This window comes from Bradyrhizobium sp. LeoB3, assembly GCF_055456055.1.
In genome coordinates this window covers 54,295-111,965 of sequence record NZ_JBVBEF010000013.1, presented here as the reverse complement: position 1 = coordinate 111,965, position 57,671 = coordinate 54,295, and the positions used below count along the sequence as shown (strand labels likewise).

The 57,671-nt window shown below is 58.8% G+C and carries 40 protein-coding genes and 6 pseudogenes (2 of these 46 only partly in view); 26 read left to right on the top strand and 20 right to left on the bottom strand.

The genetic code is table 11. The features are described 5' to 3' along the window. The 6 genes from ACZXDY_RS12590 to ACZXDY_RS12565 form a co-directional block, all read right to left on the bottom strand. On the bottom strand, nucleotides 1-1,968 hold the 5' portion of the coding sequence (locus ACZXDY_RS12590) for a virulence-associated E family protein (protein WP_464345693.1). 732 nt of this gene lie to the left of the window's left edge; 1,968 of the gene's 2,700 nt are visible here — the first part of the coding sequence; the start codon lies at nucleotides 1,966-1,968; its stop codon lies off the left edge, out of view. Between the two features lie 696 nt (nucleotides 1,969-2,664). After that, nucleotides 2,665-3,870 (bottom strand): tyrosine-type recombinase/integrase, encoded by a 1,206-nt coding sequence (locus ACZXDY_RS12585; RefSeq protein ID WP_464345692.1) that lies wholly within the window; start codon nucleotides 3,868-3,870, stop codon nucleotides 2,665-2,667. Between the two features lie 379 nt (nucleotides 3,871-4,249). Beyond that, nucleotides 4,250-6,331, bottom strand: a complete 2,082-nt coding sequence (locus ACZXDY_RS12580) for a molybdopterin-containing oxidoreductase family protein (RefSeq protein WP_464345691.1) — start codon at nucleotides 6,329-6,331, stop codon at nucleotides 4,250-4,252. After that, entirely contained in the window at nucleotides 6,328-7,203 is an 876-nt protein-coding gene (locus ACZXDY_RS12575) for an ABC transporter permease (RefSeq protein ID WP_464345690.1), read from the bottom strand. The genes ACZXDY_RS12580 and ACZXDY_RS12575 overlap by 4 nt, the downstream gene beginning before the upstream one ends. Continuing rightward, nucleotides 7,200-7,973, bottom strand: coding sequence for an ABC transporter ATP-binding protein (locus tag ACZXDY_RS12570; RefSeq protein ID WP_464345689.1), 774 nt, complete (start codon nucleotides 7,971-7,973; stop codon nucleotides 7,200-7,202). The genes ACZXDY_RS12575 and ACZXDY_RS12570 overlap by 4 nt, the downstream gene beginning before the upstream one ends. 7 nt (nucleotides 7,974-7,980) lie before the next feature. Continuing rightward, entirely contained in the window at nucleotides 7,981-8,601 is a 621-nt protein-coding gene (locus ACZXDY_RS12565; protein ID WP_464345688.1) for a substrate-binding domain-containing protein, read from the bottom strand. Nucleotides 8,602-8,768: 167 nt separating this feature from the next. Between ACZXDY_RS12565 and ACZXDY_RS12560 the strand changes: the two genes are divergently transcribed. The 3 genes and pseudogenes from ACZXDY_RS12560 to ACZXDY_RS12550 all read left to right on the top strand — a co-directional run. Next, entirely contained in the window at nucleotides 8,769-9,734 is a 966-nt protein-coding gene (locus tag ACZXDY_RS12560) for a LysR family transcriptional regulator (protein ID WP_464345687.1), read from the top strand. 231 nt (nucleotides 9,735-9,965) lie between these two features. Next, the gene (locus tag ACZXDY_RS12555) at nucleotides 9,966-10,280 is read left to right on the top strand and encodes a hypothetical protein (protein ID WP_464345686.1); all 315 of its coding nucleotides are present in this window, start codon (nucleotides 9,966-9,968) and stop codon (nucleotides 10,278-10,280) included. 308 nt (nucleotides 10,281-10,588) lie between these two features. Next, a pseudogene (locus tag ACZXDY_RS12550) lies at nucleotides 10,589-10,699 on the top strand (metallophosphoesterase family protein); the annotation flags it as partial. A 27-nt stretch (nucleotides 10,700-10,726) separates the two neighbouring features. On the opposite strand, the gene ACZXDY_RS12545 reads toward ACZXDY_RS12550, so the two are convergent. From ACZXDY_RS12545 to ACZXDY_RS12530, 4 genes are all read right to left on the bottom strand, one after another. Beyond that, nucleotides 10,727-12,010: a DUF892 family protein gene (locus ACZXDY_RS12545; protein ID WP_130229815.1), complete on the bottom strand. Its 1,284-nt coding sequence runs from the start codon at nucleotides 12,008-12,010 to the stop codon at nucleotides 10,727-10,729. Between the two features lie 131 nt (nucleotides 12,011-12,141). Next, a complete protein-coding gene (locus tag ACZXDY_RS12540) occupies nucleotides 12,142-12,612 on the bottom strand; it encodes a DUF2269 family protein (protein WP_464345685.1) in 471 nt (156 codons plus the stop codon). Further along, the gene (locus ACZXDY_RS12535) at nucleotides 12,612-13,895 is read right to left on the bottom strand and encodes an SDR family oxidoreductase (protein ID WP_464345706.1); all 1,284 of its coding nucleotides are present in this window, start codon (nucleotides 13,893-13,895) and stop codon (nucleotides 12,612-12,614) included. The genes ACZXDY_RS12540 and ACZXDY_RS12535 overlap by 1 nt, the downstream gene beginning before the upstream one ends. A 169-nt stretch (nucleotides 13,896-14,064) precedes the next feature. After that, nucleotides 14,065-14,238 (bottom strand): DUF2934 domain-containing protein, encoded by a 174-nt coding sequence (locus tag ACZXDY_RS12530; RefSeq protein WP_080663739.1) that lies wholly within the window; start codon nucleotides 14,236-14,238, stop codon nucleotides 14,065-14,067. 300 nt (nucleotides 14,239-14,538) lie between these two features. On the opposite strand from ACZXDY_RS12530, the gene ACZXDY_RS12525 reads away from it, so the two are divergent. From ACZXDY_RS12525 to ACZXDY_RS12500, 6 genes and pseudogenes are all read left to right on the top strand, one after another. Then, nucleotides 14,539-15,039: a ferritin-like domain-containing protein gene (locus tag ACZXDY_RS12525; RefSeq protein WP_456640800.1), complete on the top strand. Its 501-nt coding sequence runs from the start codon at nucleotides 14,539-14,541 to the stop codon at nucleotides 15,037-15,039. A gap of 100 nt (nucleotides 15,040-15,139) precedes the next feature. Next, the gene (locus ACZXDY_RS12520; protein ID WP_464345684.1) at nucleotides 15,140-16,183 is read left to right on the top strand and encodes an alpha/beta fold hydrolase; all 1,044 of its coding nucleotides are present in this window, start codon (nucleotides 15,140-15,142) and stop codon (nucleotides 16,181-16,183) included. A gap of 368 nt (nucleotides 16,184-16,551) precedes the next feature. Next, on the top strand, nucleotides 16,552-16,785 hold the full coding sequence (locus ACZXDY_RS12515; RefSeq protein ID WP_464345683.1) for a hypothetical protein: 234 nt from the start codon (nucleotides 16,552-16,554) through the stop codon (nucleotides 16,783-16,785). Nucleotides 16,786-17,014: 229 nt separating this feature from the next. Next, complete coding sequence (locus ACZXDY_RS12510) at nucleotides 17,015-18,136, top strand: thiamine pyrophosphate-binding protein (RefSeq protein WP_464345682.1); 1,122 nt, start codon at nucleotides 17,015-17,017, stop codon at nucleotides 18,134-18,136. Between the two features lie 63 nt (nucleotides 18,137-18,199). Continuing rightward, a complete protein-coding gene (locus tag ACZXDY_RS12505) occupies nucleotides 18,200-18,748 on the top strand; it encodes a thiamine pyrophosphate-dependent enzyme (RefSeq protein WP_464345681.1) in 549 nt (182 codons plus the stop codon). A 110-nt stretch (nucleotides 18,749-18,858) separates the two neighbouring features. Next, nucleotides 18,859-19,110: pseudogene (locus ACZXDY_RS12500) on the top strand (hypothetical protein); the annotation flags it as partial. Between the two features lie 257 nt (nucleotides 19,111-19,367). Here the strand turns inward: ACZXDY_RS12500 and ACZXDY_RS12495 are convergent. Next, nucleotides 19,368-20,312, bottom strand: coding sequence for a LysR family transcriptional regulator (locus ACZXDY_RS12495; protein WP_051396771.1), 945 nt, complete (start codon nucleotides 20,310-20,312; stop codon nucleotides 19,368-19,370). A gap of 385 nt (nucleotides 20,313-20,697) precedes the next feature. On the opposite strand from ACZXDY_RS12495, the gene ACZXDY_RS12490 reads away from it, so the two are divergent. The 3 genes from ACZXDY_RS12490 (at nucleotide 20,698) to ACZXDY_RS12480 (ending at nucleotide 23,847) form a co-directional block, all read left to right on the top strand. Beyond that, entirely contained in the window at nucleotides 20,698-21,918 is a 1,221-nt protein-coding gene (locus ACZXDY_RS12490) for an FAD-dependent oxidoreductase (protein WP_464345680.1), read from the top strand. Nucleotides 21,919-22,054: 136 nt separating this feature from the next. Further along, a complete protein-coding gene (locus ACZXDY_RS12485) occupies nucleotides 22,055-23,053 on the top strand; it encodes a Bug family tripartite tricarboxylate transporter substrate binding protein (protein WP_028164441.1) in 999 nt (332 codons plus the stop codon). A 587-nt stretch (nucleotides 23,054-23,640) separates the two neighbouring features. Beyond that, nucleotides 23,641-23,847: a hypothetical protein gene (locus ACZXDY_RS12480; RefSeq protein WP_464345679.1), complete on the top strand. Its 207-nt coding sequence runs from the start codon at nucleotides 23,641-23,643 to the stop codon at nucleotides 23,845-23,847. Nucleotides 23,848-24,298: 451 nt separating this feature from the next. Here the strand turns inward: ACZXDY_RS12480 and ACZXDY_RS12475 are convergent, their stop codons facing one another. The 4 genes and pseudogenes from ACZXDY_RS12475 to ACZXDY_RS12460 form a co-directional block, all read right to left on the bottom strand. After that, entirely contained in the window at nucleotides 24,299-24,754 is a 456-nt protein-coding gene (locus tag ACZXDY_RS12475) for a hypothetical protein (RefSeq protein WP_028164508.1), read from the bottom strand. 253 nt (nucleotides 24,755-25,007) lie between these two features. Continuing rightward, the gene (locus ACZXDY_RS12470; protein ID WP_464345678.1) at nucleotides 25,008-25,169 is read right to left on the bottom strand and encodes a hypothetical protein; all 162 of its coding nucleotides are present in this window, start codon (nucleotides 25,167-25,169) and stop codon (nucleotides 25,008-25,010) included. A 1,545-nt stretch (nucleotides 25,170-26,714) separates the two neighbouring features. Continuing rightward, nucleotides 26,715-26,963, bottom strand: a pseudogene (locus ACZXDY_RS12465) (hypothetical protein); the annotation flags it as partial. Between the two features lie 413 nt (nucleotides 26,964-27,376). After that, nucleotides 27,377-27,862, bottom strand: a complete 486-nt coding sequence (locus ACZXDY_RS12460; protein ID WP_035690427.1) for a Rid family hydrolase — start codon at nucleotides 27,860-27,862, stop codon at nucleotides 27,377-27,379. Between the two features lie 1,145 nt (nucleotides 27,863-29,007). On the opposite strand from ACZXDY_RS12460, the gene ACZXDY_RS12455 reads away from it, so the two are divergent. The 5 genes and pseudogenes from ACZXDY_RS12455 (at nucleotide 29,008) to ACZXDY_RS12435 (ending at nucleotide 35,493) form a co-directional block, all read left to right on the top strand. Then, nucleotides 29,008-29,361, top strand: coding sequence for a nuclear transport factor 2-like protein (locus ACZXDY_RS12455; protein ID WP_028164511.1), 354 nt, complete (start codon nucleotides 29,008-29,010; stop codon nucleotides 29,359-29,361). A gap of 454 nt (nucleotides 29,362-29,815) precedes the next feature. Next, a pseudogene (locus ACZXDY_RS12450) lies at nucleotides 29,816-30,898 on the top strand (IS630 family transposase). A 1,331-nt stretch (nucleotides 30,899-32,229) separates the two neighbouring features. After that, nucleotides 32,230-33,417 (top strand): helix-turn-helix domain-containing protein, encoded by a 1,188-nt coding sequence (locus ACZXDY_RS12445; protein ID WP_464345677.1) that lies wholly within the window; start codon nucleotides 32,230-32,232, stop codon nucleotides 33,415-33,417. Between the two features lie 668 nt (nucleotides 33,418-34,085). Continuing rightward, nucleotides 34,086-34,742, top strand: coding sequence for a response regulator transcription factor (locus ACZXDY_RS12440; RefSeq protein ID WP_028164515.1), 657 nt, complete (start codon nucleotides 34,086-34,088; stop codon nucleotides 34,740-34,742). A 358-nt stretch (nucleotides 34,743-35,100) separates the two neighbouring features. Continuing rightward, nucleotides 35,101-35,493, top strand: coding sequence for a response regulator transcription factor (locus ACZXDY_RS12435; protein ID WP_464345705.1), 393 nt, complete (start codon nucleotides 35,101-35,103; stop codon nucleotides 35,491-35,493). A 597-nt stretch (nucleotides 35,494-36,090) separates the two neighbouring features. Here ACZXDY_RS12435 and ACZXDY_RS12430 read toward each other — a convergent pair. Together ACZXDY_RS12430 and ACZXDY_RS12425 are read right to left on the bottom strand one after the other, a co-directional pair. After that, on the bottom strand, nucleotides 36,091-36,657 hold the full coding sequence (locus ACZXDY_RS12430) for a sulfite oxidase-like oxidoreductase (protein ID WP_464345676.1): 567 nt from the start codon (nucleotides 36,655-36,657) through the stop codon (nucleotides 36,091-36,093). 224 nt (nucleotides 36,658-36,881) lie between these two features. Then, nucleotides 36,882-37,415, bottom strand: a complete 534-nt coding sequence (locus ACZXDY_RS12425) for a PAS domain-containing protein (RefSeq protein ID WP_464345675.1) — start codon at nucleotides 37,413-37,415, stop codon at nucleotides 36,882-36,884. A 332-nt stretch (nucleotides 37,416-37,747) separates the two neighbouring features. On the opposite strand from ACZXDY_RS12425, the gene ACZXDY_RS12420 reads away from it, so the two are divergent. Next, nucleotides 37,748-38,752 carry a helix-turn-helix domain-containing protein gene (locus tag ACZXDY_RS12420; protein ID WP_464345674.1) on the top strand — a complete coding sequence of 335 codons (1,005 nt, stop codon included), beginning with the start codon at nucleotides 37,748-37,750 and terminating at the stop codon, nucleotides 38,750-38,752. 224 nt (nucleotides 38,753-38,976) lie between these two features. Then, complete coding sequence (locus ACZXDY_RS12415) at nucleotides 38,977-39,384, top strand: globin domain-containing protein (protein WP_464345673.1); 408 nt, start codon at nucleotides 38,977-38,979, stop codon at nucleotides 39,382-39,384. A 114-nt stretch (nucleotides 39,385-39,498) separates the two neighbouring features. Here ACZXDY_RS12415 and ACZXDY_RS12410 read toward each other — a convergent pair. Continuing rightward, nucleotides 39,499-39,643: pseudogene (locus tag ACZXDY_RS12410) on the bottom strand (IS5/IS1182 family transposase); the annotation flags it as partial. 178 nt (nucleotides 39,644-39,821) lie between these two features. On the opposite strand from ACZXDY_RS12410, the gene ACZXDY_RS12405 reads away from it, so the two are divergent. The 3 genes from ACZXDY_RS12405 to ACZXDY_RS12395 all read left to right on the top strand — a co-directional run bounded on the left by ACZXDY_RS12405 (nucleotide 39,822) and on the right by ACZXDY_RS12395 (nucleotide 52,023). Next, nucleotides 39,822-44,630, top strand: a complete 4,809-nt coding sequence (locus ACZXDY_RS12405) for a trifunctional serine/threonine-protein kinase/ATP-binding protein/sensor histidine kinase (RefSeq protein WP_464345704.1) — start codon at nucleotides 39,822-39,824, stop codon at nucleotides 44,628-44,630. Nucleotides 44,631-45,093: 463 nt separating this feature from the next. Further along, the gene (locus ACZXDY_RS12400) at nucleotides 45,094-46,323 is read left to right on the top strand and encodes an ABC transporter substrate-binding protein (protein WP_464345672.1); all 1,230 of its coding nucleotides are present in this window, start codon (nucleotides 45,094-45,096) and stop codon (nucleotides 46,321-46,323) included. 543 nt (nucleotides 46,324-46,866) lie between these two features. Then, nucleotides 46,867-52,023: an ATP-binding sensor histidine kinase gene (locus ACZXDY_RS12395; protein ID WP_464345703.1), complete on the top strand. Its 5,157-nt coding sequence runs from the start codon at nucleotides 46,867-46,869 to the stop codon at nucleotides 52,021-52,023. Here ACZXDY_RS12395 and ACZXDY_RS12390 read toward each other — a convergent pair. Next, on the bottom strand, nucleotides 51,965-52,354 hold the full coding sequence (locus ACZXDY_RS12390; RefSeq protein ID WP_349642664.1) for a response regulator transcription factor: 390 nt from the start codon (nucleotides 52,352-52,354) through the stop codon (nucleotides 51,965-51,967). The two genes, ACZXDY_RS12395 and ACZXDY_RS12390, sit on opposite strands and share 59 nt — an antisense overlap. Nucleotides 52,355-52,714: 360 nt before the next feature. On the opposite strand from ACZXDY_RS12390, the pseudogene ACZXDY_RS12385 reads away from it, so the two are divergent. From ACZXDY_RS12385 to ACZXDY_RS12370, 4 genes and pseudogenes are all read left to right on the top strand, one after another. Continuing rightward, nucleotides 52,715-53,386, top strand: a pseudogene (locus tag ACZXDY_RS12385) (IS630 family transposase); the annotation flags it as partial. Nucleotides 53,387-53,761: 375 nt separating this feature from the next. Beyond that, entirely contained in the window at nucleotides 53,762-54,079 is a 318-nt protein-coding gene (locus tag ACZXDY_RS12380) for a hypothetical protein (RefSeq protein ID WP_464345671.1), read from the top strand. 137 nt (nucleotides 54,080-54,216) lie between these two features. Continuing rightward, entirely contained in the window at nucleotides 54,217-54,852 is a 636-nt protein-coding gene (locus tag ACZXDY_RS12375; RefSeq protein WP_464345702.1) for a response regulator transcription factor, read from the top strand. 1,309 nt (nucleotides 54,853-56,161) lie between these two features. After that, nucleotides 56,162-57,202 carry a LysR family transcriptional regulator gene (locus tag ACZXDY_RS12370; RefSeq protein WP_464345670.1) on the top strand — a complete coding sequence of 347 codons (1,041 nt, stop codon included), beginning with the start codon at nucleotides 56,162-56,164 and terminating at the stop codon, nucleotides 57,200-57,202. Between the two features lie 103 nt (nucleotides 57,203-57,305). Here the strand turns inward: ACZXDY_RS12370 and ACZXDY_RS12365 are convergent, their stop codons facing one another. After that, a protein-coding gene (locus ACZXDY_RS12365; RefSeq protein ID WP_464345669.1) for a redoxin domain-containing protein crosses the window boundary here: on the bottom strand, nucleotides 57,306-57,671 show its 3' portion. The gene runs 321 nt beyond the window's last position; the window shows 366 of its 687 coding nt (coding positions 322-687); the start codon falls outside the window, past its right edge — the gene reads right to left on this strand; its stop codon occupies nucleotides 57,306-57,308.

The following is a 57,671-nucleotide window of genomic DNA, read 5'->3' as shown; positions in this document are numbered from 1 at the left end:
ACTTGCTCCAAGGATGGACTGATCATTGAAATTGTCGTCCCCGGCCAAGACGCGAATTGCGCTTGATTTGTTAAGCCCCTCAGGTCCTTCAAGCACGGTGATGAAATCGAATTTGCATCCTGGGACCCGGGCCCTGCGGCATGCCGCCACGAGCACGCTTCGTCCAATGGCTCGATTAAGCGGAGTATCCTCGCAGCCAAGATAGTCGATGACCCAAGCGTCGAGGCGCTGCACCCCGTCCCACTTGCCTTGGCAGTCGTCTAAAAGATCGAGCACAGGATCAAAGGCGTTGTCCCGCGCTATCTCATTGATGGCCGCGAACGTGTTGGGATCGCCGCAATCAATACAATAGGTGTTGTTGATCAGACTGCGAACCGCGCTCACCGTTTGGTCCGTGAGCAAGCCCTCGCGGATCGTCTTGGAGTTTCCATCATATGAAACCGTTGTGCGGTTATGAAACAAGTCAAGGCGAGCCTCGATACCAAGCGATCGGATTGCAATCACGGCATTGGCAAGCGTCGGCTTTGGCCGGCCCAACTTATCCAAATCCCGGAACTTCACCGCCGCCGTCCCAGCTTTGGTGGGGCTCTGCCGCGTCCCTATCGGATTTACCGTGGCGGTAACCGCCGGCCTTAGATTGAGCGGTGACTTCCCTTTCGCGAAGAGCGGGCACGTCGCGCAAGATTTGCAGCCAGCGCCTGCAATGGCTGCGCAGCTCGGATAACCCACTCCTCGCTCCGCCCTATCTCTCTCCTTCCGTTCGAACAGCGCCTGGGTTTCATCCCAGTTGTACGTCCGATGGGCCTTGGAAATTTTGTGCGCGTAATCGTTGCCGTCCTCCATGAACGCGGTGCAGAGCACCGAGAGGTTCCACAATGGGTTATCGTAGTCCTTGCCTCCGGTCGCGATTGCGTCCCGCAGGAAGCCGCACTGCTGAAAGACAGGCCTGGGGTCGAGTAGCGCATTGCTGCGCTCGATACCCGCAGCCAGGGTGTTGTCGGCGGTCAGTGCGGCGAACGCCGGGTCAGGAGAAGCTGCGAAGCCGGGCTCGATCTGCGCCTCGCGCGGTGCGGCGGCCGGATCACTTGCTGCGGCCGCCGGCACCTTGGGCAGGAAGGCAAGGTCGGCGACGAAGTTGTAGTCGGCGCCAAGGTGCAACAGCTGCACCGGGCGCGGCGGATTGTATTTGTGGTTGTTAGTGCCAGGGACGCGCAGGATGCGCACGTCGTCCGTGGTCAGGCCGGTGTCGCACAGGATGCCTTCGGCGAGCAGGAGCTGCTTCAAGCCTTCGGCGTAGGGGCGCCACTCGTCCGGCGACAAGGGGACGTTGCTGATCCAGTAGACGTGCAGGCCACCACCGGAATACACGATAGCGGTGGGCTCCGGTAATCCGACTTTTCTGCAGAACACCAGGATGGCTCTCAGCGCCTCCTCTAATGTCCCATAGTGTTTGGGGTCGTTTTCTTTGACGTCAACGTCAATCCAGATCGCCTTCAACCAGCGCGCGTTGCTGTGCTTGCGGACGGCCTTCGGCTTGCCGGCACGGTTCTCGCCGCACTCAGCCTGTTGAGACGTGCAGTACCAAACGTCGTAGAACTGGTCGGTGGTCTCAAGCCACTTCGCACGACCGATGAACTCGTCGATGCTCTTGAAGGGCCAGCCGATCACCCAGTCCTTGCCGCCGTTCTTGGACGGATCACGGTTCTTCATATGGCAGTGCAGGTTGATCCAGCCGGGACCTTGTTGTCCCGGCCAGACAACGACACGTTCCAGGAACTGGCGGTTCGGATCAGCGAACTGCGGCGCCGAGCAAATGGGTCGGGCCGGTGCGGGTGTGGGGGCTGCTCCACCGGTGGGCGAGGTTCGTCGTGGTGAAGTGTGTTTTCGGCCGACTGCGGTGGGGACCGTTACTGTGGCGCTACCACCGGGCGCCGTCGTCACGCCCTCGGGTGGGACTGTGTCGGTCATGGCCCCTATCCTCCACTTGGAGGTGTCAGCAGGTCGCCCAGCCCGTAACGAACCAAACGCCCGAATTTGACGAACGGCGGCCACTGCCCTTTGGAGCGGCGCACGGAAAGCGCGGACTCCGTCAACCTGGTGACGAGCGCTGTTTCAGCCGGCGTAAGAAGTGCATTGCAGGGAAGCCTATAGATCTCCTCCAAGGAGCGAGGCGCTAATCTCGGGCGCGATCTTCCTTTTGGGTGCTTATGGGAGGATTTGTCTGTCATTGTGGATCACCTCCACCACACGTGGAACATGATCCAGAAAGGGAGGTTATTGCGTTTATTTTTTATTAATCATGTTGCGTCCGGGCTGTGATTCGCTCTTGCGGGTGGGTGAGGCATGGATCCCTGTTCTTGCCCTTCTCTGAGAGGAGCGATTTTCGAGCTTGCTGACAAGGCGCCTCTCTCGTCTTCGCTGTCTTGGACAAGTCGACTGCCGCGAACCCCTCGTTCCTCAAGACGTCGGAAACCAGGGCCGCGATGGCTTTTGGGCCCGTCTGGGGCCCCCTCACCGGCTGATGTTCGCTCGCTGCAAAGCGCACGAGACCTGGACTATAATCGCCTCGACGGTGTCGAACCAATGAGGCAGACCATCCGAGGCCCAGCGGGTTCGTCAGTCGCCGCCGCTCCGCTCAATTTCCTACTCGACAGATAAGCCAATCTAAACATTGCGGGACCTTGCTGAGGTAAGGGACGCTACCGCATCGCTTAGCGCCTGGCGTGCATCCTCGCCGGCCAGACGAACGTAGGCCCGTGCCGAAGCGATGCTGCGATGTCCAAGGCCGCTTGCGATGATGTGCGGGCTTGCGCCCGTACGCGCGAGCGCTGTTCCGACGGATCGTCGGAGATCGTGGATGCGCAGGTCCTGGATGCCGGCCCGAAGCAACACGCGAGCCCAGGCTTTTGGCAGGCCCACCAAATGGCCGCCGCCGATAGGACTTGGAAAAACCCACTGTTCGCCGGCCGAGCGGCTCAATTGCTCCCGAAGGAGCGCCACCGCAGGTTCGGTGAGCGGCAGCGGAGTGGGCGTTTTGTTCTTGGCAACCTGGCCCGGGATCGTCCAAATGGCCGCTGCGAGATCGAGATCTTCCCATCGCATGCTGAGGACGGCGCCGCGACGAGCGCCCGTGAACAACAGCATCATGAACACGCTGGCCCAGGGCTCCCCCTCTGCCTCGATGCCGGCGAGAAGGTTGCCCAATTCGCCTGTTTTGACCACCCGAGCACGTGATTCCTCCTGAAACCGAAGCAACCCCCTAGCAGGATTGATCGGCAGGCGGTCCGAGCGGACGGCAAAGTTCAGGAAGGCCGAGAGAAAAGAAGCCACGCGATTGGCGGCGATGGGGCGGGTCGCGCCGATCCGATCAACGAGTGATTGGCAATCGCCGCGACAGAGTTCGAGCAATGCTTTGCGGCCCAGCGCCGGCGCGACTTCTGCCTCCCACCTCTGGGCATCTCTCGCCCAGGTCCGATTGCGCTGCTTCAAATGCGCCAAGTAGAGCGGCCATAAATCGGCGAGTGTCATTTTTCGCGCGCGCGCGGCCTTGCGCAGCGCGACAGGATCATCACCGCGGGCGAGTTCGCCCGCTATGCTTTGTGCGGCTTGGCGTGCCCCATCGAGTCTGAGCCCGGGTATACGGCCCAGCGTGAAGCGCTGCGCTCTGCCATTTATTTTTTTGACGACCACGAAAGAGCGGGCGCCCGCTGCCGTGATCCGTACGGCAAGGCTGGGGGTGACGGTATCGTAGACGTAGGCAACTCCCGAAGCCGGCGGTATCAATCCTGCGATCCGTTGCTCCGTGAATTTCAGCCGAGCAGCCTTGCGTCGAGCATTGAAAGATGCGGGGAGGGCGGAAATGGCATCCATCGGTAAGAACCTCATTGCAACTTCAGTGCAACCTCTACAGCGAATGCACGAAAGGTTCAGCAAACTTTGCGGGATAAATTTGGTGTGTTTTCAACTGCTGCTACGTCGAGCAGACTCTAGCAAACGAAGGGGCCGAGACTGAAAATCGCAGTGTCGGTGGTTCGATTCCGCCCCTGGGCACCAATCTTTCGGCAATCCGAGCAGATTTGCGAACTCGTTCAATCATTGCGGATTTTCGCCTAGTGCGAGCAGCCTCCATGGAGGGCAGGCCGATGATAGCTGGCGACCGTTACGATCCTCAAATTTTTGCCGGCCACAGACCCACGATCATCTATGGAGAGTCACGAAAAGACCCGATCAGTCACGGAGAATCCGTGATCTAGACCTGCTGTTGAAGTCGACGCATCCAGATCGCCGTGTCATGGAAGGCGCTTCCTCCATTGGGGGGAACGGCATCGTCACCGATCAGTTGGTTGACGCCCAGGCCGTCCGAGAAATCTTTATTCGGCCAGATGCCTTCAACGACGATGACACCGACGCGCGCGCTGCTGTCAATCTTTGCCGCAAGCTGCAGTTGACCACGCTTATTGCCAATCATCACGACATCGCCATCTGCCAATTCCGCACGGGAGGCATCATCCGGATGCACGATCGCGCGCGGCTCGCCTTCGCGGCTGCGTGAATTTCCGATCTCGGTGAATGTCGTGTTCAGGAACATGCGCGCCGGCGGTGCCACCAACCGAAATGGATGTTCCTCGTCTGCAAGTTCGTAATTTTCGAGATAGGAAGGCAGCGGCTGCATGTGCTGGACGTTGGGCCCGATGGCTCTCCAGTCGGGCTTGAAGTGAAACTTCTTGTCCGATGTGGGAAACCCATCCAGAAAATGGGCGCTACAGAATGGATCGGCGCACTCAACCCACCCGACGTCGTATGCTTCGGCAGCCGTTCCCTTGCCCGACGCGCGCAGCGTTTCGTCGATCAGATCATAGGCGCTCATCTGGAAACTCGGGTGATCCGAGCCGAGCCGTTGCGCGACGGCGCAAACCACTTCGTGATTGGTCCAGCTCTGCTCGAACCGGTCCAGAACTTTCGGACCAACGGTGATGTAGGTGTGTCCAAGCCCATAATAGAGATCGTCCGCCTCGAGGAACATCGCCGCGGGCAGAACGATATCGGCATAGCGCGCCGTCGGCGTCATGAACTGTTCGTGCACACAGACGAATAGGTCTTCGCGGCTCAGGCCTTGCGCCACCTTGCGGCTGTCCGCCGCGACATTTGCGGAATTCGCGTTCTGCATGATCATGGCCGCAACCGGCGGACCACCTTTCAGGGCGTCCCGTTCGCCAGTCAGAATAGCGCCGATGCGGGACTGATCGAGAACCCGCGTGCTCGGATCTTTGAGATCGAGTCCATGCGCCAGTGTCGTATCCAGCTTCCAGTTGTCGAGAGACAAGAAGAATGCGCCACCACCTTGATGCTGCCAAGAGCCGGTGATCGCCGGCAGGCAAGACACCGCGTGCATGTTTGCCGCCCCGTTTCGCGACCGCGTGAAGCCAAAGCCCAGACGCAGAAAACTGCGCTTGGTCTGGCCGTAAAGCCTGGCGACATCCACGATCTGCGACACCTCGAGGCCTGTGACCGCTGCGGCCCGTTCGGGTGTCCAGGCTTCAATGTGACGTTCGACATTGTCATCAAAATCAGTGAGACGCGACATATAAGCGCGGTCGGAATAGCCCTCCTTCAGGAGGACATGCATCATCCCTAGCGCCAGAGCGGCGTCCGTTCCGGGGCGCACGATCAATGCGATATCGGCGGCCGCGACGGTCGGCGTTTTGTAGACGTCGACGACCACGAGTTTGGCACCGCGCGTTTTGCGGGCGCGAGCGATATGGGTCATGGCATTGACCTGCGTCGAGACGGGATTGCCGCCCCACATCAGGATGAGATCGGACTCCGCCATCTCGCGCGGGTCGCAGCCGCGCAACTGTCCTACACCGGCTCTCCAGCCGGACTCTGCCGGCGTGACGCAGATGGTCGTCTGCTGCTGTGAATATCGGAAGGCGTGACGCAGCCGATCCAGACCCCGGCGCTGGATCACTCCCATATTGCCTCCGGAATGATACGGCCACACGGCTTCCGAGCCGTAGGTCTGGGTCGCCTTGGTAAAGCGCTCGGCAATCTCATCCAGTGCCTGATCCCAGGTGATGGGCGCAAACTCGCCGGATCCCTTAGCGCCGGTACGTCGAACCGGCTGCGTCAACCGGTCTGGATGATGCACGCGCTCGGCATAGCGCGCGACCTTGGTGCAACAGACGCCGGACGTATAGGTATTGCTGGCGCTGCCACGCACACGGCCGATCTTCGTCGGCGACAACCGCTCAACTTCCAGGGCGCAGGCGCTCGGGCAATCATGAGGGCAAGCCGTCTTGACGAATCCAGTGTTCAGCATATCTCGCCTCAATCGTTCCGGAATTCTGCGGACCAGTGCAGCAAGCGCGCTTCAACGGCGCGAAGCAAATAGACCAGACCAACACCGAGCAAACTCAGGATGGTGATCGACGCGAACATGTCCGTCGCATTCAGCGTCGCGAGCGACGTCGTCATGATGTAGCCCATGCCCGTGGCGGAGCCGACGAACTCGGCCAGAACGACGCCGATCAGTGCGAAGCTGATCGCGTTGGGCAGCGACGCGAACGTCCACGCCGCCGCCGTCGGAATCCGGACGCGCCACAAAATCTGCGACGGCCGTGCACCAAGCGTGCGGCAAAAATTCACCAGCTCCTTCTCGACGCTATTAGCGCCCTTGTAGGTGTTGAAAAACACGAGGAAGAACACCACAAACCACGAAGTCACGACCTTAGAGACCAGTCCCAGGCCGAACAGCATCGTGATCAGCGGCACGAACGCGATGCGCGGAGTCGAGTTGAGCGCGACGATAAATGGATTTAGCACTCGCGCCAGAAAGCGATTCTGGGCAAGCGCCACGCCGAACGCGAAGCCGGACCCCACGCCCACAAGCAAACCGAGGCCTGTCGCATAGAGCGTCGCGATCAGATGCGGCCAGATCGAATTCTTCCCGGGCTGCATCCAGGCCCAGATCCGCGTGGCGATTAGCGATGGCCGGCTGATGAAGAACGGATCGAAGATCGAATTTTGCTGCATCCAGGTTATACGTGTCAGCCCTTCCCAAACGCCGAGGAAAATGACGAGGATGGCGATCTGCCAGAGCGTAACGCGCAGGCGTTCGCCCTTGGACTCCTTGCGCGATGGCGTCGCGGCCGATGCGTTGACCACGTTGCTCGGAAGAAGATGTGCTCCGGGTTCACTGCTCATGCCGCAGTCCTGAACTGATTGCCGAGGACTTTCCAGACCTGCTGAATATGCGCCGTGAATTCGGCAGATTGCCTCAACTCAAAAACATCACGCGGATATGGAATGTTGATCACTTCCTCGAGCAGCGTATGACTCGGCGGTGACGACAGCACGATCACGCGGCTGGCCAGCGTCACGGCCTCATCCAGATCATGCGTAATCATCACGATGGTCTGGCCGAGTTCCCGCCAGATCTCCAGCAACTCGCTGTGCAAATGCGTCTTGGTGTGTGTGTCGAGCGCGCCAAACGGCTCGTCGAGCAACAACACTCTTGGATCGACCGCGAGGCTCATGCACAGCGCCACGCGCCGCCGCATACCGCCGGATAATTGATGCGGATAGGCGTCGGCGAAGTTCGACAGATGTACGAGCCGCAGAAGCTTATCGATCTTCTTGTCGACATCGCCCTTAGAAGCCTTGGCGAATTTGAGGCCGAGGCCGACATTCTGCCGAACCGTGTACCACGGGAGTAGCGTGTCCTTCTGGAATATGTAGCCGAGTGAAGGCGGCACGTTCCCGGCCACGGGCTGTCCATTGACCGTGATCTGCCCCGAGCTCGGCTGCGTGAAGCCCGCGATCATGTTCAGGATCGTGCTTTTGCCACAGCCGGACGGCCCGACGATGCAGACGAACTCGCCTTGTTCGATGGTCAGCGAGACATCGCCCACTGCCTTCACCTGCTCGCCGGACTTGGCCAGGAACGATTTGCTAACGTGATCGAGCCTGATCATGATGCGCTCACTTCGCGCGCGCTTTTCGGACAAAGTCCATGTTGATCGCTTTCTTGTACGGCACCATCGCCATCTGTTCGGGCGTGAACTGCCGATCCTTGATGATGCCCAGCAAGCGGTCGTAGCTCTCTTCGCCTATGATGTTGTCGCTGGAAAAGACATTCTTCTTGTAGAACGCGAGGCTGCTGGTGACGGTCTCTTTCGGCAGGCCGCTCATGTAGTCGTCGTAGAGCAGCTCGGTCAGGCTCTCCGCGGAATTGGCATTGATGAAGTCCTGCGCTTTTACCAGTCCCGTCACGACGGCCTGCACTGCCTCGGGATTCTTATCGATCTGTTCCTGCAGCACGTAACAGCCGATGCCGGGAACGTCGCCGCCGAACGTGCTGTTCCAGGTCGCGTCGTCGCCGATCGTGAACAGCGGCACTGCCCAGTCTTCATGCTTGACCTGGTCAAGCATCGCCGACGTCGCGACGGTTGCTGCAACCTGCTTCGATTTCAAAGCTCCCAGCATGGTCGAGAAATCGCCGAGGCCACGAATATCGACATCCTTGGCACCGCCCTTCCCCGCCACGCCGAACTCGTATTTGGTGGCCGACAGTTCAGCCTTGACCGTCGTGGATAGGATCACCGGAGCAACTATCAAGCCTTTGGCCACTTGCCGACGGCTAAGCAAAGATCGACCCGCACCGCTCATACAGTGTCTCCCGATTAGAGTGCAAAAAACATGAGCAGACTGACAGGCTGCTGCATATTGCGGCAAACAGTAAATTGCGCTCGTAGCCATCTGAAAATAAGATGATTAGCGCCGGGGCTTTTTTGGCCCGACAATTGCTCGGTGAGACGCCGATGAACCTGAAGCAACTTACGTATTTTCAAGGCGTTGCAAGCCATGGCTGCATCACGCTGGCGGCTGCCCGGGCCAATGTTGCGCAATCGGCCCTGTCGAGCCAGATCGCGGCCTTGGAAGCCGATCTCGGCGTACAACTCCTGATACGGCATTCCCGCGGCGTAACGCTCACGCGCCCTGGCGAAGTGCTGCTCGACCACGCCAAACAGATCAGTTCCTACCTCGAACGGGTTCGGCGCGACGTGCTCGAGGCCGCCGATGTCACCGGAGAAGTGACCATCGGGATCCCGGTGAGCATGGCGGCCGTACTGACCCTGCCGTTACTCCAGGCGCTCGAAGAAGGGCTGCCTCGCGCGCAAGTTCACGTCTATGAGGGACTGACCGGCGATTTGCGCGGATGGCTTCGGCTCGGCAAAATCGAAACGGGAATCCTTTACGGCAACGATCAGACGGACGGCCTGCTCGCGGAGCCGCTGGCCGAAGACGAACTCGTGTTGTTCGGACGATCGGACGCAGGCGGTGACGGCAGCACCACCATCCCCTTCGCCAATCTGCCGCGATACGCCCTCTACACTACCGACAGCGAACATCCGGTCAGGCCGCTACTGAACCGTCTCGCAAAAGATCGAGGCGTCGCACTGCAGTTTGGCGCCCAGATCAATTCCATCAGCCAGTTGAAAGCTCTCGCCCGTGAAGGGCGCGGCCACACCATCTTGCCGCGCGTTGCGCTGGTGGCCGAGGCGCTGGATAATCAAACTTGCGCACGCGTGATCGAGCCATCGATCAAGCTGCGCAGCTATGTTGCATCGATCAACAATCCACCCGGCAGGGTCCAAAGCGTTCAGCGAATTCTGCGCGAAGTCGTTCGACGCCTGATCCAGGATGGCGAATGGCCGGGTGCCGCGGCGCTTTAGAAATCGAACGGGTTTTCTTTGGTAAAAGCGATTTGTCGACAAGTCCGCTCGCGCCAAAACCGGACACCTTGAATGAAAACCCGTATAAACCTCGCTGCTTTTTCGGAGATAACAACGAAATTTCAATAGTATAGCAGTTCATATTTTTGCTCGGAACGGCGCACCAACGCTCCCACCGACATTTTATTGGGGTGGGGCTGCGTCAGGGCGGCTAGGCCCGCGAACTTCGAAATGGATCGGATCGCCAGGCCTGATCCGCGGCGCGACGACGATGATGTCAATGAGTTCGCGCAGCTTGAGGCACGCAGCTTTGGCATCGGCAGCCGAAAGCGCTTTCGCGAGCTGCTCCACCGCATTGAGATAGACGGCGACAGTCGCCGGATGCAGGGTGATGACGTTCGCCTCGGTCGCCCGAGCGACGCGCGCCTCCTGGCGATCAATCTCGACGTCGAGTTCGGCGACCCTGGCGCCGACCATGCGTCCGGTCAATTCTCCCTTCGCAACGGCGTCGACCAGTCTGGCTGCCTCACGGCGCGCATCCTATAGCTTGCGCTCGGCCGCGGAGCTCTCGCGCGACCGCTCCTTAGAGAGCCGCGCCCATTCCAAGGCAAAGCCCCGGCGGGCGGCCTCGGCAAATGCGGGCGTCGCATTCTTCGCGCCATTGGTTCCGTTGAGGGTCATCGGCGGTCGATCAGGCCGCCAAGGCTTCGGACCGGGTTCGAAATACCACCGCGGTTGCCTACGCGATAATGCCAGTGCTAACGAGAAGAGGGCGCTGATCAGGTCGTTGCGGCCGGACCTATGGCAGCCGCCTTCGGATGAACAGTCCCCGTCGGCAGCACCGGCTTTCATTTCCAGGCAGCGCGGGGCCGCGGCGCTTTAAATTGCCTGTCACGCTGGCTACCCTTGAGCTGACCGCAAATCGCATTTCGCCGCTCATTCACCACCTTGATTGCATCGGGTGATCGCAGGCGATGGTTGGCGGTGGAATCTTATGTTTCCTCCTCCGCCTGTTCGATCGCTGCAGGCATTTTAGCCACTGACATCAACGTGCGGGCGACCTGATTGAGCAATTGATCGGCGTTCTCTTCCTCCGCCAAGGACTTCGAGAGTAGCGCGACTATGGCGCTGTGCCGCAGTTGCTGAGCGAGGTTCTTTGCGGTGGTATAGGCCGACATCTCGTAATGTTCCACGCGCTGAGCCGCACCGATGAGTGCCAAGTCCGCGAGCGCGTCCTCCTTCTTCTCACCCTCGTCCATGACTTCCTGGCCTTCCTCGACCAGGCCCATCATGCCTTTGCAGGCCTTCGCTCGTGCGGTCTCCCCGAGCAGCGAGAAGCACTCGTTGAGCCGCTCAATCTGTTCTTCCGTCTCCATCAAGTGCTGCTCGAAAAGTTCTCGCAGGCGATCGAATCGGGCCGCCTTCGCCATTTTGGGAAGAGCCTTGGTGAGCTGCTTCTCCGCGTGCAGAATGTCTCGCAGTTCATGGACAAGCAGCTCGCTCACGCCCTCAGGGGCCGTCGGTGGGGAACTCTCGGTCTTGATCACGGTGGCCGTTTCGCCGTTGCCTTCGGGGAGCAGGGCCGGAGAGGCCATGAATTCCCAATCGCCGCCTTCATTCCAAGGCCCGCGAGTATCGATCTCGCCTTCATCTCCAGCACCGGTCGAATCGTTGAAGAACTGATTCACGAGGCCCGGGGTCGGCGGGATCTTGCCAATCGAGAACGCGGGCTTCTTCATGCTCTCGAGCGCGGCAGCAAAGGCCTTCATGTGCGTGATTTCGCGAGTCATCAGGAACTGCAGTGCGTCCTTGCTGCCCGCATCGTCGCAAAAGTTGATCAATCGTTCATAGACGATCTTCGCGCGCGCCTCGGCCGCAATGTTGCTGCGGAGATCAACGTCCAATTCGCCGGTGATCTTCAGATAATCCGCCGTCCAGGGATTTCCCTGCGAATTGAACAGATTGACGCCTCCACCGCCTGCGATCGCGATCAATGGATCGGCCTCAGCCTTCTCACGATCGAACTTCGTCGGTTTAAGATGCATACGGGCGAGACAGCCGACGATCTCGAGATGACTTAATTCCTCCGTGCCGATGTCCATCAGCAGGTCCTTGCGATCCGGGTCTTCGCAGTTGAGCCCCTGGATCGAGTATTGCATCGCCGCCGCCAGCTCTCCATTCGCTCCTCCAAATTGCTCGAGAAGCATATTGCCGAACCGAGGGTCGGGCTCGTCAACGCGCACGGTATACATGAGCTTCTTGACGTGATGATACATGATGGGCCTCGCGGGATGCTGAAATACCTGCCCACAACTCTCCAGATTGAAGGACGTTCCTGAGTTCTCAATGCCAGCAATCCGAATGCTGCGCGAAAGGACGCTCACATAGTCAAGGCCCAATGAGAGGGCTACCAGATCGAAGGGCGCTGTATCATCAGCCAGAAAATGCCCATCACGGCGCCGAATGCCGGAAAGCCAAAGCTAAACCAGACCCAGAACAGCCTATGATATCGCGAGGGCAGCGGCTTTCGTTCAGCTGCCGAGGCAGTCGCCAGGTTGCGCAGCTGCATCTGAATCCAGACAACTGGAAGCCAGAAGGCGCCCGTCACGAGATACAGGACTATCGATAGCACAATCCAGCTCTCGGTCAGCGAATATCCAGCCTCGTGCGCGAGCGCGATTCCGGTCAAGGGTTGTGCCACCACGGCCGTTGCCGTGAACAGGAAATCAGCGAGGACGACAATGCGGGCGATCGCCGCGACAATCACAGGGTCTCCGGTCAAGTGCGCGCGGAGCATGAAAAAAGCGATGCCGGCTCCAGTACCCAACAAAACCGCGGCTCCGATGAGGTGAACATATTTCAAAAGGAAATAGATCATTATCTTTCATCCACGATCGCAAGCGCGACGAGATGCAGCACGAAGATCGGAATGATCTTCAAGAGGGGACCAAGAGGCTCGATCCATAGCTCGGGCTGGAGAGTGGTGCCGGACACCGCGTAGAACGCCGAAAGCGCCATCGCGCCGTAGAGTCCCTGCCGCGTGAGGGGGCGCCAAGCGATGCAGAGGCCGACAGCAATATCTGCAAGCGCGCCGGCAACAACCGATGGTGCGGACAGTAGACCTGCCCCGGTGCCGCGCATCAGCTCCACCCCGCTCGGGTAACCTACCGTCAGTGAGATCACGCCGGTACAGATCCAGAAGAAAGACAAGACAATGAAAATGATCGCCTTGAGCAGATAAAGTCGGGCAAACCATTTTTCCTGGATGGTTGCGGGTTCGGCCGCCAGCGCCTCCGCCAGTGATCGAGGCGGGATGCCGGTGATCGAGATCCACCCCTGCGGGTCTCCCACGGCCCCTCTCGCAATTTCGCGCGCGGCATTGGTTCGTACCGGCGGCCGCCAACCCAGCGCTCCCGCAACATCGCCGAGCCAGTAGGTGAGCTTCGACAACGGATGCGGAATTACGAACGAGCGGGCCGACGGCCAATCGTACCAGTTACGGTATCGCGCAATGATCTCTCCCATCTGCAGTCTTTCGGGGCCGGCGAGTTCGAGCGCCAAGCGGGCCGGAGCATTTTCTTTGAGAAAGAACAAGACGGTATCAACGACGTCGTCCAGCTGCACCACCTGAAGGGGCCCTGTATCGGGCATCAGCGGGACCCAAAGCAGACTGGCAAGTGAGCGGATCAAGGCGCTTGCGCCGAATGCTGGACGACCAAGGACCACCGATGGCCTGAGAATAACCCAATCGAGCTCCGTTGCCATCAAACGGCGATCGCCCTCGTACTTCGTTGAAGAAAAGGGCGATGGCTGCGCGCGATCGACGCCGATCGCAGAAAAATGGATAACGCGACGGACGCCACTTTTCTCACAGGCATCGAACAGGGCGCCAACTCCGGCTGCATGAACGCCCTCGGTATCCTCGCGCCTGCCATCCTGCAGGACGCCTGCGCAATTCACGACTGCATCTATGTCCCTGAGAACTGACAGCCAGTCTTCCTGTTTTCGGGTGGATGCAATATCCAGCGTCACCCATTCAGCTATCGGCAATTGATGAGTTGCATGGCGAGCGAGCCCAATCACCTGATGCCCCTCGTGTGCGAGACGAGTCGCGACCGCAGATCCAATCAGACCCGTCGCACCTGAGACCACAATCCTCATTGGTTCTTTCAGCAGGTTTGCCGCCTTCTGCTCCAGGCACTTCACCAAGGCCAAGCCACACGTCAGCTCTCCGCCACGTTCTGCTCTCCAGGCCGCGCGCAAGCTGCCCTATCCAGGCTGGCCCGCGAAGCGCCGGAAGGTTCAGGAGCAGAGATTCCTGATGTCGACTTCATCCCGGAAGATTGTTTGGTGGCTCCTTTAGCTTGTCCAATTGTTCGGCTTCCGTCCGCAATTCCAGTTCCGCACGGCGCCAAAACTCCTCATCCCTGCCTTCGGGTCTCCCCGCAGCTTCCCATAGTCGATGCGCACGAACTCGGATTTCGTGGTCATTCGGATCCGCCATGGCTTGTCGCGCTCCGCTCAGGGGGCCATTCCGCCCCACTTCTCGATCGGGCATTCCACCGCGGATCGCCATCGAGGTAGCACCTTGTCATACGATGAAAATACGGACGACCGCCGAGTGTTCCCGAAGCTTCAGTCAGGCCGCTGATCTCGCTCGGCCCGATGACGCGATCAAGAGGATAAGACGCCTTTCCCGTTAAAGATCGGCCCCCGGGCTCAGAGCTTCGGTGCAGATCCTTCTAGGAACAACCGCTGTCTAGGTAGGTTTGTGACTAACATTCTCCGAAGAAAGGAAACATCTATGGCTACGACAGCACGAGATATCTTCATTGTAGGCCTGCGCAATGCACACGCGATGGAGATCCAGGCAAGGGAGCTGCTGGAGCGGCAGTCGGAGCGGCTCGACGAATATCCGGAAGTCAAATCCAGGGTAACCAGCCACCTCGATGAGACCAATGAGCAGCTCCGTCGGTTGGAGCAGTGCCTGGAGACCTGCGGCGAAAGCACGTCGACCCTGAAGGATACGGCCCAGTCTTTCATGGCCAATATGATGGCGATGGGCCATTCGATGGCAGGTGATGAAATCCTGAAGAACACCTTTGCCAATGACGCATTCGAGCACTACGAGATCGCGGCATATAAATCACTTTTGGCACTTTGCGGGGCCGCGGGAGCTGATTCGGCTCGTCCGCTGCTGGAAGCCTCCCTCAAGGAAGAGGAGCGGATGGCGGACTGGGTCGAGGGGAATGTCGAGAAGGTCACGATGCAGTATGTCGACATTCAGGAGCGCCAGGCGGCTTGAGCCGCGGCCATGACTCTCAGCCGACCGGGCTGACGAAGATTGGCGACCCGAGGTTCGCCATCGCTGCGCAATACTCTTCGTCCAGGCAAGGAGCGGCCAAATGGACGCACGACACAACACAGTCCGGCAGGAGTCATCCGTGGAAGCCGGAAGCGGGCCTAAATATCACACTTACGCTAGTGCGGCGGTGATCGGTGCCCTGATCCTTGCAGCAACGGCGCTCGTGAACCGGCAACTAGCGGCGAATGCGGAGCAAGAAAATCCACCGGGGGGCGGGTTTCTCGAGATAGATGGCGTGCGGCTACACTATCTGGAGCGCGGCGCGGGCAATGTACTTGTGCTGCTCCACGGCAACGGCAGCATGATCGCCGATTTCGAAACAAGTGGCCTTTTGCAATTGGCGTCACAAACCTACCGCGTCATCGCGTTCGACCGCCCGGGATTCGGGCATACTAAGCGGCCACGCGGTGTTGTGTGGACCCCCGAAGCACAAGCCGAACTCATTCAGAAGGCACTCGGAAGGTTGGGCATCTCTAATCCAGTGGTACTTGGACATTCATGGGGAGCTTCAGTGGCGGTAGCCCTTGCGCTGAAATTTCCCGATGCAGTCCGGGCGCTAGTGCTGGCTTCAGGATACTATTATCCGACCCCGCGGCTTGATGTCATGGTTAAGTCTCCGCCAGCCCTGCCCGTCATCGGAAGCGTCCTGAGCCATACCCTCTCGCCCGTTCTCAGTCGGTTGATGTGGCCGCTCCTAACGAGGAAGATATTCGCACCCGCACCGGTGCCGCCGAAGTTCAGGTACTTTCCCAAAGAGATGGCAATGCGGCCTTCTCAGATCCGAGCGAGTGCGGGAGAGGCGGCTTTGATGATTCCCGACGCCATCGTGTTCCGCAGGCAATATTCTGAACTCAAGATGCCCGTCGTGATCATTGCAGGCGAGGGCGATCGAGTTGCCAATATCGACGAACAATCGGCCCGGCTTCATCATGAGATAGCCCACAGTACCTTTCACCGCGTGAAGGGTGCGGGCCACATGGTGCATCAGAGCGCCCCTGATCAGGTCATGATCGCCATTGGCGAAGCAACGACGCTTAGCTCGAAGCGCAGCGACAAGGCGACCTCTCTTCAACAGGCGGGGTAGCGAGCCATTTGCGAGGAAATCGAGCCAAGCTGATCAACGGCTCGCGTTCCAAACGCCCCTGACATTGTAACTCACGAGGCCGTGGTCGATCGCACGTGTGATGTTTCAGCCATCTTAACATACTTGAATGTAGCTCTGAAGTTCCCGCGATTAACTTTCGATCATGGAAGCCAAGCGCAAACGCAATCGAGCCAAGCAGACCATTTCGCTCCAGGAGCGGCTGATCAGCTCGGCGCTCGCAGTCGCGCGAAATGTCTGTCGCCCGGCGCGGAGCGGGAAAAGCTGCTCCGGCAAGCGCGGCAAGCCGAGCGCGCTGCCGAGCTGAATGCGGTCCTTAGTTTGGGTCCATCGAAATAAGAGACGTGCAGGTGGATTTTCGCGAGCGCATGGGCGAGTTTGCTGAGCGTGTTCAAGCGAACATGGACATTGTCCTAGATGAGGTCTGCGCTGAGTGGCCGAATGGCGGCGACCACGAGAGCCGAAAATATATCGCAGAGCAACTCATCCAGGCCGCGCGCGGGGGCCAAACGACTCTCGGAGCGCTGACATACGTGGGCCGTCGAGCCCTCGTTCATTTCAACAACAAGCCGAAATCAGCCTGACCCGCTCGCACGTGGGGATGGTGCGATAGCTCCGCCCCGGCGATGGCCGCGCGAGGGCGCCAACTCTTCTCTTTTGATTCCGAGGGAAATTGAATGTCCTCTCACTGCGAGGTCGTCGGCCAAGAATGCGCCATGCCAGCCAATCCCAAGCCTATTGCCGAGATAGCGCACTGAGGAACTCTAACTGGTCGGAAGCATTGACGGACAGATAGCCTGCTGGAGTAGCAGCATGAGCAAATCATCACAAACTGTCGTTGATGTCGTCGCGGACAGCCTTGTCCGCCATGGCATCGACTTCATTCTGGGCCAGAGCGTTCCATCCGCACTCGTGCTCGCCTGTGAGGATCGCGGCATTCGCCAGATCATCTATCGCGAAGAGAATGCGGGCGGCGCAATCGCCGATGGCTTTGCTCGCGCATCGAACCGCGTGCCGGTAATGATCTGCCAGAACGGCCCCGCTGCTGCGCTCGCGGTGGCGCCGTTCGCCGAGGCGATGAAAGCGGGCATTCCGATCGTGGCGCTCATGCAGGAGGTCTCCCGCGAACACATCGGTCGGAACGCGTTTCAGGAATACGACCACAAAGCGTTGTTCCAACCCGTCACCAAGTGGTTTCGTCTCCTGGAAAGTGTCGATGGAATCGAGGATCATCTTGATCAGGCATTCATTGCCGCCGCGAGCGGCAAGCCTGGTCCGGCGGTCCTGATGATTCCTGCGGACCTGCACAGGGCGTCAGCGAACAAGTCCGCGCACCGCACGGCGAGACTTGCTTCCTGGCCGATCGATCGGCCGCGCCCGGCGGACGCTGCGATCCGCGATGCCGCGGATCTGATCGCCAACGCATCGGCCCCTGTCGTGATTGCCGGTGGTGGCATTCATGCTTCCGATGCGAACGCCGCGCTGCTTCGTTTTGCCGATGCTGCAGGCATTCCGGTGACCACCACCAATATGGGCAAGGGCGCAATCACCGAGACTCATCCGCTTGCGGCCGGACCGATTGCTTCCCTGACCGGTCCGGGATCGCTCGGCCGACGCACCCGGTCGCTTGTGACCAATGCTGATCTGGTCCTGCTGATAGGCACCCGCACCAATGAAGATGGCACAGACGGTTGGCGCCTGATCCCCAGGGATGCCCAAGTCCTGCATATCGATATTTCGCCAGAGGAGATCGGCCGCAACTATCAATCCGTGCGACTGTTAGGCGACGCGCGGGAGACACTGAATGCATTGACCGATGCACTTGCAGGCAGGGCGCTGAATCCTTCCCGCAGCCAGGCCGAGCTCGAGCGGTTCATCGCCGGAGCATGGGAGGCTTTCGAACGCGATCGTGCGCCCTGGCTGACCGACGCCTGACCGATCCGCCCGGAGCGGACTCTTGCTGCCATTCAGCGTCGCCTTGGTCCAGACACCATCGTCGTGTCCGACGCAAGCTACGCTTCGAACTGGATCGTGGGCCAGCTTCGCACATCGCATCCGAGAACGCGCATCATCTCTCCGCGTGGTCTGGCAGGATTGGGCTGGGGACTGCCCCTTGCACTTGGCGCAAAGCTCGCGCGACCTGCGAGCGAAGTCATCGCCGTCGTCGGCGATGGCGGTTTCGGTCATGCCTGGGCAGAAATGGAGACCGCCGTGCGCAGCGATGTACCAGTTACCGTCGTCGTACTCAACAATGGCGTCCTCGGCTATCAAAAGGATGCCGAGAAGGTGAAGTTCGGTCGCTATACTTCATCCGCCCATTTGCGGCAGGTGGATCACGCTCTCATCGCACGCGCGGTCGGCGCCCAAGGCCGTCGTGTCATGGACCCGCGCGATCTCGACGCGGCCCTGGCCGAAGCGGCCAAGGCGCCGGTGCTCAACCTGCTGGACATCATCACCGATCCCGGCGCGCATCCGCCAGTATCGCTGTATGAAGGCACGCTTGACCGTATGGAAGGTGATCGGATCGTTCAGGATCCCGTACCGTAGTTGTGACATCGCGCTGTCACCCTCCGCGTCCCACCTCCGGCGTTATGGCCTAAGGATTCCAGCCGCCACTGCCGTATGGGCGCGTGATGATTTCGAGCAGATGCCCGTTCAGCGAGCAGATCATCCAGGCCAACATGCGCCGCATTTGTGCGGGGCGCACCGTGCTCATCATTGCGCACCGCCTGTCCACCGTGCGGATGGCGGATCGCATCATCACCATCGAGAAGGGCCGGATTGTCGAGGATGGCTCGCACGACGAACTGATCCGCACCGACGGGCGTTACGCCATGCTGCATCGGATGCAATCCGGCGGAAATCCCGAACCGCCGCCGTCCACCCGGCCAGTGGTGGTGCCCGCATGAATACCGCGGCGAAGGTCATCCCGATGCGGCCGCGCGACTCGCTCCGTCGAACTCTTTGCGATCAGGACTCTTCGTGAGATACAGGCGACGAAAGGAAAAATGGAGTGGAACACACCCACCCGCTCGCCTGCTCGATTGACGAGAGCATGATCCGGAAGCGACCAAATTTTTGCAGGCGCTCTCCGTCAGGCCCTCATTTGGTCACTTGCACACGTCGCGTCTTAGGCATAAGGCGTTCGAGCGAGGTTGCGACGGCGTCAAAACTGCTTCCCAGAGCGAGATACGGTTGAGCGTCGGCTTGCGTTAGGACCAGTTTGCCTACCGGCCGTTCGAAGTGCCGGTGGCGCTGACGTGCCTGCTTGCGTCAGGAGCCACGCACGAAATGCCGAGAGCAGGGGATTGTCGGCTTTCTCTTCCGGGCAGGCGAAATAGTACGAGCCGGCGCTTCTCAACGTGAGGCTCGACAGCACCTTCAGCTTGCCGGAGGCCAACTGGTCGGAAATCAGGAATTCAGGAAGCAGCGCCACGCCAAGACCGGAGTTCGCTGCGCTGATCAAAGTGGATTGAATATCGAAGCGTGGCCCGCGGATCACATTCGTGCCGCCAAGTTCCGCAGCATCGAACCAGCGACGCCATGCATCGGGTCGCGACACCAGATGCAGAAGCCGCAGTTCGGCAATCTCACTCGCTCGCAGTTCGGCGCGCTTGCCGATAAGCTTCGGCGATCCGACCGGCAGAAGAACTTCGTCGAACAGATAGTCCGCTTGCGTGCCGGGCCAGTCGGGCTCACCGAAGTATAGCGCACCATCGAGAGCGGTCTCGCTGAAGAAGAAGCGCGTGTTGCGCGCACTCACGTTGACGGCAATGCCGGGATTCCGAGCATAGAAGTCCGGCAGGCGCGGAATGAGCCATTCGGTGCCGACGGTGGGCAGCGCCGCGATGTCCAGAACCGTGCCGTCGGCCTCGTAGCCCATGATCTCGAGTGTATCGCGCTCGATCCGCTCGATCGTCTGCGCTACACGGGTGCTGTAAGCTGTTCCGGCACGCGTCAGGGTGATCCGCTTCTTGATCCGGTGGAAGAGTCTGACGCCGAGTTGCGCCTCCAGCTGCGCGATCTGGCGCGAGACTGCACTTTCGCTCAGCGCGAGTTCGCTGGCGGCGCGCGTGACGCTGAGGTGCTTGGCAGCCGCGCTGAAGGCCATCAGCGCGCCGAGGCTAGGTATTCTGCGACGCATAGTTCATTCCAAAAACGCAAGATATCCGCAGATTAAATTGTTTGCATGCCTAAACGTAAGGCAACAAACTGGTGCGGATGATCAGAGCCTATTGAGCGGCGGCCTTCATCAAGGCCGCGCCCCTCAATGGCGTTGGGAATCTCAGCTGCAGCGCCAGCCACCCTGCAGGCGCTTCAACGATCAACTCCAAGGCGCATATCCGTGGCGGTCAACAAATTGCATCACGAGTTCCACGCGCTCGACATGGAAAGAGGCTGGCCGGCGATCTGATCATTGGCAATGACGTGAACGGGCAAGGCGGCACGCCGTTTGCTGGATACGCTCGAAAATTTCTGCAAGAGGTCTTGATACAATGAGTAATGCGAAGCCCGTCATCATCGCTGGGGCAGGGCCGGTAGGCATGGTGGCAGCGGCAGATATGGTGCGACAGAACATCCCGGTTCTGGTGCTGGAGAAGAACGACCAACTGAGCAGCGAGTCGCGCGCATCGACGTTCCATCCGCCCACGCTGGACATGCTCGATGATCTCGGTTTCGCCAGCACCCTGATTGCGCAGGGCCTGAAGGCGCCGACTGTTCAATACAGTTCGTCCGAAGACGGCCTGCTCGGGACGTTCGACTTCGCGGCGATTTCCGATCTGGTGCGGCACCCGTTCCGCCTGCAGGCCGAGCAGTTCAAGCTGACGCGCATCATTTTGGATGCTTTGTCCGGCAACCCACTGTTCTCGATCGCGTTCGGCAGCGAGGTCAAATCCGTCGAGCAGACGAGCGATGCCGTCAAGGTCGTGGTCGGGGCCCAGGGACGCGACACCATACGTGAATGTGCCTGGCTGATCGGCGCCGATGGCGCGAACAGCATCGTACGCCGCAGCCAGGACATCAAATTCGAGGGCTTCACCTGGCCCGAGCGCTTTCTGGTGATGACAACTCCGGTCGATTTCACGGTGCTTCGCCCGGGTGTGTCGTCGGTCAGCTACGTCGCCGATCCCGAGCGCTGGTACTTCCTTCTCCGTATCCCCGGAGCGTGGCGCGTGATGATGCCGGTGGCTGCGGAAATCTCCGATGCCGAGGCGCTCTCCGAAGACTATGTGACGGCGTCGATCCGGCGGATCGTTCCCGCCGAGATGGACGCCCCCATCCTCCACACGACGTTGTACCGTGTGCATCAGCGCGTCGCCGCGAACTTCCGGAAAGGTCGCACCTTCCTGGTTGGCGACGCCGCCCATATCAACAATCCGCTCGGCGGCATGGGCATGAATGGCGGCATTCACGACGCATTGAACCTGACGGCGAAGTTGGGTTCGGTCATCAACGGTACGGCCAATGAGCGCGTTCTCGCCGACTACGATCTGCAGCGTCGTACGGTCACGATGCAGGCCATTCAGGGCGATACCATTCGCAACAAGAAGAATCTCGAGGCGAAAGATGAAGCTGACCGCGCGCGTTTCCGCGACGATATTCGCGCCGCGGCCGCCGATCCGGAAAAGGGACGAGCGCTCCTGCGCCGAATTGCAATGCTGGATTCGCTCGAGCGGGCAGCTTCGCTGCATGTCGCCGCGGCCGACCAGGGGTGATCACCAATTCTCTCTTGGACGATGTCGACGGTAACCGGCTTATCGGCCGGCCAGTAAGAACCACGTCAGTGGAGGCGCCAGTGAACTTGGAGGAATCAATGCCACGGTTCCCAGGATGTCATGCAGGATGTTCAGAATGCGAAGCAATAATCTACTGATGAAGTGGGCGACGTTTATGTTGGCGGCACTGCTATCGCCAGCATCCTTCGGGGTGCCCGGCGCGGCAGCGGCTGGATTCCCTGAAAAGATGATTACGATTGTCGTCCCGTATCCTGCCGGAAGCACCGCCGACGCGATTCCACGATTGGTGGGTCCGTTGATGTCCAAGTCGCTCGGTGTTCCGGTGATCATCGAAAATCGCGGCGGCGCAAACGGCTCGATCGGGGCGGTTCGCGTCGCTTCGTCACCAGCGGATGGCCACACCATTCTGCTTGCGACGACTGGCATGCTTACAATCAACCAATGGATCTATGAAAAGCCGACGTACAATCCTGAAAAGGATTTCACGCCGATCACCAATGGCGCTTCGACGCCGAACATCATCGTCGTCAATCCGTCGGTCAAGGCAAGCTCGCTGAAGGAGTTGGTGGCGCTGGCCAAAGCTGAGCCGGGCAAGCTGACATTTGCTTCGGCCGGCAATGGGAGCACGAGCCACCTGTGTGGGGAGACGTTGAAGGTGCTCGAAGGCATTGATGCCGTTCACATACCGTACCAGGGAGCAGCTCCGGCACTCCAGGATGTTGTCGGTGGTCAGGTTTCTATGATGTGCGACAACCTGTCGAATGTCGTCCAGCAGGTGCAGAGCGGAGCGCTGAGGCCGATTGTCGTGACTGCGCTTGAACGAAGCAAGCAGCTAACCGATGTGCCGACGTCCCCGGAAGCAGGATCACCTGATCTCCTCGCAGGCAACTGGTACGGCTTTGTTGCTCCATCGGCGACCCCAAAGGACGTGATCGAGAAGCTCAACAAGTGCATCGTGGAGGCCTTGCGAGATTCGACCGTCTCAGCTCGTCTGGAAAGCCTTGGTTTGACCGTGATCGCCGATGAGCCCGCCAAGTTCGGAGAAACCATCGCAAGGGATTCTGCGCGGATGGAAAATATTGTGAAGCGTGCAAAAGCAAAGGTTTTCAACTGACGCTGTCGATCAGAAGGCACCGATGATCGCGCTTAGAAGCACTTGCAGCACGAAGACGTAGGCCGCCGCTACAGCACCCAACGCCTGCCGTGCGTGCGCAACGCGCTATGGGAGCCTTTGCCCAAAGCTATGGGTGCTTGAAGCGGATGGGGACGACCCTTGTGTGCGGGTGGTGAGAGCTGTCATCAAAGGCGGCCTCTGGTCGCACTCTCGAATGGCGACGAGATGGTGCCCCTGGCCGATAACCGCCTAATGCCATAACTACTTGAAGTTGAGCCAATTTTTGTCGTCGATTGTTGTCGATACCAACAGAAATACCAACAGCTGATGCGGTATTAGCGGGCAAAAATCAAACAGCAGACTCCCCTGTAGCAGGCACGCCGCCTGCCCTTCCGGTCTCCACAATCGTCCCAACCGGAATCGAACCCGGCTCCGACTCGTAATCCCGGCGGGATCGAGCTGACATAATATCGCGTGGTTAAGGGAGGGTCTTGTCACCCCATCCAGTGCCCCACGATGCCGAGCAAGACACTTACCTCGTGCTGGACGACTTCGGGGGCGGCTCGGTTGCGCTTGGCGAGAGACGGATGCTGAAAGCGCTGATCGCGCGACACCGATCGGCGATCTGCTGGACCGCCAATGACGATGGCGTGAATGTCCATAACACACTTGAAAAAGGCGCTGCGGGTCCTGGACTGCGATACTGGCACCAGCGGCGACCACTGCGCCCGCGGCTCCGGCCGACCGCGTCGATCCTGCGCAACGAGGAGGGGCGCGTTTCGATGGCGATGTAGGACCTATGGGTTCGAGCGCTCAAGCAGCAGGGCAAGTAAGACGCGCTGACTGGTAACGCCGGGAAAATCACCAATTCGGTGCTTTTATTCCTCGACCGAGCGTTGGCTTTTCAAGTCCAAAACTGGGACTTGCGCGCGCTGCGAGGTCACGCCGGGAAACTGTCGAATTTCGAACGCTTTACGATCATTCGCTCCAAGTCCCTCGTACCATCCAGACGCAACTGGACCATGATGCTGATCCTTCCCAAGCTGGTATATTCTCCTCAAACGATCTAAGTCCGAGGTGGTGGACACTTTTTCTGGATTGCACGGAAGGAACTCCAATCACGAAGTCCTGAGACGCCCGCACAGTCGCGCCCTGGCTGACGAGGTGATGGCCGGGATCAAGTTCTTGGCGTTTCGTCGGCAAGCCGGCGAAAGCGGGCAAGACATTGAGATCGCGAGGCTTGCGCTATAGCCCGTCATCCTGCCACGGCATCGTTGACAGCGACGGCATCCGCCGCCTGGCCCTCCGCCGCTCGACCGTCATGGGCTTCGGCAGCTTCAGAGTGGCCAACTTGGCCACTCTTACCCGGCTCACCTCCGGCCGCTTCTCGAACGTGCGATGCGGCTTCACCTCGCGCGCCAGTTCTCTGGCTTCGGCCTCGTCAACGCCGCGCCAGCGGTTCGAGAGCCTGAACACATTGCTGCCGCGCGCGCCGCGCTCGATCTCGATCAGGCCGAGATTGACGAGCATCTGCAGCGCTGACGGCACCACCTTCTGCGGGATGCGGTGATCCAACATGAAGGAGAGGTAGGACACGCTCGCGCTGTCGCCGCCGCCGATCGCCTGCTCGATCGCAGCGAGCACCCCGCGCGCACTCTGTGGCAGCGCCAAATAGGCCGGGCTGTCTGATCGATCTGTCATCGTCGCCTCTCTCGATCCTTAGTTACAGGCCAATCCACACCGCCAGCGCGACCATGACGACGACCGCCGCGACGAAGATCGCAGTCTCGATCCGCGACATTCGCCACATCGCGCACCGCCTTTGTGTACCAAATGGTACATAATTTCGAGCGATATGAAGAATTGCAAATATCTTCGCACCGGGCCGTCGCGCGGTCGCCGCATTCCTCACGCTCTCCAAAGGACCGAGAAACCGATTGGGACGCGGTCGCCCCTAACTCCTGTGGTACTGGTCTTGATCGTAGGCCTGCAGGATGCGGACAAAATCGGCCATGCTGGATCGATCCCGATTACCAGCTAAAGCCGCAACCTGAGTATTGGACGCGGGCTGGCTCCCTTGCCAAAACCGCATCAGGAGATCGGCAATGTTTTTCATGGCGTACTCTCCGCAGCCAACTGTGATACTAATTACTGTGCGGCAACGCACGGCTCGATCAAGGGAAAGGCCGGCGGGCGCTACGCCGCCGACCTTGTCCTGCAAACTGCCTGCTCGCGGCCGGTTCCGTTGCTTTCACTCCGCATTCATTAGGTAGCACCGAGCACTTGGTTGACGCCATTGCGCGCGGGTATGAAGTGACCGTACTGAGGTACACTCGGTCTAGTGAATGGGTGTAGGTCGACTACACGTCGGTTTAATCCCAGGGTGTACACAAAAAGAAAGGCCGCCTGCGTTGCCACAAGCGGCCCAAGTCTAGGGAGGAAACGCCCAAGGAGGGCAGCGATAGCGCGCCTGAGGGGGCGGGGGCGCGCTACCGCATGCCCATATCTAAGACGATCGCGATCAGCGGCTCAATTGAACCTCGGTAAACATCTAGCATCAAAACGGGCTAGCGGACCGATACGAAGGTTTAAGGGCGCTGGCATCCCCGGTTTCGCGCCACGTTTTCACGCATCAGCGCAACCTCGATGAAGAAGGCGCGCGACGAAAACGGATGGAGCTTGCGGCGAGTTAATCCGCCTTACGAGAAAGATATTTGCAGGGGCGCGCGCGATGGCCGACGCTTATGTTCGCTTATGTTCGCTTGTGTGACGACGGAGAGCTGTTGGTTGCGCGGAGCATCGTCGACTTCTACGGCGGCGACGGCAGCTTTGACACCCTCCCAGTTCGGACCCGGGACTACATTGTAGCCGCCACGCCGACGAACCTGGTCGACTGGTCGTCGGCGTGGGCTTTCGATGTGCCGCTTGCTGCCTATGCGGGCATCACTGCACCAAGCCTCCTTGTGCGAGGCGAGCGCGGTCATCCAGTCCTTCAGCGCGCCGCCGAGGTGCTGACTGACGCAGTCTCCAGATCGTCGCCGGTGACCGTTCCCGGCGCCAGTCATTTCATGATCGCGACCCATGCGTCGGATGTCGCGAGGCTCATCCGTGGGCACGTCGCAACGGTTGAGACGCTGCACCAGTTTAGCGCCCGATCCGCATGGCATCGGCTCGACCTCCCGGCGCAAGGCGTCAGGGGCAACGGCCGTACAGCCCGCCGAGAGCGCGGGGCTACAGGCGCGCCCCGGTCCCGCCGGTCGCGGTGCGGCCAACGTCAGCGCATGCTCCCAAATGATGACGGCTTTCGGACGTAGCTTGCGGCGAGTTAATCTGCCTTATGAGAAAGATATTTGCAGTGGGCGCGTTCTGCGGTTGGTGCACCTTGGTGTTTCCTTGGGACCATAGCCTCCTCGCTCCGGGCCGTTTCCTTGTGGTCACGCCTCGGCAACCAGCGGCGCGCACGGGAGCGCCGCCATCGCCATTAAGCCAATGACACGTTCCTGCGCATGGTGGAATACGCGCGCGAGGATCTCCTCTCCGAACGGGTGCGCTGGACCGACCTGACGCCGCCGGAATGGCGCGACCGCACCGCACGAGCGGTTGAAGAGATGAAGATGACCGGCACCGCGCAACCGTGGGAAAAAGAGTATGTCCGAGGGTGCTCGACAGACGTCCCGATCGTGCTTGTCGCAGCGGACGCTGGCTGCTCCGTCCTGAGGTGCGGATGGAGCTGCTCGAGCTGGCGCACCTTCCTCTCAGCACCCCAGCGCAGGTAGCCGTAACGAGCATCTCGCAAATAGGCGTGAGAAATTGTCTCGAAGCCGCGGGCCGCGTGAAAGCGCGCGGCGAGCTCGTTGGCCAGTGCTTCGTGCTGCAGAAAGCCGTTGGCGCGGGCCGAGCGAATGGCCTGTGGACATCCATGGTTGCGCGCCACTCGGGCTCGGTCATTAGGGGCAGATCGACGGGGCTTTCGATCGAGCGAGGCCCGATTTGCCGGCACAGTCGCCCGTATGCGGCGGTCGATCGCGACCACTTCGGGAAGCGCGGCGTGAATCGCGGGCATCGCGGGACCACTGTAGACCTTGGTGGCGGACGTGGACGCCACGATCGGCATGCCGAAAACGGTGGCAGTGCGCGCTAGAGCGATCACGTTGTTCAGAAGCAGTTGGCGATCGATCGATCCCACGCCGAAAGCAAGTCCGGCTTGCTGATCGACCAGCACCAAGGCGCAATCCTTCGGCTCGATCAGGATGTCGGGCATTGCCCTCGCGATTCCAGGTCCTTGCGTCATGTTTTCGTTAACTCCAGGCATCGGGGGATTTATCACCGCGGCTTCGCTTCTGCTCCCGACAGCATAGCCTTGAAGGTGATTTCGATGAGCTGTTCAGGAAAGGCCAGTCTCGTCACGCCGATCAGGTTGCTGGCGCACCGAGGTCGTGCCGTGGCGTAGGCCTCCTTGCGTACCTTGCCCGCGGCGGCGAATGCGGCGTCGACATCGAGGACATAGAGCGTCTCCTCGACGACGTCGTCCAGCGTTGCCCCGAAGCGCGCCAAAAGCTTGACGGCATTGGCGTAGATCGCACGCATCTGCTGTTCCATCATCGAGAACTCGGCCGGCTTGCCGGATTCGTCGAGAGAAGCAGGCGCGATCAGTTTCCCCCTCTCGTCGTGGCTGAGCTGGCCGGAGACATGGATCGTGTCACCAACCTTGATCGCCTGCGCGTATCCGTAGGCATCTTCCCACGGCACACCGAAATAGGCGGCCTCTTTACCATTCACTGCGGCTGCGTTTACGTCGTTACTTTGCATTTTGAGCCTCCTGGCTTCTCAATCTGGCATCACGTCTCGGTGGCGGCACTGAAAGTTTTGGTACGACGATGCTTTGGAGAATGACCTTGCAACGCCGGCGAGGGAAATCACCTCTCGCCATAGAGTCGATAGACGATCATTATAGCCGCCGCACCGCGTGATGCCGTAGCGAGGAATGCCACCAGCCGCATCCGCAAAAAGATTTGTCGTGCGCCACGTCGCCGACCGGATGCCGGACCGAGGTAAGAGAGGGAAAGACATCGCCATTTTGCAGATGGGCAGGATGCCTACAGAAAAATTTGGGAAATCCGGAACTGCGTTACGTGAGTAACGATCAAGCTGTTCTTGCACACTTAGGTTTGGTGGTGGCACGTATCCCCTCGACCCACCATTCGATCCGAACTGGCCCGGACGCGTTACGTCGCCTCTTGGCCCTTCGCGACATATTGCGCTGCCGCGCGATCTCGGTCGCTAACAAAGCATAGCGGAAGTTGTCGGGCAGCCGGCTATTGCAGAAGACGCTCTTGACCCGTTGAGGAAGTGGTTGGCCTTAGGGGCGAGCGCCATAAACCTTCGTATCGTATGCGTGACCCCTTTAGATGCCGCATGGTTACCTACATTCAATTGAGCCGCTGATCGCGATCGTCTTAGGGTGGATGCGTTGGAAAAGTGCATAGGCTCATGAAGTGCGACAGTGAAAATGGGATGGTGGACGAACAGCGAACGACATTGGGCGCGAGATGAACAATCACCTTGGCATGCAATGCTGGTAGCATTCACCGTCATGCTGTCGATTTCCACAATCGGTCACGCTCGCGCCCACGATCATCAACACCCTGAGTTGAACAGTTGGTATCAAAGTTTGTACAGTGGCAAAGGGCCCTGCTGCGATGGCAGTGATGCGAAGCGCGTTGATAACGCCGATTGGGAAACTAAGGGCGGTCACTATCGCGCGCATTGATGGCGAGTGGGTTGATGTTCCGAACGACGCTGTCGTGGATGGACCGAACCGCGCTGGTCGCACGATGGTCTGGCGCCTACTATCTGAACGGCGCTTTGGTTGGCGTCAGATGCTTCATGCCGGGGAGCATGGGCTGATCGCGAGAGCAGGGCGATCACGCCTTGCACATATGCGTGAGTGAGACATGTCCAATCCCGTCGCAAAGATCGTCGATCGGCACCTGAAAATCTGGAACACTCGACACGCCGCTGAGCGCATCACGGGCATCCCTCTAACCTATGCAGAAGACGTGGTCATCGGCGAGCCGGCCGCGTGGTTTTCAGGTTTTGCGGGCATTGAACTTGCGATTAAAGCGGTACAGGCGCAGATGCCGGGAATGGACCTCGCGGTCACCAGCCCTATCCTGACAACGGGGGACATGTCTACGTACACTTGGGCGCTCGCGGGGAAAGACGGCAACCCCGTCGTCAAGGGCCGGGATGTGATCACAGTGAAGCACGAACGGATCATCAGTCGATACGTTTTTTTCGATACCTGACCTTTAGGACCCGCGCGGCCTTTGTGTTTGTGTGCACCCCCCGTTTTCCGGGTCTCCTTTGGGGCACAGAGCAAAGTGCCGGTTGGCGCGGTATGAAAATATTCGCAAATTATGATATCGCTATAAATTATGTACCAACGCGTACACAATAGGCGGTGCGCGATGTGGCACATGTCGAACGCTCAGGCGCTTATCTTCGTCGCGACGGTTGTCATGGTCGCGCTGGCGGTGTGGATGGCCCTATAGCCAACGATCGAGGGAGGCAACGATGGCGGATCGATCAGAAAGCCCGGCCTATGCGGCGCTGCCCCGAAGCGCGCGCTGGGTGTTCGCGGCGATCGAGGCGGCCCTCGGTGACGGCAGCAAGGCGAGGTGAACTAGTGTCCTGAATCTGAAGTTCAGCGGACTCCAAATCGACTCGAAGCTAGCGGACTGTCCTCATTATTTGGGGAGGATGGTTATGGGTCGACGCTTTGCTCCGCTGGAGCTGGATGAACTCAATGAGTTGACGTCGCTGGCCTCGCGCCGAAGTACGGCGCAGGGCTTGGCGCAGCGAGCCCGGATCATCCTGGCCTGTGCCGCAGGCGAGCAGAGCAAGGTCGTTGCTGCTCGCCTGAGTATTGATCCCGACACGGTCGGCAAGTGGCGTCGGCGCTTCGCCGAGCATCGGCTTGAAGTTCTTCGCGACGGGCCGCGATCGGGAACGCCGCGCACGATCGAAGATGCGCGGATCGAGGCGGTGATCGTCCGCACCCTCGAGACGAAGCCGCCCAACGCCACCCACTGGAGCTCGCGCAGCATGGCGCGGGCCAGTGGACTGTCGGTCTCGACGGTACAGCGGATATGGCGCGCTTTCGGCTTACAGCCGCATCGGTTGGAGACCTTCAAGTTTCAACCGATCCCGACTTCGTCGCCAAGGTTCGCGACGTCGTCGGCCTCTACGTGGCCCCGCCCGAGCGGGCCATCGTGCTGTGTGTCGACGAGAAGTCGCAGATCCAGGCGCTGGATCGCAGCCAACCCACGTTCCCCATGCGACCTGGTCAGGCGGAACGCCGCAGTCACGACTACAAGCGCCATGGTACGACGTCGCTATTTGCCGCCCTCGACATCGCAACTGGTCGGGTCATCGGCAAGTGTTACGGGCGCCATCGCGCCACAGAGTTCCGCAAATTTCTCGATGAGATCGAGGCCGCCGTTCCAGACGATCTGGACGTTCATCTCGTCATGGACAATTACGCAACCCACAAGACCCCGCTGATCCGCAACTGGCTGGCCAAGAGGCCGCGCTGGCACGTACATCTGACGCCAACCAGTTCATCCTGGCTCAATCAGGTCGAACGCTTCTTTGCCCTCATCACCCGAGCGCAAGATCAGGCGCGGCATCTACCGCAGTGTGGCGGCGCTCCGTGCCGAGATCACGTCCTTCATCGAACATCACAACGCCGACCCAAAACCATTCCGATGGACCAAATCAGCCGACGACATTCTCAGCTCCATCGAACGCTTCTGCGCTTACAATGCGCCAGCTAAAGCCTAAAATGCCATGAACTTCTGGTTCAGGACACTAGGTCGCCTTCCGGCTGGACCACCACATCGCACGGCCTGCGGTGTCGCGGTTGCCGAAGTTGCTCGACCATCTCGGGATGATCGAGATTTCGCCGGGGCCGCGTCTGGTCAATGTGTTCCGGCTCCCGAACGGCTGGCGGTTTCCGCCAACCGTGGCAGCTCAATCCACCACGAGCTGGACGTCTGGGGTCGCGGCTAATTTAATGACTTCCACGTGAAGAAGATTGCAATGACCATAACTAGCATCACTCCTACGAAAATGACCAAAGCTAGCACCACTTCTCCTATCGTGACGAACGCTGAAAGACATTCACGCCTTGGGTACTCATTGTTTTTTGTCGCGCTATTGGCGTGTGGTCTGTATGTAGCCTTCATCGCCGGACCAGCCGTGCGCGCAAGTGCGCAAGAGCGACTCGATCTCGCGATAGCGAGTTTCTCGCTTGCGCCAATGAGCTAGCGGTTATCCGGCGAAAACAGGTTGACCGCGACCGCGCGGCCGAGATTGGTTTGCTCTAGAGCACGGGTCCTTCATCACCATCCCCCACTTCTTCGGGCATGATCAGCCCCGATGGCCGGTCGCGATGCTCTCAGGATCAGTCAGTTCGCGCCTTGCAGCAGGCGCAGGAGTGGGTCTGCTTTCCGTAGGCAATCGTCGCAGCCTCGGGATCAGCGGGATCGCGTTACGCTGCCACGGTGCGTTACGGTCAAGCGTTACGATGCGTTACGTCGCGGGCCGTTACGGCCAAAGCGTAAATGCGTCCGGCAAATTGAGACAGGCGCCACCCTGTTGGGCAGTCTTCTGATCGATACCAAAGAGCTTGTTCGTAAGGTCTACTTTGCCATCTATAAGGCGCCGTCCGAGGAAGCACAAAAAGAGCCGGGCTCATTCAAGGTGAGACTGGATCACAACCTCTACCAGGATACGTAATCGCTCATCGACCCGGTTCGCCGTCAGCAGTAATTTCGAGCGCGCCGAGATCCGCGCGCGCCGCTCCCGAACCTCAAGCGGATTTCCTTTGAGTTTACCAACAAGTCGAAACGGGGATATCCAAAAGTCGCAGCCCTGCTCCGCCAAAAGTCTAACAGCCTTTCGCCCTTCCTGTCAGACGTGCGAACGCGAGTGCAATTGAGGACTTGCGTGTCGCAGGGCAGGCTCACGTCGTATCGCTTGTAGCAGCTTTCGCGCGAAGGAAGCTGCCGCTCGGCCTGACGTGGGGCCCTACTAGCCCCCAGCACGGGCACCGCGATCGTGACAACGGAATGGATGAATGAAATCCTGAATAGGACCCGGAGTTCGTCTCCATGCGTCTAGCCGATGATGACCAGTTGACAGCACGAATCCAATTCAAGCGAACCGGAGAAGCGATAGCAGAAGGCCGCCCACCACTTTCGCCCTCCACGCTGCGAGCCGAGCTCCAGCAAGTCCGTTTAGGCGAGAATTTATCGAAGCCACGCGATTCGCGGAACGGCACTGAAGATCTGCAACAACTTTCAAGATCACAAGCGTTGCTTCCGATTCGATCCGCGATCACTGGAGGCGACCATGACTCGTCTATTTTCGATCCAGCTCGCCAATTGGGTGGTCACGTCGCGGCGGACGCGATCCATCCTGTCGTTGAAATCTCTTCTTCCGAGGCCGTGACGCGTCTCACTGTAACGGGGCAAGGCATGGCGGCCGAATCTGTGCGATTCACCAGCCGAAGCAAAATCCAATATCATTTTCGAGCTCCAATGCATATGCTCGTGATGTACGAGAAGGGAGAGCGCCGCGACGGAGAGACGTTCGTGGAAGGTTTGCCGCGATCAGCGATCCGGAACCTCGAGCGGAAGCTGACATTCGTGCCGGCAGGCCGCGAATTTCACGATTGGCACGAGCCGCGCGGGTCGCAGATGCGGCTCATGTACTTCTACTTCGAACCTGAGAAGCTGAAGGCTCTTTCTAAGCGTGGCATCACCGACCTACCGAACGCTCCACGCCTACTATTCGAAGACGAAACGCTATGGCACACCGCGCTCAAGCTGAAGACGTTCGTCGAGAGCTCTGCAGGAGACCCGATCTACTTCGAGAGGCTCGGTACTCGGCTCATACATAACGTCGTGCGTTTCACTTGTGGGATGCCCAGCATTCAACCTCAACTCCGAGGTGGCCTTGCACCGTGGCAGCAACGACTTGTCACTGCCTATATCCAGGAACATCTCAATGAGCAGATACCGATTGGCACGTTGGCGCAGCTCGTCCGTCTGAGCCCATATCACTTCTGCCGGGTATTCAAGCAATCTCTCGGAATGCCGCCATATCGGTACCAGAGCAACCGTCGCGTTGAGCACGCCAAGGTACTGCTAGCAAAACGCGCAGGCTCGATGGCGGAGATCGGTCTGGCGGTAGGCTTCAGCAGTCCTAACGCGTTCGCCACGGCGTTCCGGAAGGCGACCGGAATTGCTCCCACGGATTATCGCCGAAGTGTGGCTGCTCCTGTAACGCATGAATGACCTGCGACGTCGCGACTAACTTTGCTATTCGGAAAGTGGAGGCATCTCGGCCTCACATTGCGATGAGGATGATCGCGCTTTCGGTGCCCGCTAGAAAAGCAGCTTACGAGCCTGAGGAAGACATGCGTCTACGAGTGCCGGCCCTGGCAGCATCCGTTCTCGAGACCGTAGCGGTGAGCACGGTATCGCGCGTAAACGGATCATTTCGGTCTGAAGACGCCGAACCAGTTAACACGCGGCAAATCGGAGATCTGGCTGTACTCGATGCTCCCATAGCTCACCGGCAACCGGCTAAGACTGATTTGCTATCTTGGCTCCGCGAGCTGGAGGACCCCCTTTGCAGACAGAAAGCAGAAAGCCCCGCCGCTGGAGGTCAGCAAAGCGATCGACTGCTGAAGCGGCGCAAGAGGAACGCCCCCGCCAAAGGCCGCAGAGCGATCCTAGGGGGTTGCGCAAATCTGTTGCTGCTAACGGAGCGTGAAGGTGAGCTGACATTTCATCGGCCGCCTTACAGCAAGGGTGCTGAGGACCATCGATCTGGCGAACTTTTCTCGTGGTCACGAACGATGGCGTTCTACAGTGGAACTCGCGCGGCGTCATGTGTTGAATGGCCCTCGTGAAGGTGATATTTTTACACTGCAAGTTGGCGCGTATCGGAAGAGTATCTCATGGCGCAGCATTCTATTCAAAAGCGTGCCGTAGCCGAGGAACCAACTATCGTCATCGTTGACGATGACAAGGACTTCCGCGACTCTCTCGGAGATCTGTTCAACTCGGTCGGCTACAAGGTCAAGTTGTTTGGGTCGGCCGCAGAGCTACTCGAAGGCGAGTTGTTATCCGACGTGGCGAGCTGCCTCGTGCTTGACGTCAGACTGCCCGGCTTGGGCGGTCTCGATTTCCAAGCCGAGCTGTCGAAAGTGAACGCTTCCATTCCCATCATCTTCATGACCGGCCACGGCGACATTCCGATGTCGGTCAAGGCGATGAAGGCAGGCGCTGTGGATTTTCTGACCAAGCCGTTCCGCGATCAAGACATGCTGGATGCAGTGACGATTGCGCTGGAGCGCGATCGGACGCGGCGGAAGGCCGAGCAGCGGCTCACGGACCTGAAGTCGCGTCTCGAGCGTTTGAGCCGGCGCGAGCGAGAGGTGCTGGCTCTCGTGACTACCGGCTTGAAGAACAAGCAGATCGCTTTCCAGCTGGACGTAGCTGAGATCACTGTGAAGGCGCACCGCAGCCACGTGATGCAGAAGATGGGTGCGCAATCGCTGGCCGAGCTTGTGAAAATGGCGGAGGCGCTTGGTATAAAGTCGCCGCGGTCCTAATCGCTTCGTGATGGCACGTGGGTCCTTCAGCGAAGACGTTCTTGTTTGCGCAAGCCAACTCATGCTTTTAATCGGCTGCCGGACGGTCCCTGCTGCCGCGTCAAGGGTATCGACCTCATCAGCGCACGCGTTCGGACGTGGCCCAAACCGGGTTGAACTATTCAGAAGTTCTGCATTAATTGTTCCAAAGTATAGCATCGATTATTCCGAAGTGTGGCATCGCCTGTCCACAATATAATCGCCAAGTCCAGACCCTTGTCGTTACACTTTCATTGCTGGGGATGCGGTCCGCCGCGCGATGATTGGATAGCCGCGCAGTGTGCTTCTTGAAATGGACGCGGAACGCGAGATGCGGGATATGCCCAGCAAGAGTCAAATTTCGATCATCGATGATGATGAGCAGTTTCGCGCGGCGTTAGCGGATCTCATGCGAGCAATGGGTTTCAGGATTGAGGCCTTTTCATCCGCAGTGGATTTTTTGGCGTCTCCCAACGTACGCCATACGTCCTGTTTGATCGTTGATGTCCACATGCCGGGCATGACTGGGACTGAGTTGCATAGCAACTTGGCAGGATCTGGCTATAACATACCAACAATTCTGATCACCGCTTACCCCGATGACCGCACGCGAGCTTGGGCTCTAGGTCATGGCGTCGTTGGCTACCTGACCAAACCCATCGACGAGGAGGTTCTGCTCGGATGCGTCGAATCGGCTCTGCAGCGCGCCAAATCGGATGAAGATCCGTCATGACCGCTCAATCACCTGCCGGCGCGCGACCAGGAGTTCGGTCATATTGTGGTTTGCGCTCGGGCCGACGATCGTGAACTATACCGCCTTCGGACAGCTGGAAAATCGCATCTGCCTTCGCTAGGCTCCACGAGCGCCGCAAGCAAATTCGAATTTCAGCAATAATGATCAAGCAATCGAACGCAAAAACGGCAAATGGGCTAGGACGACTGGAAATCGGAGATGTGGAACTGGGGATGATTTCTTATCTGGCTCTCGCGGCCTGACGGCGAGATATTTGGAACAATTTGCGCCGGAGCAATCCTCGAGGTCATCGCCGTGACCCATGGCGAAGTCACGAAAAATGGCATTTCGGTGCAGACGGTACTCGCGGGCGGCTTGCCGTCCGTTCAAGGGATCGAGTTCACCTGCAGCAGGTGATCCTCAGCTTAATTGGACGGCACCTAAGCAGACAGGACGAATGAACCGGTCTAGCGATGCCCGGACTGACCATCCTTATGTTGTCGTTCTGATGAAGTCGTACCTGCAGGTGAAATAGTCCAACGATTGGCTTCGAGCAGCCGTACTTGAGAGCGACCCATATCTCCAGCGTCCCGATGTTCAGCTCGAAGATCGCTGCTCTTTGAACGGGTCGCCGTAGATGTGATATCCGTTAAATTCCCATAAGCCCGGCGATTCGCGATCCAATAACTCGATCCCGCGCACCCACTTCACGCTCTTATACGCATAGAGGTTTGGTACCACGAGGCGCAGCGGGTAGCCATGCTCAGCAGTAAGTGGTTCGCCGTTATACCGCAGCGCGAAAATCGTCGTCGGGCGCAGAAAATCCGAGAGTGGCAGGTTTGCCGTGTAGTTGTTCTCGCCATGGACCATCACATGCCGCGCCTCTGGCCGCAACTTCACTCGCTTCATCAATTCTGTGGCGAGCAATCCTCCCCAATGGTTGTCGAACCGGCTCCAGCCGTTGACGCAGTGCATGTCCAAAAATACCTCGCTCTGCGGCAGATTGGAGAGCTCTTCCCACGAAAGCCGCAGCTGCTCCTCTACCAGGCCGAATACGCGAAAATCCCACGTCCTGGGACGAAAGAGCGGCACCGAGCCCACATGCAGCACCGGCCACTTGAGCGTCAGCGACTGTCCTGGGGGCAGCCGCCCAGCGTCACGCATCTCACGCTCCCGTTCACGTCGCTCGTTCGATCGCACAGCTAGCTCCATCGCAAATGTGGCGCGCGCAAAAGCACCGCGCGCCCTAGTTAGCGTACTTGTAATTTCCAGGGCCCGAAAACGCGGTCAGCCGGGTGCGGCGGACAAACATTGAGCTTCTGGTACGCCACATGCCGAGAAGGTCCCTATGAAGAACTACGGAACCAGAAGCGGCGAAGGGAGCCTCACTACTCCTCCCCCTCACCGATCTCGGAATCGGAATTATTTGCAGACTCGGAGAGTAAGCCAGGGACAGTCTTGCTGGTATTGTGACGGAAAATGTTGACGGCTCCGATCACCTCGTCCTCGTTGTCACGGATTGGAAAGACATTAACGAGCGCCAGAAGACGATTGCCGTTGGGATGCTCGCAAATCACATCGGCGTTGCGAACGGTGGCGCCGTTGTTGATCACCACGGATGGTGGTGCAAGTTCGTGCGGCATCACTTCTCCTGAAGGGTAACGCAGAAGGTGTGACCCGCAATACTTTTCCGAGGTTCCCAGAGACGGCGTGCGTCCCCAACCCGCGATTGCAGCTTTGTTGCACTTGACGACAGTGGCATCCTTTTCGAGAACGTATATCCCTACTGGGATAGAATCCATTGCCGCTTGGTCTGCAAGAATTCCTTTTGTGACGAGGTGCCCGTCGACGACTTCTCCTCGGAAGTCGATTTTGTCGAAGTCGCCATCCAAAATCATCGTGCTCGTTGCGTTGGTTGCCATTTTCAACCTCCTTTGCGTACTCTCATTGTTCATAGGATCTATTCGGCCTTACACTCGAATTTGAGTAAGCATAGTCTCGCAGGTCACTACCGTCGTCTCACCGTGCGCCGCACGATGTCTCATTTTGCGCCGATCGCCATTCGGTTGTTGTTCAGTTAAGGCCGCGGAGAGGCGGGTGCGGTGATCAGCTCGCCCGCTGGAATCGAGACGCAAAGGAACTCTCCACATCCGCTTTAAAAAGTGGCAGCCCCAAAGTCTGGCACCCTCGCTTTGCCCATGTAACCGGTCTAAGGTTAGGTTTCCAAGGCATTTGGTCGGCCCACGGGATGGTCATGCAAGTCCATTTTTCCACGGACCATATTGCGCCGCGCGACCGCGTGAGGTTCTGGTGCGACTATTTCGCGAAGCAGGCCCATAGCATCACGCCGGGCGAGATTCCGGATCCCGCTGCCTTTCGCGCGGAAGCGAATGGATCGATTGCAGGCGAATTTGCGCTGCTGGAGATAAGTTCGGGACTTGAGAGGGTCCAACGGACGGCGGCCGACGTTGCCAGGGACAAGATCGAAGCGTTCTTCGTCCGCCGATTTCGCGCGCCGGTCATTTGGAGGGCCGCGGCACGCAGCACGCCAGTCGATCTGATTCATGAGCCGGGTGATTTCTGCATAAGCTCGACCGAATGGCAATTCAACGCGGAATGGAAAGGCCCAGCGTCGTTCGACATGCTGATCATCCCGCGGGCTGCACTCTCGCCGATTATAACCGGGGGCCGACTGGAATGCCCGTTTCGGTTGGCCGGTGCCTCGCCGCTCGGCTCGCTGCTCGGCGCAGCTATTGATGCGGCGAAGGCGCAAGCCCCGCTGCTCTCCAACGAACACGGTGAAGCCGTGCTGCGCAATCTCTGCGGTCTCGTGGCACTGAGCTGTAACATCTCCAACGAAGGCATCAATCGGGGGCGGGATTCGCTACAATCGGCGCGGCTCGCGGCCGCCAAGCGTTACGTCGACCTGCATCTCGCCGATCCTTCCCTGACCGCCGCCAGCGCCGCGGCCGCACTCGGCATCTCGGCGCGCCAGTTGCATCGCCTGTTCGAGGCAAACAATGTCAGTTTCGCCCGATACGTTTCGCGCGAGCGACTGCTCCGGTGCCGCGACGCCGTCGCCGACGCGACGGGAACCGGCCGATCGGTGATCGATATAGCTTTTGGCTGGGGGTTCAACAGTATGGCGACGTTTTATCGCGCGTTCGCAAGCGAGTTCGGTAGCCCGCCCACCATGCTGCGTGCGGCATCGCAAGGACGAGTGAATGGCCAGCGCACGACAGGAAAGGACACATCGTGAATTGCTCGGGGCGATCTCCCGCTTGGCGCTAAATGAGACGTTGCTTGGCGCTAAATGAGACGACCTCGCAACTGCTTCCGTGTGAATGACCCACGGAAATCGCGCGCCAATGAGATGCGTCAGGTTGCACGACGCTTCTATGCGCCTGAGGTGTCGCATCCGATTGCTATCATGTGTCGCGCGCAGCCGAGTGAGCCGCGCCCGCACGCAAAGGAAATGACATCGTGGATGCTGTGCAGCAGGAGCTTGTTCAGACCACTTTCGCCCGGCTCGCGGCGATGCCTGAGGTCGCCGGGGCGTTGTTCTACGAGCGGCTATTCGCCACCAATCCGAATTTCCGGCCGCTATTCAGAAACAACATGCGTATTCAGGGCGTCAAGCTAATGACCATGCTCGCTATGGTCGTCTACAATCTACCCGCGCTGGATCAACTTTCGCCCGCGATCCATGACCTTGCCCTCCGCCATGTCGAGTTCGGGGTTAAGCTCGCGGACTACGACGCGGTGCGGGAAGCGTTGCTCTGGACCCTCGAACAGGCGCTTGGAGAGGATCTCACGCCCGCCGTTCGTGAGGCGTGGACGGTCTGCTACGATGAACTCGCGGGTGAAATGAAGGCGGCGGCCGGCGTCTGATTTACGATCTCCCGCCTGGCACTAAGCGCCTTTTTTCCTCTCTGGAAGCGGTGATCCCGATATGTCCGTTCCGGGTGTCTTGGTTGTGTGCAAACGGATAGGATCGGCGCGCGGCCGTTGTCGGCCGACGTTTATGACCTCGTGCGTAACAATCAGATGGTGTCGCGGTGTCCACCGCGACCTGGACATTATAGCCGACGACACCCGATCCGCGTCCGCTGGTGGCCATCGAACGGGCATCCGGATCGGTCAGCGATATTGTTGATCCGGCGTATTGCGCATCGTACGCATACGACGAAGACCGCCTGATTGACGCATGCGCGCGAGAGCCGGGTAGCGCTATGATAGCGCTGCGTGAAGGTTAGGCATCTTGCTGAAGTGGTGATGCTGTGGCAACAAGAATGTCACCTATCCCGGGGCTCTCGGGGTACGTGCTGGTGCCCCTGCGGGAAAGCGCGGACTTTACCCTTTACCGCGGCCGAAAGCACGACGACCCCTCGCCAGTCCTGGCGATCGCACTCTTTGAACAGGCGCCGCCTCACAGTATCAGGCGGCTCATGCACGAATACTCGTTCGCAGCCGAACTCGATCCCGCGTGGGCTGCCAAGCCTCTGGCCATTACTCGTCACGAAGGGCGGACGATCCTCTTACTCAAGGACCCCGGCGGTCAGCCGCTGGATCGGATTCTTGAGCGTGACCAGGGGCAACCGCTCGACCTGACTCGCTTCCTTCGTAATGCCATTGGGTTGGCAAGAACACTCGGTCAAGTCCATCAGCAGGGCCTCATACATAAGGATATCAAGCCTGCGAATGTCCTCGTCGACGACTCCGGCAACGCATGGCTCACCGGATTCGGGATTGCGTCCCGACTTCCGCGCGAGCGCCAGTCGCCCGAACCTCCCGAGTTCATCGCGGGAACGCTCGCCTACATGGCACCCGAGCAGACGGGACGAATGAACCGTTCCATCGATTCTCGGAGCGACCTTTACTCGCTTGGAGTGACGTTTTACGAAATGCTGACCGGCAGTCTTCCATTCACGGCCTCCGAGCCGATGGAATGGGTGCACTGTCACATCGCGAAACAACCAGCCGCACCCAGTGAGCGGGTGGAAACCGTCCCGGCTTCGGTCTCCGCGATCACGATGAAGTTGCTCTCCAAGACGGCGGAGGAGAGGTATCAGACAGCGGTGGGAGTTGAAGGCGATCTTCGGCGCTGCCTGTCCCAATGGGAGTCCCAGGGGTGGATCGATGATTTCACTCCTGGCTCTCGCGACACCCCGGATCGCCTCATGATTCCCGAGAAGCTGTACGGAAGGGACCGCGAGGTTGACACTCTGCTCACCGCCTTCGACCGCATCGTTGGCGGTGGCCGAGCGGAACTGGTGCTGGTCTCCGGATACTCCGGCATCGGCAAATCCGCAGTCGTCAATGAGCTCCACAAACCACTCGTGCCGCCACGCGGCTTGTTTGCGTCGGGCAAATCCGACCAGTACAAGCGCGACATTCCGCATGCCTCGCTGGCCCAGGCGTTTCAGAGCCTCATCCGGCGGCTCCTCAGCCAGAACGAGGAAGACGTGCGCAAATGGCGGGACGCACTTCGTGAGGCGCTGGGTCCGAACGGACTGCTCCTCGTCGATCTCGTTCCGGAACTGAGGCATGTCATTGGCGAGCAGCCGCCGGTGCCCGAATTGCCGCCGCAGGAAGCGCAGAGACGTTTTCAGATTGTGGTTCGACGGTTCATCGGCGTATTTGCGCGACGTGAACACCCGCTCGCGCTCTTCCTTGATGACATGCAATGGCTGGATGCCGCCACACTCGACCTTCTTGAAGATCTGTTGACCCGCAACGATTTGCAGCACTTACTGCTCATTGGTGCGTATCGGGACAACGAGATCAATGCCACCCACCCGCTGGTACGTAAGCTAGAAGCGATCCGTCAGGCCGGAGCGGCAGTGCAGGACATCGTTCTCACACCACTCAGTCGCGACGATCTGGGTAAACTGCTTGCGGACTCGCTTCATTGCCAATTGGAGCGCGCCGCCCCACTGGCAGACTTGATTCACGAAAAGACCACGGGCAACCCGTTCTTCGCAATCCAGTTCATTTCTACTCTGGCGGACGATCGCTTGCTGACATTCGATTACCGCGCGCGGCATTGGGTATGGGACCTGCTCCGCATTCGTGCCAAAGGCTTCACGGACAATGTTGTAGAGCTGATGGTCGAGAAGTTGAAGCGCCTTCCGCCAGAAACCCAGAAGGTACTCCAGCAGTTCGCCTGCATGGGCAACAGTGCAGAGTTTGAGATGCTGCGGATTGGGTATCAGGGCTCGGTCGAGGACCTGCACGCCCATCTCTGGGAAGCCGTGCGATCGGGCCTCATCTTCCGTGCGGACAATTCCTACGGCTTCCTGCACGACCGCGTGCAGGAAGCCGCCTACTCGATGATCCCGAAGGAGCTGCGTGCCGAGGCTCACCTGCACATCGGAGTGCTCCTCGCCGTGCACACGCCCGCTGAAAAACGTGAAGAGGCGATATTTGAGATCGTCAATCAACTCAACCGGGGCTCCCATCTCATCACCTCTGTCGAGGATCGTGAGCGCGTCGCAGAACTGAATCTGATCGCAGGCCGGCGCGCGAAACTCTCGACGGCATACGACTCGGCGCTCAAGTATCTCAGGGCCGGCAGAGCCCTTCTTGCAGAAGAGACTTGGGAACGTAATCACCAGCTCATCTTCTCGATCGAGTATCTGACAGCCGAGTGCGAGCTACTGACCGTCACGGTTTGCCTGGCCGCCGGGGATCCACTCGCGGAAGTGCAAAAGGAATGCGAGAACGGCCTGGCATTTGCTAGGCGGGTGGGTTTCGGCCCGCTCGTCGAGCGCTGCGGAGCACAACTCGGTTTGATTCTGACCTTGCGCGGGCTGACCGCGACGTTCGGGTGCCTGGATCATGAGGGATACAGCGAACTCGATACCGAACGCCGCTTGGCCAACAGCCCCGATCTGGTGCTCGCCGAGTTCTATTACTGGACGCGAAAGCTGCAGGCGCACTTTTTTGCCGGGGACCTTGCGTCGGCGGTCGACGCCTCGCTGCACGCGGAACCGCTGCTTTGGACGTCGGCGGCAATGTTCGAGTCAGCGGTGTATCGATTTTATGGCGCGCTGGCGCACGCGGCGGTCTGGGATCACGCCACACCGGAGCAGAGACCGACGCATTTCGATTTTGTGCTGGACCAACACCGGCAGCTCCAAATGTGGGCGGAGGTCAACCCCGAAACCTTCGAAGACTGCGCTGCCTTGGTCGGCGCCGAGATCGCCCGCATTGAGGGCCGGCTACTGAACGCTCAGGAGCTGTACGACAAGGCCATCCGCGACGCTCACAAATACGGGTTCGTGCACAACCAGGCAATTGCCAACGAGATTGCCGGGCGTTTCTACGCAGAGCGCGGTTACGAGAAGATCGCGGCGACCTATTTGCGGGCCGCGCGGGCCTGCTACCTGCGCTGGGGAGCCGACGGAAAGGTTCGCCAACTCGAGGAGCTTTATCCGCACCTCAAGGTGGACAAGTCGATCCCGGATTCCACCGCGACAATAGTGGCACCCAACGAGCAGCTCGATTTGGCTACCGTAATCAGAGTCTCGGAAGCCGTGTCAGGCGAGATCGTTTTCGAGAAGTTAATCAGCACGCTCATGAGTTCGGCAATCGAACACGCGGGCGCCGATCGAGGTCTCTTGATCCTTCCGCGAGGCGACAAATATCAAATTGAAGCGGAGGCCACAACCAGCAGTGACAACGTGAACGTGGTCCTGAAACAGGCACGCGTCACGGCCGCAGATCTACCGAAGTCTGTGTTTCGCTACGTCCTTCGGACAAAAGAAAGCGTTCTCCTGCACGATGCGTCCAGTCAGAGCGCGTTTTCAGAGGATGGCTACATTCGCGACCACCGCTCACGGTCAGTGCTCTGCCTGCCGATACTTAAGCAGACCAGGTTGATCGGGATGCTGTACTTGGAGAACAACCTTACGACTGCCGCGTTTACTCCTGCTCGAATGGTAGTCCTCACACTGCTCGCTTCCCAGGCGGCTATCTCAATAGAGAACGCCAGCCTGTACCGCGATCTAGCTGAGCGGGAGGCCCGGATCCGACGGCTAGTGGATGCTAACATCATCGGCATCTTCGTCTGGGATCCGGACGGTCGAATCATCGATGCCAACGAAGCTTTTCTCCGCATCGTCGGATACGGCCGCGACGATCTCGTCTCCGGTCGACTGCGCTGGCGGGATCTGACGCCCGCCGAATGGCGAGATGCCGACGACCGACGTGTGGCGGATCTGGAGGCGACCGGAACCACGCAACCCTACGAGAAGGAGTACTTCCTGAAAAGCGGCGGCCGCGTGCCGGTGCTGGTCGGGGCAGCGACGTTCGGCGGGCGACACGACCAGGGCGTGGCCTTCGTGGTCGACTTAACCGAGCGCAAGCGGGCGGAGAAGGAAATTCGCGAAAGCGAGCGGCGTTACGGCGAGGTGCAGATGGAGCTCGTGCACGCGAATCGAGTCGCAACAATGGGGCAGCTCTCGGCTTCGATTGCCCATGAAGTCAACCAGCCGATTGGGGCGACGCTCAACAATGCCTCTGCGGCGTTGCACTGGCTGAGCAAAGAACCGGCAGATCTGGAGAAGGCTCGGCAGGCTCTCAACCGGATTTTTGCAAACGGCAATCGCGTCAGCGAGGTCATCGGCCGCATGCGCGCGCTTTTCAAAAAAGCACCCCTCCGGAAAGAAGACGTGGACATTAACGGAGCAATCCTCGAGGTCATCGCCCTGACCCGTGGCGAGGTCGTGAAGAATGGCATTTCGGTGCAGTCACACCTCGTGGAGGGCTTGCCGCTCATTCAAGGAGATCGGGTTCAGCTGCAACAAGTGATCATGAACCTGATCATCAACGCTATTGAAGCATTAAGCTCGGTCAGCGAGCGGTCGCGAGAGTTAGTGATCACCACTGGTAAGGTCGAGCCGGACGGCGTGCTCGTCGTAGTGCGGGATTCGGGTCCAGGTCTGAGTTCACCGGGTCTCGAGCACATCTTTGACGCCTTCAACACGACAAAGCCCGGCGGCTTGGGGATGGGTCTATCGATCTGCCGCACCATCGTTGAAGCGCATGGGGGACGACTATGGGCTACCGCCGCCCAACCTCAGGGCGCGACTTTTCAGTTCACCCTGCCTGCACAGTCAAGTCAGGCGATGTAAACTGAACATCCTGCAGCTGGCCATGTGTGGACCGCTCCGGGTGGCCAAGGAGAATCTTCATTTTACAGCATTGCACGCAGCAGGCATGTGTTCGGCCTGTTTGCGCGCTGCACATAACCGCTGGCCATAGTGCCCTACGCGGATCGAGTCCCGATCAACAGCACGCATTCGAAAATGCCGTGGCCCATGTGAGTCGTCCTGATCGCCGGATCGACCGGCGCTGCACTAGGTGCTGTTCACCGTCCCAACCGTTACGTCACACCGGATGTCGGGTGCAATCTCATCTCGATGACGCCACGAGCGCGGCGGGTTCGAATCGTGCGAACTGACGCCGAAAGCGCACGCGAGTGGCGTTTGTGAAGATCGACAACGCCTGATGAATGGTGTTCACTCTCGGAGAAGAGGTCCGAGCGAGGTCTCCAATAGCAATAGACACATTCATTGGTTCACAAGCAGGAACGAGATGTCCTTCGTCGCGCGACGATTGGCGGCGTTTTCGACCGCCATCATAATGCTTGCTGCCAGCGGAGGCAGCGCACTTTCCCAGAAGAAATACGATGCCGGCGCAACCGACACCGAAATCAAGATCGGCAACATCATGCCCTACAGCGGGCCAGCGTCGGCTTACGGCATTACAGGCAGGACCGAGGCCGCCTACTTTCGCAAGATCAACGGCGAAGGCGGCATCAACGGCCGCAAAATCAACTTCATTTCCTATGACGACGGTTACAGTCCACAAAAAGCCGTCGAGCAGGCGCGCAGACTGGTTGAGAGCGACGAGGTCTTCCTCATCTTCGGCTCGCTTGGCACGCCGACCAACACCGCCATTCAGAAATATCTGAACGCAAAGAAGGTGCCGCAACTGTTCGTGCAGACCGGCGCGACCAAATGGAACGATCCGCAGAACTTCCCGTGGACCATGGGTTGGTCGCCCAACTCTCAGAACGAAGCACGGATCTACGCGAGGTATATTCTGAAGGAAAAGCCGAACGCCAAGATCGCCGTCCTCTACCAGAACGACGATTACGGGAAGGATTATCTCAAAGGCCTGAAGGATGGCCTCGGCACCAAGGCTGCGTCGATGATCATTGCCGAAGACGCTTATGAGGTGGCCGAGCCGACCATCGACCAGCACGTCGTCAAGATGAAGTCGCTCAATGCCGACGTATTCGTCGACATCACTACGCCAAAGTTCACGGCGCAGGCCATCAGGAAGGCGGCCGAGATCGGCTGGAAGCCACTGCACGTCCTCAACAGCGTCAGCACCTCCATCGGAGCCGTCATCGAGCCCGCCGGTTTCGAAAACGCACAGGGCATCATTTCGGTGGCCCATCTGATGGACGCGCTCGATCCGCAATGGACGGATGATCCCGGCATGAAGGCCTTTGACGACTTCCTCGCCGACGATTTCCCCCAAGGCAATCGGGCCGATAGTCTGGTGATGACAGGCTTCAATATGGCGCAGACGCTGGTGCAGGTGCTCAAGCAATGCGGCGATAACCTCACGCGCGAGAACGCGATGAAGCAGGCTGCAAGCCTCAAGGACTTCAGGACCACCAACCTGCTGCCCGGCATCAAGATCAACACCGGCCCGATCGATTTCGCGCCAATCAAGCAGGTGCAGTTCAGGAGGTTCAAGGGCGACAGATGGGAGCTGTTCGGGCCTATACTAGGCAGCGAAATCGGAGGCTAGAGCGCTTTATTCGATCATAGCGGCGGATACGATCCGGCGCGTCGTCTCCGACCTTCAACGCGTGCGGTGCCACGTCTGTATCCCGGAGCCAGTCCAAGAGGTGGAAGGGGGTCTCGGAGGGTCCGCTCGTGCGCATCCTCGCAGACAGGGACATGGGTGAGGTCAAGCTGCACGCCGTCCGGCGCGCAAAGCTGCGAAGCCGTCCGCGCGTGCATTCGTCGACTTGCTTGCTTCAAGTGCCATCATGATCCTTTCTTCTGGGTCGCAGTCCCGCTCAGAGTCCCCTCGGGACCAGCGGGCATGGCGCTTATTGACCCCTGTGTGCTGCCGTAGCGAGTAAAGCTGGGCAGATCGCTCCAAATTGCTGCTAAGAAAGAAGGAGAATCCGCGTCCGTCGTACCCGGCAAGACCATGAGGACGGCTGGCATTTCTTGGGTGATAGGGTACGATTTCTCCAGGCTAGGGACAGGCCGCGCGAGCGGCACGCGAAGAGCTTGATCAGCCGACTTCAAGCCGAAGCCCGACGCTGGAGTCTGACAGATGGTGCAGCAGTCGCCGAACGTCGCGTACTCGGATCTGCGACGCTGCCTGGCGGAGTGGGAAGCGTGCCATCGCATTGATAACTTCCCGCTCGGCCTGCAGGACACGCCGAACCAGCTGCTGATCCCCGAAAAGCTGTACGGACGAGATCGTGAGATCGCGACGTTGCTTTCCTGCTTCGATCGCATCATCAAGACCGGTGTGCCAGAGTTGGTGCTGGTCTCCGGATATTCCGGTATCGGCAAGTCCTCTGTCGTCAATGAGCTGCACAAGGTGCTCGTACCGCCCCGCGGCCTTTTTGCCTCGGGTAAGTTCGACCAATACAAACGTGACATCCCTTATGCCACGTTCGCGCAGGCCTTCGGGGGTCTTGTCCGCTCGCTTCTCGGCAAGGAGGAAGAAGAGCTGAGCATCTGGCGCGATGGCTTTCGCCAGGCGTTGGGGCCAAACGGGGCGCTTATCATCGATCTTGTCCCCGAATTAAAGCTAATCATCGGAGAACAGCCGCCGGTTCCTGTCCTTCCGCCATTGGATGCGCAACGCCGATTCCAATTGGTATTCCGGCGATTTGTCGCCGTATTCGCACGGCCGGAGCATCCGCTTACGCTGTTCCTCGACGATTTGCAGTGGCTCGATGCAGCAACGCTCGATTTGCTCGAAGATATATTGAGCTGGCAGGACGTGCAGTACATGATGTTGATCGGCGCCTACCGAGACAACGAAGTGGACTCCGCCCATCCCCTTACGCGCAGGCTCGAAGCGATCCGCAAAGCTGGCGCGATAGTGCAGGAGATCACCCTCGCGCCCCTGGCCCGTGAACACTTGGGACAATTGATAGCGGATTCCCTTCACTGCGAGCCGGAGCGCGCCACCTCGTTGGCGCAACTGGTTCAAGAGAAGACCGCTGGCAATCCGTTCTTCGCTAATCAGTTTATTTATGCGCTTGCCGAAGAGGCGTTACTGATTTTTGACCACCGCAATGCGCGATGGTCTTGGGATCTGAATCGCATTCACGCAAAGGGTTACACCGATAACGTGGTGGACCTCATGGTTGGGAAGTTGACTCGGCTGCCCGTTCGAACTCAGAACGCACTGCAGCAGCTTGCCTGTTTAGGCAACAGCGCGGATTTCGCACTACTTACGAAGGTCTACGGAGGCTCGAAAGATGTCGTGCATCGCGATCTCCTGGAAGCGGTCCGAGTTGGGCTCGTTCTCCACTCAGAAAGCGCCTATAGATTTCTGCATGATCGTGTCCAGGAAGCAGCTTATTCACTAATACCTGAAACGGCCCGTGCCGAAGCTCATATTCGAATTGGCCGCCTCCTCGCAGCGGGCATTCCGCCAACGCAGATCGAAGAGAAGATCTTCGATATCGTAAACCAGCTCAATCGTGGCTCTCATCTCATGACGTCAGATCAGGAGCGTGAGCGGGTCGCAGAATTGAATCTAATTGCAGGTAGACGCGCGAAGATCTCAACGGCGTATACTTCAGCGCTTTCGTATCTCGCTGTTGGGCGGGCGTTGTTGACCGAGGAGATTTGGGACTACAACTACGAGCTCATCTTCGCCATCGAATATCTAACAGCCGAGTGCGAATTGCTGACCGCGAGTAAGTTGGCGGCCGAAAATCGACTTTCGATGCTAGCGCGTCGTGCCAGAAGCGGCTCCGATACCGCCGCCGTCACACGTTTACGGCTCACGCTTTATACCACTTTGGACCAGAGCGATCGCGGCGTCGAGATATGTCTTGAATACCTCCAGCGTGGAGGCGTTGGTTGGTCACGTCATCCGACCAGTATTGAAGTACAACGCGAATACGATCGGATCTGGTCCCTGCTTGGAAGTCGACAAATCGAGGAACTCGTCGACTTGCCTTTGATGACCAATCCGGACTTACTCGCTACTCTAGATATATTAGCCGAGTTTCCGGCAATGCATATCGAGGAGAACTTATCTTCGCTCGTTGTTTGTCGAATGGTGAATCTGAGCCTCGAGTATGGCAATAGCGATGGGTCATGCTTCGCTTATGTGTGGTTCGCCCAGATCGCCGGACCTCGCTTCAGCAACTATCAGGACGGTTTTCGTTTCGGCCGGCTTGGCTATGAACTGGTAGAGAAGCGCGGCTTAAAGCGCTATCAAGCCCGAACGTACATGTCCTTCGGAAACATCGTCATGCCGTGGGCAAGACATGTCTTAGAGGGACGTGATCTGGTACGTCGCGCCTTTGCTGCCGCCGACCGCGCAGGGGACATTACATTTGCCGGTTATAGCTGTAGTCACTTGATAACCAACTTTTTGTCAGCGGGAGAGCCGCTGGCTGAGGTGGAACGGGAAGCCGAGAGGGGTTTCGAGTATGCGCAGAAGGTTCGGTTCGGTTTCGTCATTGACAATCTCGCCATGCAGCTCGGATTTATTCGGACGCTTAGAGGACTAACTCCGACGTTTGGCTCCTTCAATCACGATGGATTCGATGAACTTCGATTTGAGCGCCACCTAGCGAGTAATCCGGTCTTGAAGCTGCTCGAGTTTCGATATTGGGTCCGCAAGTTACAAGCCCGGTTCTTCGCTGCGGATTATGCTTCCGCCACGGATGCGTCACTGAGAGCGCAACAGCTACTCTGGACGTCACCGTCACATTTTGAAACGGCGGAGTATTGCTTCTATAGTGCGCTCAGCCACGCGGCAGCATGGAATTCGGCATATCCGGACGAGAAACACCGACATTTTGAGCCGCTTGTGGCCCACCACAAACAACTCGAAGTATGGGCGGCGCGCTGTGCGGAAAACTTCGAGAACCGCGCTGCGTTGGTTGGTGCGGAGATTGCCCGGATTGATGGCCGCGCGTTCGATGCCATGAAGCTTTACGAACAAGCCATCCTTTCGGCACAGGCAAACGGCTTTGTCCACAACGAGGCGCTCGCCAAAGAGTTGGCGGCGCGCTTTTACGGCGCGTGCGGCTTCGAGCAGATCGCGCACCTATATCTGCGAAACGCCCGGGACTGCTATCTGCGCTGGGGCGCGAACGGCAAGGTGCGTCAACTCGATGTGATGTATCCGCGCCACAGAATGGAAGAGCTCGCACCTGCTCCGACAAGCACAATCGTAGCGTCTGTCGAGCAACTCGACCTCGCAACGGTGATCAAGGTGTCGCAGGCCATATCGGGCGAGATCGTGTTGGAAAATCCGCTCGAAATGCTTATGCGCACGGCGCTTGAACAGGCTGGCGCCGAACGAGGCTTGTTGATTTTTTCTCACCGGGCGGAGCAGCGGATCGCCGCCGAAGCCACGACCGATGGCGATTTGGTGACCGTGCATCTGCACGACGAGGACGTGGCTGCGACAGTGCTGCCGGAGTCGGTGCTCCACTATGTCCTGCGCACCCGGGAAAGCGTTATTCTCGACGATGCGTCATCCCACAATCCATTTTCTGCCGATCCCTACATCGTTGAGAGTTATCTCCGTTCTATTCTCTGTTTGCCGTTGATCAACCAGGGAAAGCTTACAGGCGTTCTCTACTTGGAGAACAATCTGGCACCCAGAGTTTTTACACCCGATCGCGTCGCTTTGTTGAAGGTGCTTGCGTCGCAGGCAGCGATCTCGCTTGAAAATTCGCGGCTTTATCGTGACGTCGCAGATCGCGAAGGGAAGATTCGCCGTTTGGTCGATGCCAACATCATTGGGATCTCGATTGCCGACCGCGAAGGTCGAATTCTTGAAGCCAATGACGCGTTTCTACGTATCTTAGGATATGACCGTGAGGACTTGGTTTCGGGCCCCGTGCGCTGGACCGAGCTGAGCCCTCCGGAATGGCGCGAGCGCGACGTATTGATTCAGGCAGAACTGAACTCAACCGGGATAGTTCAGCCCTTCGAGAGGGAGTATGTTCGGAAAGACGGCAGCCGTGTTCCCGTACTTGTTGGCGCCGCGATGTTCAAGGAAGGAGGCGACAAGGGTCTTGCGTTCGTGCTCGATTTGACGGAGCGCAAGCGGGCGGAAGAGACGCTGCGGGCGAGCGAAGCTAAGTTTCGCGCAGCCATTGACGGGATAGCCGGACTCGTTGCGATCATGGCTCCGAGCGGTGAACTCGAATCCGTCAACAGCCCACTCACCGAGTATTTCGGCCGGACTGTCGAAGAGCTGAAGAACTGGGGGACAAGCGATGCAGTACATCCTGAAGACCTTCCCCGTGTCCTTGAAGCTTATGGGACGTCCCTCGCCGCCGGTACTCCCTTCCATCACGAACTACGCCTGAGACGCTATGACGGCGAATATCGGTGGTTTGAAAATCGCGGCGCCCCGATTCGCGACGAGTCCGGGCGTATCACTCGTTGGTACTGTCTGCTGACTGACATCGAAGATCGCACGCAAGCGCTGGCGCGATTGCAGCAGATGCAATCAGATTTTGCCCACATGAACCGCGTGAGCGTGATGGGAGAGTTGGCCGCCTCGCTTTCACATGAAATCACGCAGCCAATTGCTAGCGCGCGCAATAACGCGCGAGCGGCTCAGAATTTCTTGAAGATGCAGCCGCCAGACCTAGGCGAGGTCATGGAAGCACTTGCCTGCGCCGTCGGAGATACCGATCGGGCCGGGAACATCATCGACCGCATTCGTGAGCACGTCAAGAAGGCGCCGCCGCGAAAGGAGCGTTTTGATCTTAATGTAGCGATCAACGAGATGATTGTATTGGCGAGAAGCGCAATCATTCGGTATGGCGTCTCAGTCCAGACCCGGCTTTCGGAAGGACTGGTCCAAATCCAGGGGGATCGGGTTCAACTGCAACAAGTCTTGCTGAACCTGATCCTGAACGCAGTTGAAGCAATGGATTCGATTGAGGTGGGAGTACGAGAGCTATTGATCAGTACCGAGCAAGATCAGACAGGCGTCCTCGTGGCCGTGCGCGATTCCGGGCCGGGCATTGATCCGGCGCATCTCGATCGAGTCTTCGACGCCTTCTACACCACGAAGTCCGGCGGAACAGGCATGGGGCTGTCGATATGCCGCTCTATCATCCATGCTCATGGGGGCAAGCTGTGGGCGGAAGCGAATGAGCCTCGTGGCGCCGTATTTCAGTTCACCTTGCCCGGCACCAACCGCGAAGTCACGAGTCCGCTTCAGGTGGGTGACCGGACCTCAGAGCTGCACAAACACATTGGGTGAGATGCGCTTCGTCAACTGGCTTGCGCAGGTAGCAGACGACCCCGTCGTTCAAGGCGTGAGCCCGATCAACATCATCGGGGAAAGCGGTCACGAGAATTGTCGGAATCGCGCGGTCCGTGTCGATGAGGCGTCGATAGAGCTCGAGCCCCGTCATGACAGGCATGTGGATGTCGGCGATTAGACAGGCTGTTTCGGCGAGGCGCGGGGACGCGAGAAATTCGGTTGCAGACGAAAAAATCTCGACCGTATAGCCCAGCGATCTCATGAGCCTACCCATGGACTCACGAAAGAACCGATCATCTTCAACGACCGAAATCAGTACCTTTTTCATCATGCCCCCTATGGCCATTCGCTCGACCCGTCGTGCAGCCAATCATAGGGACGCTCCGCATCGAATTGCTTGATATCTGAGAGAATGCCACCAGTATGCCGCCTGTGCCCCATAAACTTTGGCTTATCTGGACATTTCCGGCATGGCTTGTGATCGAGGCGTCCGCCTGGACGAAAGCAGTCGCGGGACCGCGGCCGGCGAACTTCTAAAGCGCGATGGCGTTAGGTTGTATCGATTTGGGATTCCCAAATCAGTCTGTTTCTGATTCACCATGCTGGCCGGGAAGGAGGCCAGCACGGATGGGTAAGCTTTAGTTCTCTTGATCTTTGAAGGCGTGTGATTGCGGCGATCGAGGGCTGGATGTCGCGCAATCAGGCGGCCAAGCAGTTTGGGGCTGCGATCAGCGCCGCCATTAACTGGATGAAGCGGGTCGATGAGACCGGCAGCGTTGCTCCGGGCCAGATGGGCGGTCACAAGCCCAAGGCAATTTCGGGGAACACCCAGTCTGGCTATCGCAGCGGATCAGGGGCGACGATATCGTCCCTGTGCGGGCTCGTGACCGAGCTCGCCGAGCGCGGCTGAAAGTCGACTACCACTCGGTGCGAGACCTCGTTCATGCCGAGAAGTTCAGCTTCAAAAAAAGCGTGGGGGCTGGCGAACGCGATCGTCCCGACGTGGCGCTGCGGCGAGCCCAGTGGACAAAACATTAACATCGCGTCGCAGCTAAGCGGCCGGTTTTTATCGACGGACCAGGACCGATATAGCTCTCTTACGGAGATGGACGCCGCGGGGACAGAGGCTCTCCGCCAAGGTTCCACACGGCCGCTGGAAGACCATGACCTCCCTTGCGGCATTGCGTCATGACCGGATGCATTGTGGTTCATCGAGGGACCAAGCAATGGCGAGAGCTTTCGGACCTATGTTGAGAAGGTTCTCGTTCCGACTCTTCGTCCCGGCGATATCGTCATCATGGACAATCTGGGCAGTCACAAGGGAAAAGCCGTGCGCCAGTTCATTCGCTCCGCCCGTGCCATCTCATCATGCTTTAGGACTCGTCCGAGCGCCCTAAGCCTTCGGATCATCGTCCCGCCCCCTTTGGATGGCCCGAGCTCAACCCGCGCTCAATTGAGCCGTTGGTCACAATCCTTTTAGGCTTAGTGCATCCGAAATGCACACGGGCCAAAAGGAGAAAACAATGCCTTACCGCTTGGAAAGTCACGGGTCTGACAAGGCCATGCGATGCACAGTCTGTGAGGTTGGTCTCGTCCGGCATTATTCGTGGCGAACGCCGCTTTGCTCCAGGAAATGCGTCTATCGCTTCAAGGCGCGCCGCCAAAGTGACCACAATTAGAAGGGCTGGTTCCAAATCGCTTTCGACTAGTCGCCCGAAAACCGCGCAAGCGCGTCATGACGCTTCAGATCTCACAACGAGGCAAGGAATATTTTAAGACAGCGCAGACTTTGCTTCGCACTGCCAAAACCATGACGGACCAAGCGATTGCGGCTCAGCTCAAGGCTCTTGCCGACGACTACGAGCGGCGAGCCGAGAAGGCTTCGCTCGACGATGCAAAGCATTGCTCGATCCGCCTGCTAGCGCTGAATACGAGTGGCATACCTGAGCTGATGGACAGCTTCCCTCAGCGGTTATCTAGACGACCAGAGATAGAATTTAAGCCGAATGTCAGCCCAAGCGTCAGAGGGGGCGAGCTGTGTCAGCGCGCGTAAGCTTTGGTGTGCCCGCCGCTCATCCTTAAGAAAAAGGGACTGTTCAGGTTCAAGGATTGGGATTAGAAATGCGCTGTCTGCCGGACCTGCAAACCAAGATGCAAGCTGATTTTCGCGATCTCTTCCGAGTGGTAGCGATGTCTGACGCAACCTCCACCGTGTTGGTCATCGACGACGATCCGGATCTACGCGCGTCGGTCGGGCGCCTGCTGCGATCACTCGGCATTGACGTTCAACTATTTGCCTCCATTTGCGACTTCCTCAAATCCGATCCACCGGATTGCCCCACCTGTCTGGTGCTCGATATCAGATTGCCCGGCCAAAGCGGCCTCGATTTCCAGCGCGAGCTAGCTGCGGCAAACAGGGAGATCCCGATCATCTTCGTCACGGGCCACGGCGACATACCGATGTCTGTGCAGGCAATGAAGCGGGGTGCGATCGAGTTCCTGACCAAGCCGTTCCGCGACCAGGATCTTCTCGATGCCATTCAGCTTGGCTTGGCCCGCGATCGTGCGCGGCGGGAGAATGACAAGGACTTGGTCTCCCTTAAGCGGCGTTTCGCCTCCTTAAGCCCCCGGGAGCGCGAGATCGTAGTTCAGGTGGCGCGCGGCCGCCTGAGCAAACAGATTGCCCACGATATCGGCATCGCCGAGGCTACGGTGAAGGTGCATCGCAGCAGGGCGATGCAGAAGATGCAGGCCGGTTCGCTTCCAGAACTCGGCCGGATGGCTGACAAGCTCAAGCTTGTGCCTGACACGCCGCAACGCTCTTAAGGTGTGCGTTTTTGCGCGATGTACTATTCGCGCGGACGCATGAGTTAAGCGGTCGCGCAATCTCCAAAGCAAACCAACAGAACAAGGCCGACGGGCGCTACGCCGGCGACTTTTTCTTGCAACCGCCGGCTCGTGGATCCGGTTCCGCTGCGATTCTCTGCACTGAGTACCAGGGCAAACGAAGAGCAAGCTGCTGTGCACTTGGCGGTCAGCATCGATTGAATCGTTACGATAGCGCGAATGTACGGAAGGAGCACCGCATTACCGAATCTGGATACAGCCAATTATACGCCGGCTTATTGATCACGAAGTGCCGCGCAGATGCGCGGTAGCCTCAAGTTTCTCCTCTTGGATGACGATTGCGATTTGCACCAAGCGCTGCCATCGCGAAATGATCCAATCTGTGATCCCGCCATGGCACTTACAATGTGCGCCGATTGAAGCCGTCTCCCGGCTTGTAAATCTAGGTTTAGCAACGTCACCAAATCTGTCATTGCGCGCCACCCGCGTGGAATAGCTCGCAGCCCTCCAAATCGTCAGATTGCGCTTCACTAGCATCTTTGCGGGGATGGGCACTTGCCAAAGCAAGCGAGTTCATTATGCGATCGACTGCCGCTTTCGGGACGCTCGGAACAATTTCATCTCGAACCGGAGCTAAAACGTCGGACGCGCCCATTAGCACAGCCAACTGATCCTGACCTCTAAACCACGGCGCATTCTTCGAGCCGACGTGGGTTGACCCAGCGGTCCAGACCACTGAGGTGTTGCACACACTATAGATGAAAGCGCCATGCAATACTCACTCAACAAATGTTGCAAGAATAAGAACGCCGTAACAAGAACTGCGCTTAACGCCGCGATCAAGCCGCTCTATCTCTCGTCCGCAATAACATCAGGCACAGCAGGGTCACGGAGAACAAGGATGCGCGCCATATCTGAGCGTCAACTGCATCGCCTAACAGCGGCGATGTGACCGTCAAGGACACCAAGCGTGGCAATGCAAGATTTAGACGATCGGATACGTGTTTCGGACTCTCGGATTGAGCTTGTGCTCGTCTTGGGGACACCGACGATACTTTTCGCTGGTCTGGCGGCTACGATATTCTACGCAACCGCCCACGTTAAAAGGAAACAACGTCGGTCAGAACACTTTGCCGCAAGATGAGAAACATTTCCGAAAGGCGAAGGTCGACAATTCCGAGCCGGCACACAATATCTGTTTCCGTGGAAGCTCCGCGACAAACCGCTTGACCAACTATGGCAACGAACCGGAACGATCCGAACCACGGGAAAACTTTCGAGTATGAGTATGCGACTGCAGCTTTATCAGGTGCGATATTTCTTGGCCCTAGCAAGGACGCTCAATTTTACGCAGGCTGCGAAGCAATGCAATGTGACGCAGCCGGCGCTCACAAAGGCGGTACAAAAGCTCGAGGAAGAACTCGGTGGCGCGTTGATTCACCGTGAACGTCACCTCACCCAGCTGACCGAGCTAGGCAAGATGATTTTGCCTACGCTGGAGAAAATATTTGCCGCCGCGGAGGCGGTGCGGCTTCAGGCGCGAGGCTACCAAAAGAAGACAATCGCCCCGCTCAAGATCGGGTTGGTGCCGTCAGTTTCCGCTGCACTCATCACGGAATTGCTCTTGGAGCTCGCCAAGATCATTCCTGACCTTCGAATCGATCTGCGCGAGGCGGATGCCAATCGACTCGTTGCAATGCTTTTGGATGGCGAGATCAATGCCGCACTCGCCGGTGACGCCGTGGAGCTACCTGAGCGTATTGATCGCTGGCCGCTGTTCGAGGAGCGATACGTGCTCGTCGTGTCTCGGGAACATCCGATGGCGAGGCGAACAGTTATCCCCCTCCAAGACTTGCATGAGGCGGTATTTCTCGAAAGGGTCGGTTGCGACGTCGCCGGCCGATTCAAGCAGGCCTGTTTTGCCAACCATCCAGGCCCTAAAGTGGTGCACAGGAGCACTGAGGAACGGCATCTTGAGCAGATGGCATCCGCCGGCTTTGGAGCCATGCTGGCGCCAGAGCACGCTTCCAGGCTACCGTTGCTCGCCGCTATTCCAATCGAAGGCGACCCCATCCGCCGCGAGGTGCAGCTTTTGGCGGTGGCGGGAAGGCAATATTCGCCGGCGCTGGACGCCTTTATCAAGGTCGCTCGCGTTCGCGACTGGACGAGTGCGCTGGACAAACTCCGCCGCGCATCTGCCCCTGCCTCGAACAAGGACAATGTTGGCAAGGCTGACGCACAAGGTGCGAGCGCCTTGGTCCAAATCATGGGCCCCAGTCCTGCCTCCCCATGCCCGAGCTTGTCGCGGGCATCCAACCGTCGTTGCTGAAGTGACGCGAAGTCGTGGATGGTGGGGACAAGCCCGGCCATGATGCCGTTGCAGTCGCCACGTGTAGCCTCTTGAATTGACTCGCCTTATTTCCGGTCAGGCTCTAAGGGCGAGGCTCAGGCCCATCCAATTTGGACAGGGCAGCAAGCACCGTTGCGGTCGTCGCTCCCGTGATGGAGCCCGGCCCGACACACGCTCGACGGATGATCCCCCGTTGGTCGAGGACATAGGTGGCCGGCATTGGCAACATCCAAAAGGAGAAGCCATGGGGAGCGGAGAGATCAAGGCCGCGCTGCAAGAGATGGCTCTTTATCTCCGCCGGCACCACGGACACCAGGCCGAACGAAAGGCTCACCCCAAGATCTAGGTCGGAGAGGATTTCCAGATCCAGTCGGTGATCGCGCTTGAAATTGCGTGGCAAGTCTCCGGTCTCGGGCGTTATGGCAATTGCTCTGGCGCCGGCAGCGCG

What these genes read in the sequence shown, in the direction of transcription:
- ACZXDY_RS12475 (WP_028164508.1), bottom strand. Translation starts at nt 24,754, where the DNA reads ATGACAGATCGATCAGACAGCCCGGCCTATTTGGCGCTGCCACAGAGT.
- ACZXDY_RS12400 (WP_464345672.1), top strand. Translation starts at nt 45,094, where the DNA reads ATGTCCTTCGTCGCGCGACGATTGGCGGCGTTTTCGACCGCCATCATA.
- ACZXDY_RS12480 (WP_464345679.1), top strand. Translation starts at nt 23,641, where the DNA reads ATGCTGAAAGCGCTGATCGCGCGACACCGATCGGCGATCTGCTGGACC.
- ACZXDY_RS12430 (WP_464345676.1), bottom strand. Translation starts at nt 36,657, where the DNA reads ATGCGTGACGCTGGGCGGCTGCCCCCAGGACAGTCGCTGACGCTCAAG.
- ACZXDY_RS12470 (WP_464345678.1), bottom strand. Translation starts at nt 25,169, where the DNA reads ATGAAAAACATTGCCGATCTCCTGATGCGGTTTTGGCAAGGGAGCCAG.
- ACZXDY_RS12495 (WP_051396771.1), bottom strand. Translation starts at nt 20,312, where the DNA reads ATGGCCTTCAGCGCGGCTGCCAAGCACCTCAGCGTCACGCGCGCCGCC.
- ACZXDY_RS12575 (WP_464345690.1), bottom strand. Translation starts at nt 7,203, where the DNA reads ATGAGCAGTGAACCCGGAGCACATCTTCTTCCGAGCAACGTGGTCAAC.
- ACZXDY_RS12510 (WP_464345682.1), top strand. Translation starts at nt 17,015, where the DNA reads ATGAGCAAATCATCACAAACTGTCGTTGATGTCGTCGCGGACAGCCTT.
- ACZXDY_RS12455 (WP_028164511.1), top strand. Translation starts at nt 29,008, where the DNA reads ATGTCCAATCCCGTCGCAAAGATCGTCGATCGGCACCTGAAAATCTGG.
- ACZXDY_RS12445 (WP_464345677.1), top strand. Translation starts at nt 32,230, where the DNA reads ATGCGTCTAGCCGATGATGACCAGTTGACAGCACGAATCCAATTCAAG.
- ACZXDY_RS12390 (WP_349642664.1), bottom strand. Translation starts at nt 52,354, where the DNA reads ATGAAAAAGGTACTGATTTCGGTCGTTGAAGATGATCGGTTCTTTCGT.
- ACZXDY_RS12525 (WP_456640800.1), top strand. Translation starts at nt 14,539, where the DNA reads ATGGCTACGACAGCACGAGATATCTTCATTGTAGGCCTGCGCAATGCA.
- ACZXDY_RS12485 (WP_028164441.1), top strand. Translation starts at nt 22,055, where the DNA reads ATGCGAAGCAATAATCTACTGATGAAGTGGGCGACGTTTATGTTGGCG.
- ACZXDY_RS12460 (WP_035690427.1), bottom strand. Translation starts at nt 27,862, where the DNA reads ATGCAAAGTAACGACGTAAACGCAGCCGCAGTGAATGGTAAAGAGGCC.
- ACZXDY_RS12520 (WP_464345684.1), top strand. Translation starts at nt 15,140, where the DNA reads ATGGACGCACGACACAACACAGTCCGGCAGGAGTCATCCGTGGAAGCC.
- ACZXDY_RS12380 (WP_464345671.1), top strand. Translation starts at nt 53,762, where the DNA reads ATGACGCTTCAGATCTCACAACGAGGCAAGGAATATTTTAAGACAGCG.
- ACZXDY_RS12530 (WP_080663739.1), bottom strand. Translation starts at nt 14,238, where the DNA reads ATGGCGGATCCGAATGACCACGAAATCCGAGTTCGTGCGCATCGACTA.
- ACZXDY_RS12375 (WP_464345702.1), top strand. Translation starts at nt 54,217, where the DNA reads ATGTCTGACGCAACCTCCACCGTGTTGGTCATCGACGACGATCCGGAT.
- ACZXDY_RS12440 (WP_028164515.1), top strand. Translation starts at nt 34,086, where the DNA reads ATGGCGCAGCATTCTATTCAAAAGCGTGCCGTAGCCGAGGAACCAACT.
- ACZXDY_RS12435 (WP_464345705.1), top strand. Translation starts at nt 35,101, where the DNA reads ATGCCCAGCAAGAGTCAAATTTCGATCATCGATGATGATGAGCAGTTT.
- ACZXDY_RS12420 (WP_464345674.1), top strand. Translation starts at nt 37,748, where the DNA reads ATGCAAGTCCATTTTTCCACGGACCATATTGCGCCGCGCGACCGCGTG.
- ACZXDY_RS12585 (WP_464345692.1), bottom strand. Translation starts at nt 3,870, where the DNA reads ATGGATGCCATTTCCGCCCTCCCCGCATCTTTCAATGCTCGACGCAAG.
- ACZXDY_RS12560 (WP_464345687.1), top strand. Translation starts at nt 8,769, where the DNA reads ATGATTAGCGCCGGGGCTTTTTTGGCCCGACAATTGCTCGGTGAGACG.
- ACZXDY_RS12535 (WP_464345706.1), bottom strand. Translation starts at nt 13,895, where the DNA reads ATGAGGATTGTGGTCTCAGGTGCGACGGGTCTGATTGGATCTGCGGTC.
- ACZXDY_RS12490 (WP_464345680.1), top strand. Translation starts at nt 20,698, where the DNA reads ATGAGTAATGCGAAGCCCGTCATCATCGCTGGGGCAGGGCCGGTAGGC.
- ACZXDY_RS12570 (WP_464345689.1), bottom strand. Translation starts at nt 7,973, where the DNA reads ATGATCAGGCTCGATCACGTTAGCAAATCGTTCCTGGCCAAGTCCGGC.
- ACZXDY_RS12540 (WP_464345685.1), bottom strand. Translation starts at nt 12,612, where the DNA reads ATGATCTATTTCCTTTTGAAATATGTTCACCTCATCGGAGCCGCGGTT.
- ACZXDY_RS12545 (WP_130229815.1), bottom strand. Translation starts at nt 12,010, where the DNA reads ATGTATCATCACGTCAAGAAGCTCATGTATACCGTGCGCGTTGACGAG.
- ACZXDY_RS12370 (WP_464345670.1), top strand. Translation starts at nt 56,162, where the DNA reads ATGCGACTGCAGCTTTATCAGGTGCGATATTTCTTGGCCCTAGCAAGG.
- ACZXDY_RS12555 (WP_464345686.1), top strand. Translation starts at nt 9,966, where the DNA reads ATGGATCGGATCGCCAGGCCTGATCCGCGGCGCGACGACGATGATGTC.
- ACZXDY_RS12425 (WP_464345675.1), bottom strand. Translation starts at nt 37,415, where the DNA reads ATGGCAACCAACGCAACGAGCACGATGATTTTGGATGGCGACTTCGAC.